We start from the raw sequence: 57,671 nt of genomic DNA, 5'->3' as shown, positions 1-57,671 counted from the left end.
CGCCGGTGTCGGTGCAGTCGATGACGACGACGCGTACGTCGGACATCGGTGCGACGTTGCAGCAGATCGCGGAGCTGACGGCGTCGGGCTGCCAGATCGTGCGGGTGGCGTGTCCGACGCAGGACGACGCGGACGCGTTGGCGGTGATCGCGAGGAAGTCGCAGATCCCGGTGATCGCGGATATTCATTTCCAGCCGAAGTACGTGTTCGCGGCGATCGACGCGGGTTGTGCGGCGGTGCGGGTGAATCCGGGGAACATCAAGCAGTTCGACGACAAGGTGAAGGAGATCGCGCGGGCGGCGGGGGAGGCGGGGACGCCGATCCGGATCGGTGTGAACGCGGGTTCGCTGGATGCGCGGTTGCTGGCGAAGTACGGGAAGGCGACGCCGGAGGCGTTGGTGGAGTCGGCGTTGTGGGAGGCGTCGCTCTTCGAGGAGCACGGTTTCCGGGACATCAAGATCTCGGTGAAGCACAACGATCCGGTGGTGATGGTGAATGCGTACCGTCAGCTGGCGGCGCGTTGTGACTATCCGTTGCATCTGGGGGTGACGGAGGCGGGTCCGGCGTTCCAGGGGACGATCAAGTCGGCGGTGGCGTTCGGTGCGCTGTTGTCGGAGGGGATCGGGGACACGATCCGGGTGTCGTTGTCGGCGCCGCCGGCCGAGGAGGTCAAGGTCGGGATCCAGATCCTGGAGTCGTTGAATCTGAGGCAGCGGCGGCTGGAGATCGTGTCGTGTCCGTCGTGCGGGCGTGCGCAGGTGGATGTGTACAAGCTGGCGGATCAGGTGTCGGCGGGTCTGGAGGGCATGGAGGTGCCGTTGCGGGTGGCCGTGATGGGCTGTGTCGTCAACGGTCCGGGTGAGGCGCGCGAGGCGGACCTGGGTGTGGCGTCCGGCAATGGCAAGGGGCAGATCTTCGTGAAGGGCGAGGTCATCAAGACGGTGCCCGAGTCGAAGATCGTGGAGACGCTGATCGAGGAAGCCCTGAAGATCGCCGAGCAGATGGAGAAGGACGGCATCGCCTCCGGCGAGCCCGAGGTCTCCGTCGGCTGAACCACGGCACCGGCCGGAACCCATGACCCGCACCACCGCGCCCCGTCGGACGGACACCGTCCGGCGGGGCGCGGTCGTGAGCGACCTCACGGCCCGCCCCGGCCCCTGTTCCCCGGCACGGGCGGCACGGACGATCCGCTTCGGTTACAGTGCGGAAATCAGCAGACCGTATGGTGAGGCCCCCTCGTGTTGACGCAGACCACCACCCGGGTCCTCGAACCCAGCGACCTCGGTGCCGCCCTCGCCGTCCTGGAGAGCGAGCCCGTCGCCAACGCCTTCGTGACCTCCCGGGTCCGGATCGCGGGGCTCGACCCCTGGCGCCTCGGCGGCGAGATGTGGGGCTGGTACGCCGACGGCCGGCTCCGCTCGCTCTGCTACTCGGGCGCCAACCTCGTCCCCATCTGCGCCACCCCCGAGGCCGTCCGCGCCTTCGCCGACCGGGCACGCCGGGCCGGCCGCCGCTGCTCCTCCATCGTCGGCCCCGCCGAACCCACCGCCCAGCTGTGGCGGCTCCTCGAACCCGGCTGGGGCCCCGCCCGCGAAGTCCGCGCCAACCAGCCGCTGATGGTCACCGAGAGCCCGTCCGCCGATGTGACCCCCGACCCCCTGGTCCGCCGGATCCGCAAGGACGAGATGGACGTCCTGATGCCGGCCTGCGTGGCGATGTTCACCGAGGAGGTCGGCATCTCCCCGCTCGCGGGCGACGGCGGACTCCTCTACCAGGCACGCGTCGCCGAGCTCATCGGAGCCGGCCGCTCCTTCGCCCGGATCGAGAACGGCAAGGTCCTCTTCAAGGCGGAGATCGGCGCCGCGACCTCGCAGGCCTGCCAGATCCAGGGCGTCTGGGTCGCCCCCGAACACCGCGGCCGCGGACTCTCCGAAGCGGGCATGGCCGCGGTCCTGCGCTACGCGCTGGCCGATGTCGCCCCCGTCGTCAGCCTCTATGTGAACGACTACAACACCCCCGCGCGCCGGGCCTACGCCCGGGTCGGCTTCCGGGAGACCGGCGCGTTCATGAGCGTGCTGTTCTGACCGCCGGGCGGCAGCGCCACCCAGCCGTATCCCACGCACCGCCCCGGCCAGTAGGGTCGGCGCATGGCAGCACTTTCCGGGGGCGGCCCCCCTGTCCCCAGCGTCCGGATCGGGCCGATCGACCTCGCCGCGCGCGTCGACGAGGCGCTCGCCGTGCAGGCCGTCGCCTTCGGGCTGGGCCCCGAGGAGATCGAGGTACGGCGCCATATCGTCCTCAGACACCTCGACCACCCCTGCGCCCGCGCCCTCGGCGCCACCACCGCCGACGAGCGGCTGGTCGGCTTCGTCTACGGCATGCCGAACGAACGCGGCCAGTGGTGGTCCACCGTCGTCGAGCCCTATCTCCGCGCCACCGGCAGCGTCCACTGGCTCGACGACTCCTTCGTCATCACCGAGTTGCACGTCCTGCCGCTGTTCCAGAACCGGGGCATCGGACGCACGCTGATCACCACCATCACCGACGCCGTGGACCAGCCCCGGTCCATCCTCTCCGCCATCGACACCGACAGCCCGGCACGTGGCCTGTACCGCAGTCTCGGCTACCAGGACCTGGCCCGGCAGGTGCTCTTTCCCAGCGCTCCCATGCCGTACGCGGTCATGGGAGCCCCGCTCCCACTGCGCCGCAGGGGCCGGGACTCGGAAACAACGGATTTCCGCCCACCCGCACCGCCCGGCTAACCTCCTGCACATCACCCTTCCGAGCAGGAGTTCACCATGGCCCAGGTCCAGCGCATGTCCCGATTGATGATCAAGACACTGCGCGACGACCCGGCCGACGCCGAGACGCTCAACCACAAGCTGCTCGTCCGGGCCGGTTACGTACGTCGCACCGCGGCCGGAATCTGGACCTGGCTGCCGCTCGGCAAGAAGGTCCTGGAGAACATCACCCGCGTCGTCCGCGAGGAGATGGACGCCATCGGCGGCCAGGAGGTCCTGCTCCCCGCGCTCCTGCCCAAGGAGGCGTACGAGGCGAGCGGCCGGTACGAGGAGTACGGCGACCTGCTGTTCCGGCTCAAGGACCGCAAGGGCGCCGACTACCTCCTCGGCCCCACCCACGAGGAGATCTTCACCCAGGTCGTCAAGGACATGTGCTCGTCCTACAAGGACCTGCCCGTGATCCTCTACCAGATCCAGACCAAGTACCGCGACGAGGCCCGTCCCCGGGCCGGTGTGCTGCGCGGCCGCGAGTTCCAGATGAAGGACTCGTACTCCTTCGACACCACCGACGAGGGTCTCGCCGAGGCGTACCGGCTCCACCGCGGCGCCTACATCCGGATCTTCGAGCGGCTCGGCCTCGACCACCGCATCGTCTCCGCCGTCTCCGGCGCCATGGGCGGCTCCGCCTCCGAGGAGTTCCTGGCCCCCGCGCCCGCCGGCGAGGACACCTTCGTCGACTGCCCGAACTGCGACTACGCCGCCAACACCGAGGCCGTGACCTTCAAGGCCACCCCCGCCGACGGCTCGGCGCACGGCCCCGTCGAGGAGCTGGACACCCCCGACACCCCGACCATCGAGACCCTCGCCGCGCACCTCGGCGTCCCGGCCTCCGCGACCCTGAAGAACCTGCTGGTCAAGGTCGACGGCGAGATCGTGGCCGTGGGCGTGCCGGGCGACCGCGAGGTCGACCTCGGCAAGCTCGGCGAGCACCTGGCCCCGGCCGTCGTCGAGCTCGTCACCGCCGAGGACTTCGTGGGCCGCCCCGACCTGGTACGCGGCTACGTCGGCCCCCAGGGCCTGGAGAAGGTCCGCTACATCGCCGACCCGCGCGTCGCCCCCGGCACCGCCTGGATCACCGGCGCCAACAAGGACGGCAAGCACGCGAAGAACGTCGTCGCGGGCCGCGACTTCGAGGTGGACGACTACCTCGACGTCGTCGTCGTCGAGGCGGGCGACCCCTGCCCCGAGTGCGGCACCGGCCTCCAGGTGGACCGCGCCATCGAGATCGGCCACATCTTCCAGCTCGGCCGCAAGTACGCCGACATCTTCTCCCTCGACGTCCTCGGCCAGCAGGGCAAGCCCGTCCGCGTCACGATGGGCTCGTACGGCATCGGCGTCTCCCGCGCGGTGGCCGCCCTCGCCGAGCAGACCGCCGACGAGAAGGGGCTCTGCTGGCCCCGCGAGATCGCCCCGGCCGACGTGCACGTGGTCGCCGCGGGCAAGGCGCTCCAGACGGAGCTGGCGCTCGACGTCTCCGAGAAGCTGAACGCCGCGGGCCTGCGCGTCCTGGTCGACGACCGTCCCGGTGTCTCGCCCGGCGTCAAGTTCACCGACTCCGAGCTCATCGGCGTCCCGAAGATCCTGGTCGCCGGCCGCCGCTCGGCCGAGGGCGTCCTGGAGCTGAAGGACCGCCGCACCGGCGAGCGCGAGGAGCTGACGGTCGACGAGGCGATCGCCCGCCTCACCGCCTGACACCGGAGAAAGCCGCAGGCCCCCGCGCACCGCGCGGGGGCCTGCGGCCCGTCACACGTCACACGTCCCAGGGCGCGGGCCGAAAACGCCGCACGCACCGGACACCGCCGGACCTGCGCTTCGGGCGGCCGACTCCGCTTTCGTCAGGCGCCCCGGGCCCTGTCTTCGAACTGCCGTCCGCCGCCCGACGCCCGGCACGCACGCTCGCCGTGCCGTCGGAGATCCAGTACGGAGACGGTCCTCCGCCCGGCGATCGCACGCACCGGACGGCCGCAGTTCGAAGAGGCGCCCTACAGCCAGCTCGCGAACTCCAGCGTCAGCTCGCCCTCCTGGCGGCGGCCGCCCGCCATCGCCCGGGTCCCCGACTCCACCGCGCGGAAGAGCGTCCAGCCGTGCAGCCGCTCCCGGTCCACATCGAGCGAGTCGGCGAGCTTCTTGATCCTCCGGCGCGCGGTCATCGCCCCGCCCGGCGAGGCGATCAGGTCCTCGACGCGGTCGCGCACCAGCCGCGCCAGATCGTAGGCACGCTCACCGACCAGCGGCTCGGGACCGACCGTCAGCCACGGCACCCGCTCGCCCGCCAGCACCTTGCTCTGGCGGAAGTTGCCGTGCAACAGCAGCAGCTCGGGGGAGTGGGCGACCAGCTCCTCGCGGGCCGCCAGCGCCGCGGAGACCAGCGGCTCCAGTTCCGGATCGGCCGCCGCACCGGCGAGCATCGGCGCGACACGGCGCCCGGTCCGCTCCTCGACCGTCTCGAAACCGTGCCCGGCCGGCGGCTCGACCCACAGCCTGCGTACCGTCCCGGCCGCTTCGAGCAGCGCCTTCGCCTCCGGCAGCGAGCGCAGCGACACCTCCGGGTGCAGCCGTTCCAGCAGCAGCGTGCCCGGTCCGGAGGCGAGGAGCCGCGCCGCGCCCCAGCCGTTCCAGTGCGCCAGTGCCGCCCGCTCCAGCTCCGGAGCGGCCTCGGACGGGGCGATCTTCAGCGCGGCCGGGGTGCCGTCGGCGCAGGTCACCAGCAGGACCAGACTGCTGCGGCCCCCCGGGGCGGCCACCCGCTCCACGGCCGGTTCCCGCCCGGTGGCGGACAGCGCTTCCCCGGTCAGTGCGGGAAGCCGCGCGAGCCAGTCGGCGGCGGCCTGATCCCCGTACGACTCGCCCAGCGCCCGCACCAGACGCTGCGGCGGTTCGAAACCCATACGTGTTTTGTTCCCTTTCAGAGCTTCTTCAGTGCGCCGGACCGGACCCGTTCGTCATATCGGCCCCGCCCTTCGCGGCGGAGCCGGCGTTCGTGGCCGGCCCCGTACTCGCGCCCGCGGAGCCGGCGCTCCGCTCGGCGAGCCCGGGAAAGGCTACGCCGCTGCCCCGCCAGCGGACCGCGCGCACCGCGGCCTCCCGCAGGGCGTCGGCCGCCTCCCGCCTGAGCGAGCCCTCGGCGGCCCGGACGAGATCGGAGTACACGCCCGCGACCCGGTCCTCCAGCAGGGCCGCCAGCCGCACCGCCGCGGCCGGGTCCGGCACCGCGAACGGCAGGGCGTACGCGGCCTGCGACGCCACCGGCTCACCGCCCAGCCCGCGCACGGTCCGCACCAGCGCGTCGCGCCGGGCCCGGTGCGCGTGGTGGGCCGCCGTGGCCTCGGCCCGGCGGCCCTCGGCGACCCGGCCGCCGACCACCCCGTACCCGTACACCGCCGCGTGCTCGGCGGCCAGGGCCGCCTGCGCGGCCTTCCGTGTCCCGGTGCTCATGACGAGGTCTCCTTGGCCAGCTCGGTCAGCAGATAGGCGTGGGCCGCGTCGGCCGCCGCGATCGACGCCAGCAGCCGGGCCAGCTCCGGCGGGGCCTCCACGAGGGCCGCCAGACGCGCGTCCGCGGCACGGCGCTCCGCGGTGGCCAGCTCCCGGACGGCGGCCCGTGCACCGGTCGCGGACGACCGGGGGAGGGCGGTCGGCTGCCCGGCGGAGGGCGTCAGCGCCTCGGCGTGGGCGCGCACGGCGTCCCGCAGCGGCGCCAGCCCGGCGGCGGTCGCCGGATGGGCCCTGGCCACGCGTTCGTACCCGCCGAGCAGTTCCAGGCTGGTGCGCGCGGCGGCCGCCCGGATCCTCCTGTCCGCCCGTGCCGCGGCGGCCTGTTCGGCGGCGGTCGCCGTCCCGGACCGGCCGGAGCCCTCCCCGCCACCGGACCCGTCACCGCAGCCGGCGAGCACCGCCCCGAGGGCGACCGCCCCCGTCGCGGTGAACACACCTCTGCGCGTCGTCCCCGTGCGCCGCACCTGTTCTCCTTCGGGCTTGGCCCTGTCTTGACTGGATCTGTCCTGAAGTGATCACCGCAGGCGAGCGTACCCGCGGCCGCGAAGGAGGCGGACGGCAACACCCCCCGGGACCGGATACCCTTTGACCTGACACGCGACGATCCCCACAACAGCACACGCGGCCGAGGAGTCACCCGGATGAGCACCACCCAGAGCGAGAGGCTGCGCGGGCTGCTCGAACCGCTCGTCAGCGCCGAACAGCTGGATCTCGAAGAGATCGAGGTGTCCCGGGCCGGCCGCCGCCGCGTGCTGCGGATCATCGTGGACTCCGAGGAAGGCGTGGAGCTGGACGCCTGCGCCGAGCTGAGCCGCGCGATCTCCGAGAAGCTCGACGAGACCGATGCGATGGGCGAGGACGAGTACGTCCTCGAAGTCAGCTCCCCCGGTGCCGACCGTCCGCTGACGGAGCACCGCCACTACGTACGCGCCACGGGCCGCCTGGCCAAGCTGCACCTGCGCGAGGGCGGCGAGCTGGTGGCCCGCATCCTCGCCGTGGACGAAGAGGGGCTCGACCTCGAAGTGCCGGGCGTCAAGGGCCGCAGGCCCACGTCCCGCCGGGTCGCCTTCGACGAGATCGCCAAGGCGCGCGTGGAGATCGAATTCAGCCGCAAGGACAAGAAGGAAGAGGAGGCGTAGCCGTGGACATCGACGTGAAGCTCTTGAAGGGCTTGGCACAGGACAAGGAGATCCCCTTCGACGTGCTCGTCGAGGCGATCGAGTCGGCCCTCCTCATCGCCTACCACCGTACCGACGGAAGCCACCGCCGCGCGCGGGTCGAGCTCGACGAGCGCGGGCACGTGACGGTGTGGGCGAAGGAGGACCCGGCCGACCTCGAAGAGGGCCAGGAGCCCAAGGAGTTCGACGACACCCCCTCCGGCTTCGGCCGGATCGCCGCGACCACCGCCAAGCAGGTCATCCTGCAGCGGCTGCGCGACGCCGAGGATGACAGGACGTTCGGCGAGTACGCCGGCCACGAGGGCGATGTCGTCACCGGCGTCGTCCAGCAGGGCAAGGACCCGAAGAACGTCCTGGTCGACATCGGCAAGCTGGAAGCGATCCTGCCGGTGCAGGAGCAGGTGCCGGGCGAGGAGTACACCCACGGCCTGCGGCTGCGTACCTACGTCGTACGCGTCGCCAAGGGTGTGCGCGGGCCGTCCGTGACGCTGTCGCGCACCCACCCCAACCTGGTGAAGAAGCTCTTCGCGCTGGAGGTGCCGGAGATCGCCGACGGTTCCGTCGAGATCTGCGCCATCGCCCGCGAGGCCGGTCACCGCACCAAGATCGCGGTCCGTTCCACCCGCTCCGGGCTGAACGCCAAGGGCGCCTGCATCGGCCCGATGGGCGGCCGGGTGCGCAACGTCATGGCCGAGCTGCACGGCGAGAAGATCGACATCGTGGACTGGTCGGACGACCCCGCGGAGATGGTCGCCAACGCGCTGTCGCCCGCACGGGTGAGCGAGGTCGAGGTCGTCGACCTCGGTGCCCGCTCCGCCCGGGTCACCGTGCCGGACTACCAGCTGTCGCTGGCGATCGGCAAGGAAGGGCAGAATGCCCGCCTCGCCGCCCGTCTCACCGGCTGGCGCATCGACATCCGCCCGGACACCGAGACCGACGCCGAGCGCGACGTGGCGGACCGGGAGCGGGCCGAGCGCGCCCGCGAGCGTTCCGAGCGCCGCTGACCGGTCGGCAGGGAATACATCTCAGGGGTATGCCGCTGAGATCACGACAACATCCGTTCGATTTTTGCCCCAAAGGGGTGAGGTCGGTGCGGGGAGGTAGACTTAAACGTGTCTGGCCGGACGCACGCCCGCGCTTGCCCTGAGCGAACCTGTGTGGGATGCCGGGAGCGGGCGGCCAAGAGCGAGCTGCTGCGCATCGTGGTGGACGGGGACGCCTGCGTTCCCGATCCTCGCGGTACGCTGCCCGGCCGGGGTGCCTATGTACACCCCGTCTCCGTCTGTCTGGACCTGGCGGTTCGCCGCCGGGCCTTCCCCCGGGCCTTCAAGGCCAAGGGGCCGTTCGACCCCGCAGCGGTGCTGCGGTTCGTCGAGCGGGTGACACCGTAAGAAATGAACGGCACGGGACCCCGTGCGGTCAGGTACCTCGCGAGTTGGAAGTAGGTCGAGATTGCGATGAGCACTCGATGAGTACGCGATGAGTACGCCCATGAAGTAGCGACGGTCCGGCGGTAACCCGGACCTAAAAGGAGCGAAGTGGCTAAGGTCCGGGTATACGAACTCGCCAAGGAGTTCGGCGTCGAGAGCAAGGTCGTCATGGCCAAGCTCCAAGAACTCGGTGAATTCGTCCGTTCGGCGTCCTCGACGATCGAGGCGCCGGTTGTACGCAAGTTGACTGACGCACTGCAGGGGCCCGGCGGCAACGCCGGCAAGTCCGCTGCAAAGCCTGGCGCGCCCCGCAAGGCGACGCCCGCGAAGCCCGCGGCGCCCTCCCCGGCCGCCGCGGCACGTCCCGCTGCCCCGAAGCCCGGCGCCCCGGCCCCCAAGCCGGCCCCCGCCGCCCCGGCGAGCAGCACCCCCGCAGCGCCTTCCGCACCGGCTGCCGGCCCGCGTCCGGGCCCCAAGCCCGCGCCGAAGCCCGCTCCGGTCACCCCGGTGCCCGCCGCCGAGTTCTCGGCCCCGGCTCCGGCCCAGCAGGCTGCCCCGCAGCAGCAGGCCCCGCGTCCCGCGGGTGCCACCCCCGGCCCCCGCCCCGCCCGTCCGGCCCCGGCCGGCGGTCAGCGTGACGGTGGCCAGCGTGGCGGCGAGCGTGGCGGCGACCGCCCCGCGCGTCCCGCAGGCCAGGGCGCACCGCGCCCCGGCGCCCGTCCGGCGGGTCCCCGTCCGGGCAACAACCCCTTCACCTCCGGTGGCTCGACGGGCATGGCCCGTCCGCAGGCGCCCCGTCCCGGCGGCGCCCCGCGTCCCGGCGGCGGCCAGGACCGTCCGGGCGCCCCGCGTCCGCAGGGCGGCCCCGGTGGCGCTCCGCGGCCCCAGGGTCAGGGCGGCGCCCGTCCGACCCCGGGCGGCATGCCCCGTCCGCAGGCTCCCCGTCCGGGCGGTGCCCCGGGCGGTAACCGTCCGAACCCGGGCATGATGCCGCAGCGTCCCGCTGCCGGCCCGCGTCCCGGTGGTGGCCCCGGCGGTGGCCGTGGTCCCGGTGGCGGCGGTCGTCCCGGCGGTGGCGGCGCGGGCCGTCCCGGCGGCGGTGGCTTCGCGGGCCGTCCGGCCGGTCCCGGTGGCGGCGGCGGCGGTTTCGCCGGTCGTCCCGGTGGCGGCGGCGGTGGCGGTGCGGGTCGTCCCGGCGGTGGCGGCGGCTTCGGCGGTCGTCCCGGCTTCGGTGGACGTCCCGGCGGCCCCGGTGGCCGTGGTGGCACACAGGGCGCGTTCGGCCGTCCCGGCGGTCCCGCGCGTCGTGGCCGCAAGTCGAAGCGGCAGAGGCGCCAGGAGTACGAGGCCATGCAGGCCCCGTCGGTGGGCGGCGTCATGCTGCCCCGCGGCAACGGACAGTCCGTCCGTCTGTCGCGCGGTGCCTCCCTCACCGACTTCGCGGAGAAGATCAACGCCAACCCGGCGTCGCTCGTCGCCGTGATGATGAACCTCGGCGAGATGGTCACGGCGACGCAGTCCGTCTCCGACGACACCCTCAAGCTGCTCGCGGACGAGATGAACTACGTCCTGGAGATCGTCAGCCCCGAGGAGGAGGACCGCGAGCTGCTGGAGTCCTTCGACATCGAGTTCGGCGAGGACGAGGGCGGCGAAGAGGCGCTCATCCCGCGTCCGCCGGTCGTCACCGTCATGGGTCACGTCGACCACGGCAAGACCCGACTGCTGGACGCGATCCGCAAGACGAACGTCGTCGCGGGCGAGGCCGGCGGCATCACCCAGCACATCGGTGCCTACCAGGTCTCCTCCGAGGTCAACGGCGAGGACCGGAAGATCACCTTCATCGACACCCCGGGTCACGAGGCGTTCACAGCCATGCGTGCCCGTGGTGCGAAGTCCACCGACATCGCGATCCTCGTGGTGGCGGCGAACGACGGTGTGATGCCCCAGACGATCGAGGCGCTGAACCACGCCAAGGCGGCCGACGTGCCGATCGTGGTCGCGGTCAACAAGATCGACGTCGAGGGCGCCGACCCGACCAAGGTGCGCGGTCAGCTCACCGAGTTCGGTCTGGTGGCCGAGGAGTACGGCGGCGACACGATGTTCGTCGACATCTCCGCCAAGCAGGGTCTGCACATCGACCAGCTGCTGGAGGCCGTGGTCCTGACCGCGGACGCCTCGCTCGACCTGCGGGCCAACCCGGAGCAGGACGCGCAGGGCATCGCGATCGAGTCCCACCTCGACCGCGGCCGCGGTGCCGTCTCGACGGTCCTGGTCCAGCGCGGCACGCTGCGCATCGGCGACACCATGGTGGTCGGCGACGCGTACGGCCGGGTCCGGGCGATGCTCGACGACAACGGCAACAACGTCGAGGAAGCGGGTCCGTCGACCCCCGTCCTCGTGCTCGGTCTCACCAACGTCCCGGGTGCCGGCGACAACTTCCTGGTGGTCGACGAGGACCGTACGGCCCGTCAGATCGCCGAGAAGCGTGCCGCCCGTGAGCGCAACGCCAACTTCGCCCGCAAGGGCGTCCGGTTCTCCCTGGAGAACCTGGACGAGGCGCTCAAGGCCGGTCTGGTCCAGGAGCTCAACCTCATCATCAAGGGCGACGCGTCCGGTTCGGTGGAGGCTCTCGAGTCCTCGCTGCTCCAGCTCGACGTCGGCGAAGAGGTCGACATCCGGGTCCTGCACCGCGGTGTGGGTGCGGTCACCGAGTCGGACATCGACCTGGCGACCGGCTCCGACGCCATCGTCATCGGCTTCAACGTCCGCGCTGCCGGGCGTGCCCAGCAGATGGCGGAGCGCGAGGGCGTCGACGTCCGCTACTACTCGGTGATCTACCAGGCCATCGAGGAGATCGAGGCGGCCCTCAAGGGCATGCTCAAGCCGGAGTACGAAGAGGTCGAGCTCGGTACGGCGGAGATCCGCGAGATCTTCCGCTCGTCCAAGCTGGGCAACATCGCCGGTGTGCTGGTCCGCTCCGGCGAGGTCAAGCGCAACACCAAGGCGCGCCTGCTGCGCGATGGCAAGGTCATCGCGGAGAACCTCAACATCTCCGGTCTGCGCCGCTTCAAGGACGACGTCACCGAGATCCGCGAAGGCTTCGAGGGCGGTATCAACCTCGGAAACTTCAACGACATCAAGATCGACGACGTCATCGCGACGTACGAGATGCGCGAGAAGCCGCGAGGCTGATCCACGGGGAATCCCGGGGGGAGACCCCCGGATCTCCCTGCACGGTCGGGGCCGGTCGACGGGTCGTATTTCCGTCGATCGGCCCCGGCCGTTCCGTGTACGGTTCTGGTGTCCCTGCCAAGCACTGGCGGGGCGCGAACCCGAACCGGCGGGACATCCGGACACACATGTATGTGGGGACACTGTCCTTCGATCTGCTCCTCGGCGACGTACGGTCGTTGAAGGAGAAGCGCTCAGTCGTCCGTCCGATCGTCGCCGAGCTCCAGCGCAAATTCGCGGTGAGCGCGGCGGAGGTGGGCGGTCAGGATCTCCATCGCAGGGCCGAGATCGGCCTTGCCGTGGTCTCCGGGGACACCGGACACCTCACAGATGTTCTGGACCGGTGCGAGCGGCTGGTGGCCGCCCGCCCGGAAGTGGAGCTGCTGTCCGTACGACGGTGGGTCCACAGCGACGAAGACGATTGAGCAAGGCGAAGAAGGAGACGGACCAGTGGCCGACAACGCGCGGGCGAAGAAGCTGGCGGACCTCATCCAGGAGGTGGTCGCCGAGAAACTGCAGCGCGGTATCAAGGACCCGCGTCTGGGTACGCACGTGACCATCACGGACACCCGGGTCACCGGCGACCTGCGGGAGGCCACGGTCTTCTACACGGTCTACGGCGACGACGACGAGGAGCGGGCGAGCGCCGCGGCCGGTCTGGAGAGCGCCAAGGGAATCCTGCGTTCCGCGGTCGGAGCGGCGGCGGGGACGAAGTTCACCCCCACGCTGGCCTTCGTGGCCGACGCCCTCCCGGAGAACGCCAAGGCGATCGAGGACCTCCTCGACCGGGCGCGGGCCTCGGACGCACGGGTGCGCGAGGCGTCCTCGGGCGCCACGTACGCCGGTGGTGCCGACCCGTACCGCAAGGCGGACGACGAGAACGACGAGGACGCCGCCTCCGAATGACATCGCAGAAAACGCCGGACGGCCTTGTCATCGTCGACAAGCCGTCCGGCTTCACCTCGCACGACGTCGTCGCCAAGATGCGCGGCATCGCCCGGACCCGCCGGGTCGGCCACGCCGGCACGCTGGACCCGATGGCGACGGGGGTTCTCGTACTCGGTGTCGAGAAGGCCACCAAACTGCTGGGCCATCTCGCGCTGACCGAGAAGGAGTACCTCGGCACGATCCGGCTCGGCCAGAACACGGTCACGGACGACGCGGAGGGCGAGATCACCTCGTCCGCCGACGCCTCCGGGGTGACCCGGGAGGGCATCGACGCCGGGGTCGCGGCCCTGACCGGACCGATCATGCAGGTGCCGTCCAAGGTCAGCGCCATCAAGATCGACGGCAAGCGGTCCTACGCGCGGGTGCGCGGCGGCGAGGAGTTCGAGATCCCGGCCCGGCCGGTGACGATCTCGTCCTTCCGCGTATACGACGTCCGCCCGGAGACCGCCGAGGACGGCACGCCCGTCGTCGACCTGGTCGTCTCGGTGGTCTGCTCCTCGGGTACGTACATCCGTGCGATCGCCCGGGACCTCGGCGCCGGGCTCGGCGTCGGCGGACATCTGACCGCACTGCGGCGCACCCGGGTCGGGCCCTACGGCCTCGACGCGGCGCGGACGCTCGACCAGCACCAGCAGGAGCTGACCGTGATGCCGGTGGCCGAGGCCGCCGCCTCGGCCTTCCCCCGCTGGGACGTGGACGAGAAGCGGGCCAAGCTCCTGTTGAACGGCGTACGGCTGGACATGCCGGCCTTTCCGCCGGGGCCGGTCGGTGTCTTCGGACCCGACGGCCGGTTCCTGGTCCTCGTCGAGGAGCAGAAGGGCAAGGCCAAGAGCCTGGCCGTATTTGCCTGACGGACGGCCCGGTCCGCGGGGCCGTCATCGTGGAGCGGGCGGGGCAGCTCCCTGCGCCCGCTCCACGGTCCCTCACATGTTCTGTCCACCGGGCGCCGTCAATTCACCCCAACGAGCAGGCGCTCGGAGTGAATCAGGGGTGCATTCGGGGGCGCTTTTACTCCGAGTGGCCCATGCGCTGATCATCCGACCTACCGTCGGACCATGGGAAGCGGGGACCGGACAGCGCTGGTACGCATCTGCGATCCGGCCGGCCGGCCGAGGGGGACCGGATTCGTCGCGGACGACCGGGGCACGGTGCTGACCAGCCACGAAGCCGTGGCCGGCCTCGCCCGGTCCGTCCTGCACGGGGCGGAGGGCCGCAGCCGCACCGTTGAGGCCGCCGACATCATCGCGCTGCCCGAGCTGGACCTCGCCCTGCTGCCCACCACGGGCCCCGGCGAGCTGGGCGTGGAGCCGGTCCCGATCGCCCTGCGCGGCCGGATCGACGCCGGTACGTATGTGACGATCGCCGCGCACGGCTGGCGCGAGGCCCGGGTGCTCGGCACCGCCCCCGTGACGTACACCGCGCACGGCCGCGCCCACCGGATCGGCGCGGCGCTGGAGCTGGCGCTCGGCACGGACGGCCGGGACGCCCTGTGGCTCGGCGGCGCCGCCGTGGGCGGGCCCGTCCTCGACCCGGAGAGCGGCGCGGTCATCGCCGTACTGGGCAGGGCGCTGCGCGCCGGACACCCGGGCGCCTTCGCCGTGCCGCTGTGGGCGGCGGACACCGGCGGCCCGCTCGACGCCCTGCTGCGGCGCAACGCCACGAGCGTCCCCGGATACGGGCGAGACCTCAACCTCGCGGGCGCCCTGCACCTCACCGCCACCTCGCTCGGCTCGTCGGACGGCCTGTCCGCCTGCCCCGATCCGGTGGAGCGCCCGGACGTCGTCGCGGAACTCACCGCCTTCGCGTCGCCGCCCAGCGCCGCGACGGCGCCGGACGGTCCCGCCGTCGTCCTCGGCCTCGTCGGAGCACCCGGCACCGGCCGCACCACCGAGCTGGCCGCGCTCACCGCGCGCCGGGCACGCGGCCCGGTCCCCGCCCCCACCCTCTGGCTGCGCGGCGCCGACCTGCTGGCCGACGACACCTCGGTCGCCGACGCCGTCGCCCGTACGCTGCGCAGGGCCGGCCGGATCGTCACCGCCGCCGGGGCCCGGGGCGACATGGCGAGCGCCACCCCCGAGCGGGTGGCCCGGCTGGCCGAGGAGTCCGGGAGCCCGCTGCTGGTCCTGCTGGACGGCCCCGAGGAGATGCCTCCGGCGCTGGCCCTGGAGCCGGCCCGGTGGACGCGGGCCACCGTCGCATGGCTGCGGGACAACGGGGCGAGGCTCGTGATCGCCTGCGGCCCGGAGCACTGGGAGACGGCCGGCGCGCTCTGCCCGCCCGGGGCGCTGCACCGGCCCACGAGACCGGCCGGGCGGCTGCCCTCCGCGGTCCGGCTGGGCGACTTCACCGCGGCCCAGGCCGAACGGGCCCGGGAGCGGTACGCCATCCCGCCCGGGGCGCTCGCCCCCGGCCACGAACGGCACCCGCTCACCCTGCGGCTGCTCGCGGAGGTGCGTGCGGCGCTGCCGGGCGACGTCGACGGGCAGCCCGACACCGAGGAGGTCTTCGGCGCCCATCTGGACCTGATGTGCCTGCGCGTCGCGGTCCGCATCGCGGCCGCCTCCGGCCCGGCGCCGGGGGGCGGCGCGGTCCGCAGGCTGGCCGCCCGGGTGGCGGGGCAGGTCCACGAGGCGGCGCGGCGCTGTCTGGGCCCCGGGCAGGGGGAACTGGACCGGGAGGCGTTCGAGGAGGTCTTCCCCTGGCGCACGGGCTGGGCGTCGGCCGTCCTCACCGAGGGCCTGCTCGTCCCGGCGGGCGCGGGCTACCGCTTCGCGCACGAGGAGCTGGGGGACTGGGTGCAGGGCGCCCACCTGGACGTGACCGCGGCGCTGTACGCCCTGGTCCACCGCCGGCACGCGCAGGAGGAGGGGCCGGGGCCGGGGCCGGGCCCGGCGGCCGGGCACCGGGTCCCGCGGCCGAGGAGCCCGCACCCGGGACGCGAACCGGCCGCGGCGGTGCCCGCGGAGCCGCGTACGAGGGCGGAGACGGCGCCTGTGCAGGACCCGGCGGCGCGGACCCGGGCGGCCGGGCCGCGCACCCTGCCCGTGCCGCGCCATCGCATCGGCCCGGTGCTCCAGGCCCTGCTGCTCCTGGGCCGCCGACAGGGCCCCGCCGCGCTCTCCCACGAGCTGGCCGATCTCGTCGGCGCGCTGGACCGGCTGACGGCGGCGGAAGCGGCGACGGAGGGACCGGGCGCGGATCCGGCGGCCGAGGACGGTGCCGGTGTCGGAGCCGACCGGGCATCGTGCCACGACGCCCGCTGGTGGGCGGTCCGGCTGCTCTCGGAGACCCTGCTCCGGGTGCCCGACGCCCGTCCCTACCTCGGCGTGCTGCGGCTCCTGGCCGGGCGAGTCGTGCGCCGGGCGGCCGCGGGCGCGCCCGCGGGGCCGGGGACGTACGCCGTGTTCGGGCCCTGGTTCTGGCGGCGGCTCGCACTGTCCGAGCAGGACCGGATCGACCTGTTCCGGCGTCTCGTCCCCGCGGACGGGCCGCCCGGCGCCGACCGGACCCGCGACACGCCCCCCGACGGCCACGGCGAGCGGTTCCTGGACGCCGTCGCGCGACGCCTCGCCGCCCGGCCCCGGACCGTGCAGCCCCTGCTGTGCGACTGGTTCACCGACGAGCGCCCGCTCCCCGCCGGGGACGGGGACACGATGCGGCCGACCGTGGCCACCGCCGCCCAGGCGCTCCTCCACGCCCGCCGGGACCTGGCCGTCGACGACCTCACCGACGCGCTGGTCTCCACCGCCCACCCCAGGGCCGAGGAACTGCTCGCCGCGCTGGCCGAGGACGCCCCCGGCGCGCTCTGCCGGGCCGTGCACCGCTGGGCCCACGACGAGGACCGGCCCGCCCGCCGCACCGCCGCCGCCTCGTACGCGCTGGTCACCTCGGCGCACGCCACCCTCGAAGCCGACCGCGAGCTGCTGCGCCGGTCGGCCCTGGCCCTGCTGGCCCGCCCGGCGGACGCCGCCCTCCACGGCGCCGCGCTCGCCCTGCTCGTACAGGATCCGCGGACCAGGGAACGCCACCTCCCGCAGGCGCTCCGGGCCTTCGTCGCCGGGGCGTCCGGGCTGCCCGCGGAGGCGCTCGCCGCCGCCCTGCCCTCCCATCCGGAACCCGTGCTCGCGGCGCTCCGGGAGCGGCTCACCCGGCCGGGCGACGGAGCGGGCGAGACGCTCCGCTCGCTTGCCGGGATCGAGGCCCCCGCGCTCGCCCTGCACGCCGCCGGACTGGTGCGCGCCTACATCGACAGCCACCCGGACGACACCGTGCACGCCGCCGAGTACGTAGCCCGGCGGCTGGAGCGCGGCGCCGCCGCCCGTGCCCTGCTGCTGCCGCTGGTCACCGGGCTGCTGCGGGACCGGCCCGTGCCGCCGCCGGTACGCGGGGCGCTGGCCGGGGTGCTCGCCGCGCCCGGCAGCCCCGCCTCCGGGCCGCTGCGGGACCAGCTGCTGGAGGTCCTGCTGGACTTCGAGCAGGAGGCCCACCGGGACCCGGCCGTGCTCGACGCGCTGCTGCGGGCCGCCGCCACCGGCTCCGGCGAGCGCGCCCCGGCCCGCACCCGCGCCCTGGTCCACCGCACCGGGACGCTCCTGGTCCGGACCCCCGAGGGCGCGGCCCGCTTCGACCGCCGACTGGTCGAACTCGCCCGTGACGTGCCCGGATTCGCCGCCCTGGTCACCGGGTGGCTGGCCGACGCCCCGCGGGAATGGGCGGTGCTCGTCGGCCCGAGCGCACGGCGGACGGTGGAGGCGCTGGGAAGCCGGAAGGCGATGCCGATGCAGGCCGCGGGGCGTGAGCATGGCAGTCTTAGACCTGCGTAACAGGCAATCTCACGTACACGGGTTCGGGCGAGGAGCGGTCACAGTGCAGCGCTGGCGTGGCTTGGAGGACATCCCCCAGGACTGGGGACGCAGCGTCGTCACCATCGGCTCCTACGACGGGGTGCACCGCGGACACCAGCTGATCATCGGGCGTGCCGTGGAGCGCGCCCGCGAGCTGGGTGTTCCGTCGGTCGTGGTGACCTTCGACCCGCATCCCAGCGAGGTCGTACGGCCCGGCAGCCACCCTCCGCTGCTCGCCCCGCACCACCGGCGCGCCGAGCTGATGGCGGAGCTGGGGGTGGACGCGGTGCTGGTCCTGCCGTTCACCGCAGAGTTCTCGAAGCTGGCACCGGCCGACTTCATCGTGAAGGTGCTCGTCGACAAGCTGCACGCCCAGCTGGTCATCGAGGGGCCCAACTTCCGCTTCGGCCACAAGGCCGCCGGGAACGTGCGGCTGCTCACCGAGTTCGGTGAGACCTACGACTACGCCGTCGAGGTCATCGACCTGTACGTGAGCGGTGAGGCGGGCGGCGGCGAGCCGTTCTCCTCCACCCTCACCCGGCGGCTGGTGGCCGAGGGCGACGTGGCGGGCGCCGCCGAGATCCTGGGCCGCCCGCACCGGGTCGAGGGCATCGTGGTCCGCGGCGCGCAGCGCGGCCGCGAGCTCGGCTTCCCCACGGCCAACGTGGAGACGCTGCCGCACACCGCGATCCCCGCGGACGGCGTCTACGCGGGCTGGCTGGTGGTGGACGGCGAGGCGATGCCCGCCGCGATCTCGGTCGGCACGAATCCGCAGTTCGACGCCACGGAGCGGACGGTGGAGGCCTACGCGATCGACCGTGTCGGTCTCGACCTGTACGGGCTCCATGTCGCGGTGGACTTCCTCGCGTATGTGCGCGGGATGCTGAAGTTCGAGTCGATCGACGATCTGCTCGTCGCGATGGCCGCCGATGTGAAGCGGTGCAGCGAGCTGATCTCCGCGTACGAGCGCGGCTGAGCCCCGCCGCGCGACCTGTCCGCTCCCTCGTGGGGCGACGCGGGGCCGGGACCGTCCTCGACGGTCCCGGCCCCGCGTCCGCGTACCGGCGGCCGGGTCAGGCCCGCGTCTTCGTGGCGGCCGCCGCCCAGTGGCACGCCACCTGGGTCCGTCCGCCGCCCGCGAGCACCGGCAGGTCCTGCGTACGGCAGGCCTCCGCGACGCCCGCCCGTTCCGCCTCGCCCGAGGCCAGCACCTGGCAGCGGGCGTGGAACCGGCAGCCGGAGGGCACCCTGGACGGGTCCGGCGGCTCACCGCCCAGGATCACCGGCTCGGCCCCGGACTCCGGCAGCACCGACAACAACGCCTGGGTGTACGGATGCTGAGGAGACGTCAGGATCTCCTCCACCTTGCCCGTCTCCACGATCCGCCCGAGGTACATCACCGCGACCCGGTCCGCGATGTTCCACGCCAGACCGAGATCGTGCGTGACCACCAGCGCCGAGAGGCCCAGCTCGTCCCGCAGCCGCAGCAGCAGGGCCAGGATCTCGCCCCGCACCGAGGCGTCGAGCGAGGCCACCGGTTCGTCGGCCACGATCAGTTCGGGCTCCAGGACGAGCGCACCCGCGATCACGACCCGCTGGCGCTGACCGCCGGACAGCTCGTGCGGATAGCGCAGGAAGAATCGTTCCGGCGGACGCAGACCGGCCCGGGACAGCGCCCCGGCGACCGCCTCCCGCTCGTCCCCGGCGTAGCCGTGGATCCGCAGGCCCTCGGCGACGGCGTCGTACACCGTGTGCCTCGGGTTGAGCGAGCCGCTGGGGTCCTGGAGCACCAGCTGGACCCGCTTGCGGTACGCCTTCAGCGCACGGCTCGCGTAGTCGAGCGGTGTGCCGCCGAAGGTGACCCGGCCGGACGTCGGCGGGACCAGGCCCAGCAGCGAACGCGCCAGCGTCGTCTTGCCGCAGCCCGACTCGCCGACCAGCGCGACGATCTCGCCGGGCCGGATGTCCAGGTCGACGCTGTCCACGGCCCGCGCCGGGGCGGCCCCGCGCCGGCCGGGGAAGGCGACCTCCAGCCCCTGGGCGCTGAGCAGCGGAGTGGTGGTGGTCATGGTGTGCTCCTTGCTTCCTCGGCGCCCGGCCGGGCCGCGGGGGCCCCCGGCTCCACCAGCACGCAGGCGGCCCGCCGCTCCGGCCCGGCGTCCCGCAGCTCCTGGTCCTCGGTGCCGCAGGATTCCAGGGCCACCGGACAGCGCGGGTGGAAGGTGCAGCCGCCGGGCAGCGCCGAGGGGTCCGGCGGATCGCCGGGCAGCCCGCGGGGCGCGAACCGGGAGGCCGGGTCGCCGATGCGCGGGAACGCGCCGGACAGGGCCTTGCCGTACGGATGGTGCGCGTTCTCGTAGACCTCGGACGCCGGGCCCTCCTCGACGACCCGGCCCGCGTACATCACGGCGAGCCGGTCGCAGGTGTCGGAGAGCACCGCGAGGTCATGGCTGATCATGATCAGGCCGAGGTCCTGTTCGGACACCAGCTGCTCGATCAGCCGCAGGATCTGGGCCTGGATCATCACATCGAGGGCCGTGGTCGGCTCGTCCGCGATGATCAGTCCCGGGTCGCAGGCGAGCGCCATCGCGATCATCACGCGCTGGCGCTGGCCGCCGGAGAGCTCGTGCGGATAGGCGGAGGCGCGGGCGGCGGGCAGCCCCACCTGCTCCAGCAGCTCGCCGGCCTTCTCGGCCGCGGCGGCCGGGGTCGCCTTCCGGTGCAGCAGGATCGGTTCCGCGATCTGCTCCCCGATGCGGTGCACCGCGTTGAGCGAGTGCATCGCGCCCTGGAAGACGATCGACGCCCCCGCCCAGCGCACCGCGCGGACCCGGCCCCACTTCATGGTGAGGACGTCCTCGCCGTTCAGCAGGATCTCGCCGGAGACCTTCGTGCCGGCGGGCAGCAGCCGCAGCAGCGCGAGCGCCAGCGTCGACTTCCCGCAGCCCGACTCACCGGCGATGCCGAGCTTCTGCCCGGCGCCGACCGAGAGGTTCACCCCGCGGACGGCCTGGGCTCCGCCCGCGTACGTCACCGTGAGGTCCCGTACCTCCAGGAGCGGTGTCTTGCGGATGCTCGTCGTGCTCAACGGGCCACCCCCAGCTTGGGATTGAGGACGGACTCGATGGCGCGGCCGCACAGCGTGAAGGCCAGGGCCACCAGGGCGATGGCGATGCCGGGCGGTGCCAGGTACCACCAGTCGCCCGCGCTGACCGCGCCCGCCTCGCGGGCGTCCTGGAGCATGCCGCCCCAGGAGGTGGTGGTCGGGTCGCTGAGCCCGAGGAAGGCCAGGGTGGCCTCGGTGAGGATCGCGCTGGAGATCACCAGGGTGGTCTGCGCCAGCACCAGCGGCATCACGTTCGGCAGCACGTGCCGGACCATGATGTGCCCGTGACCGCCGCCCAGCGCACGGGCGCGTTCGATGTACGGGCGGGACTCCACCGCGAGCGTCTGGGCCCGGACCAGCCGGGCCGTGGTCGGCCAGGTCGTGACCCCGATCGCGATGATGACCGTCCACATCGAGCGGTCCATCACGGTGGCGAGCGCGATGGCGAGGACCAGGGTCGGCATCACCAGGAACCAGTCCGTGACCCGCATCAGGACCGTCGAGTACCAGCCGTGGAAGTGCCCGGCGACGATGCCGACCACCGTGCCGATGGCGACGCACAGGAACGCCGCGAGCAGCCCGACGGTCAGCGAGACCCGGGTGCCCCAGACCAGCAGGGCCAGCACACTGCGCCCGAACTGATCGGTGCCGAGCGGGAACGCGCCGCTCGGCGACTCCAGCGCGCCACCGGGGGCGTCGGTCACGCTCTGCGAGTCGGCGCCGACGAGCTGCGGTGCGAACAGGGCGACCAGCGCGATCGCGACGAGCGCGGCCAGACCCCACAGTCCGCCCCGGTGGCCCCGGTACGCCTGCCAGAAGCGGGCGACGGACCGGCGCTTGCGGGCGCGGGCCAGGGCGCGGGGATTGCCCGCGGCCTCCGGTTCCGCCTTCGTGGGTGTGGGTGTGGGCGTGGGCATGGATTCGGTCGTCATCGGCCCACCCGGGGATCGAGCAGCGGATAGAGCAGGTCGGCAAGGGTGTTCGCCAGGATCACCGCGGTGGCGAAGACGAAGAACAGCGCCTGCACGAGCGGGAGATCGGGCACGCTGAGCGCCTGGTAGAAGAGGCCGCCCAGGCCCGGCCAGGAGAACACCGTCTCGACCAGGATCTGTCCGGCGACCACATGCCCGAGGTTCACGAACATCAGCGTGAAGGTCGGCAGCATCGCGTTCGGCACGGCGTGCTTGCGGCGTACGACATCGTCCCGCAGCCCCTTCGCGCGGGCCGTCGTCAGATAGTCGCTGCCCATCTCGTCGAGCAGCGAGGAGCGCATCACCAGCAGCGTCTGCGCGTATCCGACCGCGACCAGCGTGATCACCGGCAGGACCAGATGGTGCGCCACGTCCAGGACGTAGGCGAAGCCGGTCTCGTTGCCCGACTCCAGCCCGCCGGTCGGGAACATCCCCGGGATCGGGCCGATGCCCACCGAGAAGACGATGATCAGGAGCAGACCCAGCCAGAACGACGGCACGGAGTAGAGGGTGAGCGCGAACGCGGTGTTGAAGCGGTCGCTCAGCGAGCCGTTGCGCCAGGCGGTACGGGTGCCGAGCCAGATGCCGAGCGCGGTGTAGAGGACGTACGAGGTGCCGGTGAGGAGCAGGGTCGCCGGGAGCGCCTCGGTGATCTTGTCGACGACCGGGGCGTGGAACTGGAACGAGGTGCCGAAATCGCCCGTGAGGGCGTCTCCCACATAGGTCGTGAACTGCTGCCACATCGGCTGGTCGAGGCCGAACTGGTGCCTGAGCGACTGGAGTTGTTCCGCGGACACGGGCCGGCCGCCCGTCATCTGCTTCACCGGGTCGCTGGGGAGCAGCCGGAAGAGGAAGAAGCTGGTGACCAGGACCGCGAACAGCGATACCGCTGCCCCCGCGATCTTGGCCGCCACGTAGTGGAGATAGGCCCTGGTGTTGCGCGCCCGTGGACCGCGGTCGGCCGGCGGGCCGGTTCGAGCCGGCCCGTCGGTGTCCGCGTCCGCGATCTGCACGAGCGCCGGAGTGCTGTCAGCTGTCATGGGGAACTCTCGTTACTCGTGCTGCACGTGGAGGGGCCGGACGGCGGGCGAGTGCTCCCCGGCCGACCCCTCTTCACCCGTCCGAGTGATTACTCGCGGTCGTCCGCCGTGTTGCGGCGGCGCATCGTGAGGAACAGCCCGCCACCGGCGAGCACCACGACCACCACGATGATGCCGATGACGACGCCGGTGGAGCCCGACCCGCCGGAACCGTCCGAACTGCCGCCGGACGCGGGAACGGCCGACCACCAGCTCCAGTAGCCGTCCTGGCCGTAGATGTTCCCGGCCGCCTCCGGCATGGTCGTGATCGACTTGATCTGGTCGGTGCGGTACGCCTCGACCGCGTTCGGGTACGCGATGACGCTCATGTACCCGGAGTCGTACAGCCACGACTGCATCTGGTTGACGATCTCGGCGCGCTTGGCGGGGTCGTACTCGGCGAGCTGCTTCTTGTAGAGCTCGTCGTACTTCTTGTCGCAGATGAAGTTGTCGGTGGAGGCGCTGTCCTTCGCCTTCGCCGGCAGTGCGGCGCAGGTGTGGATGCCGAGGACGAAGTCGGGGTCGGGGTTGACCGACCAGCCGTCGAAGGCCAGGTCGTACTCACCGGCATACCAGGGAACCGAGACGTCGTCGAGGCAGTCGACCTTCAGGCCGATGCCGAGCTTGCCCCACCACTCCTTGAGGTACTTGCCGATCGCCTTGTCGTTGGGGTCCGTGGCGTGGCAGAGGATGCGCAGGTCGAGCGGCTTGCCGTCCTTGCCGACCCGCTGGTCGCCCTTGAGCCGGTAGCCCGCCTCGTCGAGCAGCGCGGCCGCCTTGGCCGGGTCGTAGGCGAGGCTCTGTCCGGCGGTGGGCTGCCAGTGGTACGCGGAGAAGCGCGGCGGGATGTAGCCCTGGCCCTCGACGGCGTGCCCCTGGAAGACCTTGTCGATGATGGTCTTGCGGTCGATGGACAGGAAGAGGGCCTGGCGCACCTTCTGGTCGAGAAGGGCCTTGTTGCCGTTGCCGAACTTCTTGCCGTCCTTGGTCTGCGCGCCCGGGTTGGTGGCCAGCGCGAAGAAGCGGCGGCCGGGGCCCTCGTTGACCTTGACGTTCTTCTCGCCCTTGAGGGAGGCGGCCTGGGCGGGCGTCAGGGCGGGGGAGCCCGCGACGAAGGAGACCTCGCCCTTGCGCAGCGCGGCGACGGCGGCGTCCTGGTCCTTGTACGTCTTGAAGACCAGTTCGTCGAACTTGGGCCTGCCGCGCCAGAAGTCCTTGTTGGCCTTGAGCTTCACGTACTGGTCGACCTTGTAGTCGGTCAGGATGAACGGCCCGTTGCCGACGACCGGGAACGACGTGTCGTTGTTGAACTTGGAGAAGTCGCCGACCTTCTCCCAGACGTGCTTGGGCACGATCGGCACGTCGAGTGCCGCCATGGTGGCCTGCGGCTCCTTGAGCTGGATGACCAGCTGGGTCGGGCTGGGGGCCGTGACCTTCTTGAAGTTGGCGACGAAGTTGCCGTTGGCCTGTGCGGCGCCCTCGGCGGTCATCATCTTGTTGAACGTCCAGGCCGCGTCCTCGGCGGTGGCCTGCCGGCCGTCCGACCACTTGGAGTCGGAGCGGATGGTGTACGTCCAGGTCAACTTGTCCGCGGACGGCTCCCACTTGGTCGCCAGACCGGGGATCGCGTGGTTGTCCTTGACGTCGTAGTTGGTGAGGAAGTCGTACATGAGCCGGGTGATGCTGGTGCTGAGCAGCTTCTGGGCCAGGAACGGGCTCATCGAGTCGACGCTCTGTGCGACGGCGACGGTCAGTGTCGACTTTCCGCTGTCGGCGGCCTGCGCCTGCTGCGGTGCGGCGCCGAGCGGTACACCCGGGACGACGGACCCGGCGGCCAGCGCCAGTGCGGCGGCACCGGAGGCCAGGAGCACGCGCAGACGCGTGCGTGGCTTGGCGGAGCGTGGTGGGACTCTTTCGACCATGGTCAGGGACCTCGCGTCATGACTCGCACGGAGAAGGCGGGTTGATCTGTGGTTCGCCAGCTGGTGAAGCGAAGGTTTATCAGCGAGGGTCGAGCCGCGTCAACGGTCATCGAAACGGCGTGTGGTCTGCGGGAATGCACGGAGGGCCCGCACCGTGAAGACGGTGCGGGCCCTCATTGGTTCAGACCTCTGATGCCTTACTGCTGAGGCGCTGGCGGCGGCTGCTGAGGCCATCCCGCGGGCGGTACGGGCCCCTGGATCTCGGGCGGAACGGGCTGACCCGGCTGACCGGGCAGGGCGGGCTGCTGCTGGTGGGGCGGGAGCTCCCCCGCAGGCGCCGCGGCGGACGGGGCCTGCGGGGGCAGCGGCTGCTGCCAGCCGTGCTGCTGCACACCGGGTCCGGGCTGCGGCGGGTACGGCTGCTGCTGCGGGAACGGCTGCTGCGGGGGGTACTGCTGCTGTCCCGGCATCGGCGGGGCGTACTGCGGCGGCGGGTTGGAGCCCTGCGAGGTCCACAGACCCTGCTGCTGCTGGGCGCGGGAGAAGTCCTCGGCGACCATCGCGGAGAGGTTGAAGTACGCCTCGCGGGTCTTGGGACGCATCATGTCGAGGTCGACCTCGGCACCGGCCGCCAGATGCTCGTCGAACGGCACGACCACCACGCCCCGGCAGCGCGTCTCGAAGTGCTGCACGATGTCGTCGACCTTGATCATCTTGCCGGTCTCGCGGACCCCCGAGATGACGGTGAGGGAGCGCTGCACGAGCTCCGCGTAGCCGTGCGCGGAGAGCCAGTCCAGCGTGGTCGAGGCGCTGGACGCACCGTCCACCGACGGGGTCGAGATGATGATCAGCTGGTCCGCGAGGTCCAGCACCCCGCGCATCGCGCTGTAGAGCAGACCGGTGCCCGAGTCGGTGAGGATGATCGGGTACTGCTTGCCCAGCACGTCGATCGCGCGCCGGTAGTCCTCGTCGTTGAACGTCGTGGAGACGGCCGGGTCCACGTCGTTGGCGATGATCTCCAGACCGGAGGGCGCCTGCGAGGTGAACCGGCGGATGTCCATGTACGAGTTGAGGTACGGGATCGCCTGGACCAGGTCACGGATGGTGGCGCCGGTCTCGCGGCGGACCCGGCGGCCGAGCGTGCCCGCGTCCGGGTTGGCGTCGATGGCGAGGATCTTGTCCTGCCGCTCGGTGGCCAGGGTCGCGCCCAGCGCGGTGGTGGTCGTGGTCTTGCCGACGCCGCCCTTGAGGCTGATCACCGCGATCCGGTAGCAGGACAGCACCGGCGTACGGATCAGCTCCAGCTTCCGCTGGCGCTCGGCCTCCTCCTTCTTGCCGCCCAGCTTGAAGCGGGAGGCGCCGGAGGGGTTGCGGCTGCTCTTCGCCTTCTGCTTGCCCCGGACCAGCCGGTCGGAGGAGAGCTCCACGGCCGCCGTGTACCCGAGCGGGGCACCGGGTACGGAGCGCTCGCGCTGGTCGTGGGTGACCGGGGTCGGCCAGGCGCCCCCGGTGCGCGGGTCGACGGGAGCTCCCGGCTGCGGCTGCCCCGGAGGCTGCGACGGCTGGTGCTGCTGCGGGGGCTGGGGCTGCGCGGGCTGCTGCGCGGGCAGATGGGGCGCGGCCTGGGCGGGAGGCTGGGGCGCCTGGGGGACCTGCGGCGGCAGCGGGGCGCCCTGCTGCGCGGGCCACTGCCGCTGGGGTGCCTGGGCCTGCGGGGGCGTGTGCGGCGGCTGGGGTGCCTGCGGCTGCTGCGATTGCTGTGGCTGGTGCGGCTGCTGGGGGAAGCCGTAGCCGCCCTGGGCCGGTGCCTGCGGGGCCGGGGGAGCGGGCTGCTGCGGGAACCCGTAACCGCCCTGCGGGTGTTGGGGCGGCTGGGGCGCCCCGGCCTGCGGGAAGCCGTAGCCGCCCGGTGCCTGACCGGCCGGGCCCTGCGCGGGCCACTGCGGGGCCGGCTGGGGCGCGGTGGGCTGCGGCGCGGCGGGCTGGAAGGCGGGCGGCAGCGGTGGCAGGGCACCGCCCTGTCCGGCCGCCGGAGCCCAGGGGTTCGGCGTGGCGGGCGCCGGGGCGTTCTGCGGCGCGGCCGCGGGCGGCGTGTCCTGGGGCGCCGCGTCCGGGACGGCGTCGGCGGGCACGGGGTCCTGCGACCGGTCGGCGCCGCTCGGGCCGTCCGTACGGTTCGCGGAGGAGTCCTCGGCGGCACTGTCGGGCTCCCCGGTGGACGCGTCCGGCGTCCGCGCGGAGTCGGCACCGGGCGCCTCGCCCGGCCCCGTACCGCCGACGCCGTCACCCGCACCGCCCGCGGAGCCCGAGCCCGAATCCGGGCCGGAGCCGCTCGCGGGAGCGTCCGCGACGCCTCCCTCGATCTCCGCGATCTGCCGCTTCAGCGCGGTCGGAGAGAAACGCACGGTCGTGCCGCTCTCCACGTCACCGCTCCCGAACGGGTCCGACGCACCGGGGACGTCCCCCGCACTCGGCGCGGCAGAGGGCGTGGCGTCACCCGGCGCGGGCGCGGGCGGCGCGGGGGTCCAGTCGGAGTCGAAGCCGCCCGTGCTCGGCGGCGCGGGCATGGAGAGCGGCGCTCCGGTGGGCGGCGGAGGCGGCGCGAGATGCGTTCCGGCACCGCCCGACGAGTCCCCCGGCGCGTTCTGCGTGTACCAGGCGGGCGGGGTGTAGTCGATGGTGAACTCACCCGTCATCTCGGCGGGCTCCGCGTCGGACGACTCGTCGACGGGCTTGTTCCAGCCCCCGCGGATCTCGTCCCGATCGCCGTTCACTTTGCCTCCTGGTGTGGTCGAGCACCCTTGTGCCGTGGTGTGGGGACGACCGTTTCCGTCTGCCTGACCGCCCGGCTCTCCCCCTGGGACACGCATTGCCTGCCCGCAGGTTCTTCTGCCGCGCCCGGACCCACCCTAATCGCCATGGGGCTCGCTCCGGCAGGCCGTACGGCACCGCAAGAACTGTCCCGTGCGTCACGTGGCGCGCTCAAGTGCCCCGGGCGCCCCATAGCACACAGAGCGAAGCGGTCAATTCACTGCATATCCCGGCATGGCGAAGGGTGGCCGCCGTGTCCCGGACAGCCACCCCGCACGCCATCGCCTACGTGAGGTCGAACTCACCGTCCCGCGCGCCCAGTACGAACGCGCGCCACTCCGCCTGCGTGTACCGCAACACGGTCTCCGGGTCCAGCGACGAACGCATGGCGACGGCACCGCCCGGCAGATGCGCGATCTCGACCCGTTCCTCGACGTCCTCGGTCCCGGGTGCGCTCAGCCACTCCACACCCGAGATGTCGAGCGCGTACAGCTCTTCCTTTTCCTGCTGGGTGCCCATGTCGGCGTCCCTTCGATCGAACCATGTCGTTGCCCGGCCATCTTCCCCGGAACCGGCAGGCCCGGGGCACGAACGGGACAGTATTCAGTCCATCCGGCGAGCGGCGCCCAGCAGCCCGGTCTCGACCTCCGTCGCACCGGTCATCACCCAGTGGCGCTCACGGCCCGCCACCCAGAGCGTGACTCCGTCCGACAGCGTGGGCAGCGCCTCGGTCTCGTTCCGGGCGAGCCCCAGGATCCGGCCCACCTGGCCGGCCTCCTCCGGCGACACCCGCTGGATGCCCACGAGCGCCGACGCCCGCATCAACCGGGGTGCCACCGGGCTCAGATAGGGCAGCAGCGTCAGCACCGACTGCCAGGGCGAGGACACCACCCGGCCGCGCGGCGGCCGCATCCCGCAGTCCCGCACCACGACCACCGGGCTGCCCACCGACGCACCGGTCGGCGGGACCCGGCCCACGTCATGGAGCGAGACGCACTCGACTCCCGCGCCCGCGGACCGGGCCAGGGCCGTCCACGCCTGGGTGCGCCCGGTCTCGACCGCCACCCGCGCGCCCGTGGCCGCCGCCCGCAGCGCCAGCACCTGCGCGGTCCACAGACCGCCGATCAGCAGGACGTCGTACGGGGCCGGGCGGTGGAACCCGATCAACTGCGTGAGCCCCTCGGCGTCGGTGCCGAGGATCACCCCGTCGTCCCCGACCGGCAGCGACAGCGCGCCCAGCTGCTCCGCCGCCAGGGTGTGTCCCGCGTGGCGCGGGCCGCGCAGGCCCCGCCCCGGCCGGATGCGAACCGTCACTGTGCGCCTCCCAGCGGGAGCGTCGCCAGCACACCCGGCACCTGCTCGCGGTCCAGCCGCACCAGGCCGACCCCGGCGTGCCGCGCGGCCTGCTCCAACGTCCTTCGTACTGCCACCAGTTCGGTGTCGGAGCCACCCGTGATCCGTACGTGTCCGGACACCGAGACATCGCCCTGGCGCGCGCCGCGCCGCACCGTCAGGCTGAACGTCGTCGCATACGCCGGGACCGAGGTCAGCAGCGCCACGAGACGGGGGAGCGGGGTCGCCCCCCGGCCCAGCTCGGGCCAGCGGTCCACCACGTAGGCGGTGTGCCGGCGGTCGTCGCACCGCCAGACCCTGGACGTCTCCGACGTCCGCCGCTGCGGCGGGACGTCCGGGCGCCCGGCACGGGCCGAGAGCATGGGATTGGCGCACGCGGACGTCGCCAGCGCGGTGTGCAGCTCCTCCTGGTCCAGCACCACGGCCCGGAACCCGGCGCCGGTGATCCGGCTCGCCACGTGGTCCGCGACCCGGACCAGACAGCGTTGGGCCCCGCCGACGCCTCCCCCGCGCGCCTCGACCGCCTCCCGGCACAGTTCCGGATCCAGCTTCACCGCCACCCAGGTCATCCGGAGCGCGGGCGCCCCGGTCTGCTCCTGGAGGGGCGCGTACGAGAGCCGGGCCGCCGACCGCTGCGGCAGGTGCTGTGCCGGAGCCGGGCGCACCTGCTGCACGAGCTGCGCGGACTCCAGCACGATGTCGTCCACCGCGAGGGCATCGCCCAGGAGGGAGAGCGGAAGAGCCCGCGCGCCCTGCGCCCGGCGGAGCGACTCGCCGCCGGCCTCGACCCGCACGACCGCGGTCAGGAACGTGCCGTCCCCGACCATGCCCACCGTTCGACGGTTCCGGTCGACATGGATGTACGGGGCGAAGCCCGGCACGCTCTCGGCCACCGGCGCCAGCTGCGGCTCCGCGTCCACGGCGGGCGCCGCGGCCGTCCGCCTGCGGTCGCGGACGGCGAGCGCCGTCGACAGCCAGTCCTGCGCGGTGCGGCCCCGGCGGCGTACCACCCCCAGAACCACCAGCGGACAGGCGACCACGATCGCGGGCACCAGCCAGGGGCCGCCGAGCACGACGCCCACCGAGACGACCGCCAGGGCCGCCTCGACGAGCACCAGCCGGCGCAGCAGCGGACCGGGGCCACCGGTCCGCGAGAGCGAGCGGAGAGTCGTCGCCGCGGGGGCGTTCACCGACGCGGCGGGAGCTGTGCCGACCGGTTCGTTGCCGCGTTGCCGTCGGGAATTCACGGATGTCCGAGGGACGGCCGGCCCCGTGCGTTCACGCGTCGCTGAGCCCATCGCCGCATTGCCCCCTCGTATGCGTATGTGCTGTTCTCCCACGGCTGTCGACCGGGCGATCACCCTACCTGAGCAGTGCCCGTCAAGTGCCAACGGGCATAGTGGGGGGCCCAGTCGACGGTGGCGGACGACGGTGCGTGTGGGAGCCTGGTCGCCCACGGGGGAAAAGAGGCAGCGGACAGATGGCATCACGGCGGGACGAACTCAACGCCTACACCTTCGCGAAGCGAAGGCTGATCGCGCAGTTCCTCCGACCCGGCCCCACCGGCTCCGAGGAGGCCGCGCCGCGCCCCCTGCGCGCGGTGGTGCCCGGGGCGGTCGTGGGCGCCGTCGTCCTCGCGGCGTTCGGAGCCTGGGGGATGTTCAGACCCGTGGCACCCGAGAAATGGGACACCCCCTACGAGAACGTCATCATCGCCAGCAAGTCCACCACGCGGTACGTGGTGTTGACGACCGACGGCAGGACACAGCTCCACCCGGTGCTGAACATGTCGTCCGCCAAACTCCTCCTCGCCCCGGACAAGGGCAAGGTCATCAACGTCGACGAATCCGTCCTCGACAACGGAAAGATCCCGCACGGCGCCACGCTCGGCATCCCCTACGCCCCCGACCGGCTCCCGGACCAGAAGGAGGCCGGCTCGAAGAAGCGGTGGGCGGTCTGCGAACGGCCGGGCGAGGGCGGCAGGGCCATCCAGAAGGCGTCGTTCGTCTTCGCGGAGCGCGACCAGCGGCGCACCGAGGGCCCGGGGCGGCTGCACGGCGGTGAGGTGATGTACGTCGAAGGACCGGGGCCGGACCGGACCCGCTACATCGTGGACGCCGGAGGAAAGGCGTACCCGTTGAAGAAGAGCGAACTCCTGCTGCGCACCCTGGTCGGCGAGAGCCGTAACCCCCAACGGGTCTCCGCCGCCTGGCTGGACACCCTGCACCAGGGGGATCCGATCGACTTCCCGGACGTCCCCGGCACCCCCGGCGCCGACGCGGGCATCCCGGGCAAGCTGCCGTCCGAGGCCAACAAGGTGGGCATGGTCCTCGCGGCGACGTCCGGCACCAGGACGCAGAAGTACGTGGTCCTGCCCGGCCGGGTGGCCCCCGTGTCGGACTTCGTCGCGAAGCTCCTGCTCAGCAACCGGGATCTGGTCCCCCTCGGCCAGGACGGCAGGGAAAGACACGTCAGCGCCGGAGCGTTCGAGCCCGGCGAGGGCTTCGGACAGCGCATGGACTGGCCCACCGGCCGAGCGAAACAGGTCAACTCCGCGCGCACCGCGCACGGCAGCCACAACACCGTGTGCAACGTCCTGCGCGGCGTCGCCACCAAGAACGGTGCCACCACGCTCAGCACCTGGGTGGGCACGGACTTCCCCGCGACCCTCCCCACCGGCTCCAGCAGCGCCTACGTCACCCCCGGGTCCGGACAGCTCTTCCGGCAGTTCAAGGGGGCCGACGCCGACTCGGGCCCCCTCTTCCTGGTCACCGACACCGGTCTGCGCTACGCCATGCAGTCCAACGGCGACAGCGTGGCGGACGACTCCGGCATCGGCGAATCAGGCACGAAGCGCGAAAGGGCGGAGCGGCAGCAGGAAGCACAACAGGCCCAGAACCGGCTCGGGTACAAGGACATCGTGCCCGCCCCCGTCCCGGCCGCCTGGTCCTCCTTCCTGCCCACGGGACCACGGCTGTCGACCGGCGCGGCACGCCAGCCGCAGGGTTCCTGAGGGAGCTCATCCACATGACGACACACTCCTCCGCGTACCGGCGCCCGCTGACCGCCGCGGCCGCCACCGCCGTCCTCCTCGTCGCACTGCCGGTACGGCCCGCGGCGGCGGACGACTCCACCCAGTGCACCTTCCCCTCGACGAAGTACGCGGGCCGCCCCTGGTCGTTGCAGCGCGTCCTGATGGACGAACTGTGGAAGCAGTCCACCGGCAAGGGCGTACGGGTGGCCGTCATCGACACGGGCGTGGACATCAGGAACCCCCAGCTCAAGGGGGCCGTGGACACCAGGAGCGGCCGCAATTTCCTGGACAGGGGCATCAAGGACGACAACGGCGACAAGATCGAGCGCGGCAAGGAGAACGGCACCACCGACAGGGTCGGTCACGGCACCAAGGTCGCCGGGATCATCGCCGCCCGGGAGATGAAGGGCACCGGCTTCACCGGCCTGGCCCCGGACGCGACGATCATCCCGATCCAGCAGAACGACGCGGAGGGCCACGGAACGGCCAGGACGCTGGCCGCAGCCATCCGCTACGCGGCCGACGTCGCCCACGCGGACGTCATCAACATCTCCCAGGACACGGCAAAGGCGGTGATGCCCGAAGGCGTCCTGAAAGAGGCCGTGGACGCCGCCCTGGCCAAGGACATCGTGATCGTCGCGTCCGCGGGCAACGACGGCCTCGGCGGCAACGTCAAGAGGACCTACCCCGCCTCGTTCGACGGTGTCCTCGCCGTGGCCGCGTCGGACCGCAACAACGAGCGGGCCGCCTTCTCCCAGTCCGGCGCGTTCGTGGGTGTGGCTGCCCCCGGTGTCGACATGATCTCGACGGTCCCCGGCGGCGGACACTGCGCCGACAACGGCACCAGCTTCTCGGCCCCGTACGTCGCGGGCGTCGCCGCGCTCATCAGGGCCAAGCACCGGGACTGGACGCAGCGACAGATCGTCGCCCAGATCCAGCAGACGGCGGAACGCTCGATCGCGGGCCACGACAGCCGGGTGGGCTGGGGCGTGGTCGATCCGGTGCGTGCCCTGACGGAGGACGACAAGCCCATCGAACGCCCGGTGGCGCACGAAGGCATGAGCAGGGGCGAGGCCCCGACCCCGGCCGAACTCCACCTGGGCGAGACGGCCGAGGAACGCACCGCGCGCCTGGCCACCTATGTGATGGTGGGCGGGGCCGTGCTGGTCGCCGCGATAGCGGGCGCGGCCGTGGCCGTACGCGACGCCCGACGGCGCACGGGACGCCCGGTGCGGGTCGACCAGGACTGAACACACCGTCAACCGGCGCACGGGTGAGGGAAGTGACGTGGCGCATAAGCAGGTTGGTCCTGTCGTAGCCAGTGGCTAGAGTTCGCGACACGGGGTCGGACATGTTCACGGTGATGCGAAAGCAACGAGTGACGGTCTGAGCAAACGGGGAAACGGGGAAGGGCAGGATCGTGACCGATCCGGGCGGTGGGGGAGGCCGGGGCGACCTCCGGCGTGGCGTCGGTGCACTGGAGAGGTTCAGGGGGCGTGTCGACACGCTCCTCGCGGAGCTGGAGGGCTCGGCGGCCGGCAAGTCGAAGATCGCGGCACAGGCGGTGTCACGCGCTGCCCTGAGTGGCCAGAACACATGCTTTGCTGAGGCAGACGGGCTGTACGCGCAGTACAACCGGGTCCACGAATCGCTCGTCACGCTGTCCAGGTCCCTCGGCGACCGGATCGAGTACCTGAGCCTCGGCGTGCACGCGGCGGCGGTCGGCTTCGACAACGTGGACGACGACGTGCGGCGCCGGTTCTACGAGATCCAGGCGCGCCTGGACAAGGAGCAGGAGCCGGAGAAGGCGCGGGACAAGAGGGACGGCGGGCCCGAGCCGCGGAACGCCGACAAGCAGAGCGACTCGGGGTGGGCGGCCGAATGAGTGACGCGAAGCGTCCCCAGCTCTCCGCCGAGGAACAGCGGGCACAGGACCGGCAGAACGTCCGGTCCCAGCTGATCGCCACCGACGTCGACCGACAGGTCCACAAGGTCATGGACTCCTTCGGCTCCGGACGCTCCGGGACTTCGGGGCGGACGTCGTTCGAGGGACACGAGCTCAACGCGATGATCGACCTGATCGAGGACTCCGACCCGGAGCACCTGGAGAACGCGGGTGCGGCACTCCTGAAGGCCAGGACGGCCATCAAGGACGCCGCAAAGGAGTTGGGCGACTTCATCAAGGCCGTCGACTGGGAGGGCGAGTCCGGGACCGCCTTCCGCGACTGGGGCAACGGCCTGGTCGCCCATGCCACGAAGCTGGGCGATTTCGCGGAGGCGGCCGGCACGCAGATCACGGTCGCGGGCACGGGCCTCGCATCGGTGCGCAATTCCCTGCCGCCGCGCGACAGCCGCCTGGTCCGCACGTCCGTCGACGACTTCGGGACGCCGAAGCGGATCGATGGCAATCCGGAGTACGCAGCGGCGGTGAAGGTCGAGAAGGACCGCCAGGAGGCCATCAACCAGGCGAACCGACTGGCGTCGTACTACGCGGTCTCGCAGGAGACACTGGCGGCGCAGGAGCCGCCGCGGTTCGACGAGCGGCTCGATGTGGCGATGCCACGGCCGCAGGGCTGGCGCGAGTCTCCCGACTCCGAGAGTTCACCGACGGGCTCTGAAGAGGTGAGGAACGGCACGCCGCGGGAGAGCTCGGAGCACGCTGCCACGGGCAGTACAGCCATGACGCGCACCACGCGTGCTGACGGCCGAGCTGCGATCGAGGCGCTCGGAACCGCACCCGCCCCGGACAGGACCGTCTCGACGGAGATCGACGGCGTGACCGTGCCACGGTCCCCCGTGACAGTTCCCGACGCGTCCCCCATCCCGTCGACCACCGGTCCTTCGGGCCCGAGCGCAGGCCCGAATCCGCCCGTGGCGCCCGGCTTCGTGCAACCTGTGGCGGACGGCTCGCGGCGGCCCACGACATCGACGGGTTCTCCCAGAGCGAGGGGTGGTCGGCCTGGGAAGTACGACCCCACGAACAGCGGGCCCGTGGCCAATGGGCGCACCGGAGTCCCAGGTGGAGGCGGACACCAGTCACCTGTGGTCGGCCGGCCCGGTGCGACCGGCGGCAGGACCGTGCCAAGGGGCCAATCAGGTACGCCAGGGCCTCCCGGTCCACCTGTCGGCCGGACAAACGGCATCGTGGGCGGGACGCCACAACGCGCGGTTCCGGGCACGGGTACGCCTGCGGGGCCCCGGGGTGTTCCGCGCGGCGGAGTGATCGGAGCCGGAGGTCCGAACAGCAGACCCCGGCCCGGTGGGCGGGGCGCCCCCGGTTCGAACGGAGTCGTGGGTACGCCGCGTCGTGGTGCCGTCGGACCGGGCAGTGCCAGGGGATTCACCGCTGGGGGCACCGGACTTGGACGTGGGCCCGCAGGCCGACGGGATTCCGGCGACGACGACCAGAACCATGGCATGCCGCGTCCGGACTACCTGAAGGAAGACGGAGAGACGTGGGAGGCCGGACGGCGTGGAGCCGTACCGCCGGTGATCGACTAGGTACAGGGAAGGTTCGGAAGTCAGGATGACAGCAGGAATGCGCCAGGCCCGGAAGTGCCGCATGCCTCTCGGAGGACGCCTGCTCGGCACGGTGGCCGCGGCTGCTGCCTTGAGTGTGGGGGCCGCAGGCGCTGCCCCCTCCGCGCTCGCTGCGGATGTGCAGTCGAAGCAGTGGTACCTGAACGCCATGCAGGCGGAGGAGATGTGGAAGGTCGCCACGGGCGAAGGCATCAAGGTCGCTGTCATCGATTCCGGCGTCAACCCGTCGACGCCGTCACTGAAGGGTCAGGTCCTGAAGGGGTTTGACGCGACGGGGGTCGCCGGTGACGCGCACGACGACTACCGCGGACACGGCACAACCGTGGCTGAGTTGATCGCCGGAACGGGTAAGGGCGGAGGGCTGAAAGGCCTCGCCCCAGGGGCGAAGGTCATCCCGATGCGGATTACTGATACAGAGCTCCAGAATACGCATTCGGTGAACGCCCATGACACTGAAGACGCTATCCGGGCCGCAGCGGACAGTGATGCGCGGATCATCAGCATGTCATTCAGTAGCGAGTTCCCGAGCCGAGAAGAGCGGGAAGCGGTGAAGTACGCCGAGAGCAAGGGGAAGTTGCTCTTCGCAGCTGTCGGAAATGACGCGAAGCAGGGTAACAAGGAGCAGTACCCCGCCGCGTACCCACAGGTCGTGGGTGTCTCCTCGGCCGACCGCGAGGGCAAGGTGGCTGAGTACTCCCAGCACGGCAGCATTGTGGACATCGCTGCCCCTGGTAACGACATTCCGCGTTGGTGCGACTCCACATTTCAGAGCTACTGCGACGGCGACGGCGGCACCAGCGCGGCCACCGCCATCGCCTCCGCCTCCGCAGCCCTGGTGTGGTCCGCCCACCCCGACTGGACCGCGAACCAGGTCCTCAACGTGCTCTTTGACACGGCAGGCCGTGACTGGGAGAAGGGCACGCTCAGCAAATACCTGGGCCACGGCCTGATCCGCCCCTCCATGAACCTCCTCAAGGGCAAGGGGAACCCCGGCGCCCCTGACATCAGCCCCCTCACCAAGGAGAAGACGCCCGGCTCCTCGCCTGCCTCCACCCCGGCTTCGTCACAGCCCGAGAAGAAGAAGGAGGCGGCCGGCGAGACCGCCATGGCAGGCTCCGGCAAGGGACAGGACGACGGCAGTTCACTCGGACTGATCCTCGGCGGAGCCGCGGCGGTCGTCGTGATCGGGGGCGGTGCCTTCGCCGTCGCCCGCAAGCGCCGAACCGCCTGACCGACCACTGGTCCGGCACAGTGCGGCCGGACCGCACCAGCACCAGAAAGGAAGCCACGAACATGGCTGATCAGAAGCTCTCGGATGCCGCTCTCCTCAAGCTGGAGGGCGAGCTCTCCACCCGGTTCGACTCGGTGAAGGGCCAGTTGAAGACGCTCCAGGCGACGATCGACGGCCTGGAGGGCGCTTGGAAGGGCATCGGCGCCGGTGCCTTCAACACCAAGCAGGAAGAGATCAACCGCAAGATGGTCAGCATCGCCCACCGGCTCCTCAACTTCCAGGAGGCCATCAAGGCGGCGCGAACCATCTCGGGCAACACCGAGGACGAAATCAAGCAGGCCCTCCAGGGCGTCGACGTCGTCAGCGGTTACTCGGGCGACGCCACGGCGGAGGCCAGGACCTCGAACCTCAACTACTTCTGACCCTGCCGCGCCCGCACCACGCACGAGGCAGTCACACCACACCAGTACCTAGACAACACAGGAGGACCGCATGCCGAGCAACCACGACGGCACGATGGTTGTCACTTACGCGAGCCTGGACCTGGCGGCCGGGGCCATCGACCGGCAGAGCAAGCAGCTCCAGGAAGACCTCGCGTCCATCAAGCGGATGATCGCCAATGTGTCCGAGCTCTGGGTGGGCGAGGCCAAGAGCGCCTATGACACCGCCCAGCAGGGCTGGGACAACGACGCCAGGGCGATTCACACCGCCCTGAGCGAGATCTCCAAGAAGGTGCACGAGGCCGGAACCGCCTACCACGCCGGCGACAAGCGGGCGAGGGCCCACTTCGAGTAGAAGCCGGCAGAGCACGCACGGGCCAGGGTGGGCACACACGGGAGGTGCCCACCCTGAGCCGTGTCCCGTACACCGACCAGGGCGCCGCGCAGCGCCCCCGGCCACCAGTCGGGGACGCTGTCACCGGGCCCCGGAGCAGCCCCCGTCCCCCGTTCCGGAAGCTCAGCGGGTACGGGGGCGAGGACGATGATCTCGGAAGAGCGGGCCGCGGGCAGGGTTCAGGCCGTGCAGCGAAGAGCCTTCTTCACCTTTGGTACGAAGTCGAAGGTGAAGGCCTGGAGGTGCTTGCGGCGCTCGGCGATGTCACCGTCTGCCTGGCTGTCGACGCTGACGTACGCGATGAGGTGGTCGGCCTCGGGGCCGGCGCAGTCGGTGCTGACCATGGAGACGGCATCGCCCAGCGCGCCCAGTCCGGCGAAGGGCAGGTTCTTCATCTTCTCCCGGTTGGTGAACCGGAACTCCTCCGACGGGTCCATCGGATCGTAGATCTTGTCCACCTTTTCGACCCGGAGGTGGACCACCAGTTTGCCGTCCACTCTGATCGTGCACGCGCCCTGGGTGTTCGTGCCGGTCTCGATCACGGAACCGCCCTTGGCGTCGAATTTCTCGCCATCCATGAGGAACGGGTCGAGCACCTCCTTGTTCAGAGGTATCCCGCACGCCTCCTTCGGAACGGTGTACGCGCGGCCGCTGCCGCACGAGGCGAGGGCCAGCGCGAGGCAGGCCGTGAGGGCGGAGACCGTCGCGCGTCGCAGTACCTTCGTCATTGGATGCCCGCCACTCCCTCGGCCTTCTTGTTGCCGTCGTTGGACGATTCCTCGATCTGCTTGTAGACGCCGTGTCCGTTCGAGAAGCCCTCGTGCGTCGGATCCTCCGCCCAGTCCTTGTTCTCCCGGTACCAGAGGTCCGCGAGCGACTGGAGTTCCCTGCTGCGGTTCTCGTACGTCCGGGTGTGATCGGAGGTGGCCTGTGCGTTGATCCTGTTCTGTTCGTCCTCAAGCATCTTCGCGGTGATCACGTCCACGCCGCGCTGTACCGCGTCGCCGACCGGATGCCACGGTGTGAGGAGGCCACCCACGATGTGATACCTCCATGTCTTGTCCCACGAGGCGTCGGCGAGGGCTTCGCCCTTGTCGGTGTTGGTCGCCTGGTAGCGGGCTTCCTCCAGGAATCCGATCGTTCGGCCGGCGCGGTCGAGGCTGTCCTCGGGGTGGGCATGCTCGGTGAGGATGTCGGCCACGATCGGCTGGTGCATGACCTGGGTGAGGGTCTGGTAGTCGTCCCTGTTGCGCGAGATCTGCTTGCTGACTTCCATCAATTGCCCTGCGTCCAGCTCGCGCTCGACGAGTGGACTGCTCATCGCCTCGTGCACCCGGTCGCCATGGTTGCCCAGGGCGTACGCCATGCTGTCACGCATCTCCGGTGGGAAGTCGTTGCCGGTGCTCGCCAGGATGCCCAGGGAGCGCTTCATGGCCTCCCTCTGCTCCGGTGTGTGTTCCTCGTACTTCGTCCCGGGCGCCTCGGGGTCGCTGACGCCCGACACCGCCGCGAACATGGCCTTGCCCGCCGCGTCCTTGGCCGGGTTCGGGCCGTCGCTCAGCGGGGTGTCGTCGAAGTACGGCCGGTCCTTCAGTACCCACTGCGCATTGTCCTGCGGCTCCTTCGCGTTGAAGAAGTCGGTCGAGGCATCCGGGCTGTTGGTGAGTGCCGTGAGGAAGCCCGTCATCGGGTCGCGGCCGAACTCCTCGTCACCGATGAAGTTCAGCTTCGCCTGCTGGTTCCAGAGATGGTCCGGAAGCCTCATCTCCTTCTCCTTGGCGACCAGTTCGTTGCCGTACTTGTTGAGGAACTGATCGTCGTAGTCGCCCGTGCGCATGAGGTTGCTCATGATCTGGTAGCCCCAGACGTTGCCCTGGCGGGTGGGGTACTGCTCGCCCGCGAGCTTCAGCATGTTGTCCTCCCAGCGCCGCATGGCGGGGCTGTCGGACTGGGTGGCACCGCCCAGGACGTCTCCCAGGTTCTTCTGGAACTCCCCGAGGTGGTCTAGCTGCGTACGGGCCAGCCCATTCGGGCTGTCCGGGCTGGAGACGTCCGCCCAGAACTCCAGTGTCGCCTTCGGGCCCAGCTGCGTGGCGAACTTCTCCTGGAACAACGGATCGTTCTTGAACGAGCTGAGCAGACCGTTCAGCTTCTGGAACTCCTCGGGCGACATCTCGTCACTCTTCTTCTTGATCAGCTCGGCCGCTTCCTCGGCCTTGCGCAGAGCGTCGATCGCGGTGTCGCGGTCGTTGTACGAGGCACCGGAGAAGCCGACCTCGGCCTGGTCGACGATGGCGCGAAGGACGGTCGCGGCCGTCGTGTCGCTCTCCGTGGCCCGGTTCAGGATGCGCTGCACATCGTCCCGCAGGTGCTCCGCGTCCTGAGGAGAGTGGTCCGGCACCTCGTGGCCCTTGGCGGCGCGGTCCGGGTGGATGATCATCGTCACCGCGAAGCCGCCGCCGGTCCGGGTCACCGTGAGGTTCCGCTTGCGGCCCCGCTCCAGGGCCTGATCCAACTGCTCCTTGTAGTCCACCAGTTCGTCGCGGGTGTCGCTGAGGATGTCGTGGATGGTCTTCGCCTGGGTGTGGGCGTCGGAGAATTCCCCCGCCGTCTTGGTGATGAATTCACGGGAGACCGTGGCATTCACTCCGGCCCAGTCGGCCTTGTCCGCCTTCGCCTTCAGGTCGTCCCGCGCGTCCGTTTCCAGCGTGGCGAGTTTCTCCACCACTCCATTCCAGGCGGTGATGGCCTGGCCGAGCCGGCTGAAGTCGCCCTGGCGCAGCGTCTCGAAGTCCATCAGCGCTGCGTCCTCTCCGTGAATCCGTCGTCCAGCGTCGATATGCTGCTCACGATGCCCTGGATGTAGTACTCGTCACCGGCGTGAGCGCCCTTGGTGAAATCCATGTGATTGGAAATGTGTGCGCAGGCATCCAGCAGGGTCTTGAGCTGCTTCTCCCAGCGCTCCTGCACATGGTCGAGCGCACCGCCCAGCGCGAAGCCCTGGGTGCTCAGGTCCTTCGCGGCCGTCTGGCTGATGGACCAGGCGTCGCGGCCGCTTCTGCCCAGATTGTCGAAGAGCTTGAACGCGGCGTCACCGACGGCCGCGAGATCCTGCTGATTGACCTTCAGGTCACCTCCGGGAGCGGGCGTACCGCTCTCGTCCGGTACACGGTTCAGCTGCATCGCCGCAGAGCGATTCTCGACAGCCGCCGTCTTGAGCTGCTCCCACTCGTCCCAGGCCATCAGACCCCTTTCCCCCGAGCAGGCTGTTCTGCCGAGCTGGATGAGAAGACTTCGATCCCTCTCTCGAAAAATCGATCTGACAATCGAACCTGACCGGAGTTTAGCCTCGGGCTCACGGCCAATCGATCTTCATACCGCGCCAGTTCGGTTCCCGATGGGGAGAGGGCGCGGCGTACGAGGCGGGCGGAAACAGCCACACGGGCCGGTGCCGCGCCTCGTAGGCGGTCCTGCCCCTACCCCCGCCCCTCCACCAGCCCCGACTGCACCAGCGGATTCCCCCGTCGCCGCGTGACGAAGACCCCGCGCCCCGGAGGCATCGGGCGCGGGCGGACGTTGCCGAGGACATCGCCCTCGACGGGGTCGCCCGAGAGCATCAGGCCCTGGGCGCCCAGCTCCGTGATCCGCTGCATGAACGGTTCGTACAGGGCCCGTCCGGCGCCGGCCGTGCTGCGGGTGATGATGAACCGGACACCGACGTCACGCGAGAAGGGCAGCATCTCCGTGAGCTTGGACAGGGGGTTCCCGCTGGAGGTGGAGACCAGGTCGTAGTCGTCGACGACCACGTACACCGTCGGGCCGCTCCACCAGTTGCGCTCGCGGAGTTGCCGGGCCGTGACATCGGGTGACGGCGTGCGGCGGTTCATCAGGTCGTACAGCGCGTCGACGTGGTGCTCCATGTTGTTGGACATGGGCACGTACTCCGCCAGGTGCGAGGCCGGGGTGACGTCGAGGAGCGCCCGACGGTTGTCGATGACGAAGAACTTGCAGGTGCTCCCGTCGTAGCGCTCGGTCAACTGCTTGATGAGCAGCCGCAGCAGATTGGACTTGCCGGACTCGCTCTCGCCGAACACCAGGAAGAACGGGTCCCGCTCGAAGTCGAGGTAGACCGGCTCCAGGTTGTTCTCGTCGATGCCGAACGCGATGCCGCGCTCCGGGTGCGCGTCGCCCGCGGGCAGTTCGCGCGCCGGGAGTTCGCGCGGCAGCAGCCGGACCTCCGGCGCGCGGGCCGCGGTCCAGTGGCGGGCGACCTCCTGGTTCATGGCCGCGGTCGCCTCGGAGAGATCGCTGTCGGAGTTGATGCCGTCGATCCGCGGCACCGCCGCCATGAAGTGCAGCTTCTCCGGCGTGAGGCCGCGGCCGGGCACGCCGGGCGGCACGTTGACCGCGGCCTTGCGGTCCAGCTCGGAGTCCATGACGTCGCCGAGCCGCAGTTCGAGCCGGTTCATCAGGTGGTCCTTGAGGTTGGCCCGGACCTCCATGGAGCGTGACGCGGTGACGACCAGGTGGATGCCGTAGCCGAGGCCGCGCGCCGCGATGTCCACGGCCGCCGCCTCCAGCCCCTCGTAATCCGTACGGAAACTGCCCCACCCGTCGATGAGCAGGAAGACGTCGCCCCACGGCTGGTCCGTCGCCGAGATGTCGCCGCGCGCCCGCAGCCTGCGGAAGGTGGCGATGGAGTCGATGCCCGCACTGCGGAAGTACTCCTCGCGCCGCGCCATGATCCCGTACACCTCGGCCACCGTCCGCCGCACCCGTTCCGGGTCGAGCCGCGAGGCGACACCGCCGACGTGCGGCAGACCGGCGATGGACGCCATGCCGCCGCCACCGAAGTCGAGTCCGTAGAACTGGACCTCCTGGGGCGTGTGGGTCAGCGCGAAGCCCGCGACGAGCGTGCGCAACAGCGTGGACTTGCCGGACTGCGGACCACCGGTGATCTGCATGTGGCCCGCGGCACCGGAGAAGTCCCGGTAGAGCGTGTCGCGCCGCTGCTCGTACGGCTTGTCGACCACCCCGAGCGGTACGACGAGACGGCCCGAACCCTCGAACCCCGGCTGCGTCAGCCCCCGGCCCTCGACCGCGCAGAGCCCCGGCAGGAGCCCGTCCAGCGACGGCGGATTGTCCAGCGGCGGAAGCCACACCTGGTGCGCGGAGGCCCCCCGGCCCTCCAGCCTGCGCACGATCACGTCGAGCACCGTGTCCGCCAGCGCGTCGTCCTCGGCCGTACGCGCGTCCGGCACCGCGGCCCCGGCCGGCGCACCCGGCTCCACGTACCGCACCGGCACCGGGGCCGCCGTGAACAGCACCGGCCTGCGGTCCACCGGCAGCGGGCCGGAGGACACGGCCGGACGGCCGCCCGAGCGGTACACCCCGGAGACGTACGCGGCCTTGAAGCGCACCATCTCGTCCGTGCCGTGCTTCAGATAGCCGGAACCGGGGACGTTGGGCAGGTGGTAGGCGTCCGGCACGCCCAGCGCGGCCCGGGACTCGCCCGCCGAGAAGGTGCGCAGGCCGACCCGGTACGACAGATAGGTCTCCAGACCGCGCAGCCGCCCCTCTTCGAGGCGCTGCGAGGCCAGCAGCAGATGGACGCCCAGCGAACGCCCGATGCGTCCGATCTGCACGAACATCTCGATGAAGTCGGGCTTGGCGGTCAGCAGTTCGCTGAACTCGTCGATGACCAGGACGAGCGAGGGGATGGGCTGCAACGGAGCACCCGCGGCGCGCGCCTTCTCGTAGTCGTGGATGTTGGCGTAGTTGCCGGCATCGCGCAGCATCTCCTGGCGGCGGTTGAGCTCACCGCTGATGGAGTCGCCCATCCGGTCGACCAGCGTCAGATCGTCCGCGAGGTTGGTGATCACCGCCGCGACGTGGGGCATCTGCGCCATCCCGGCGAAGGTGGCACCGCCCTTGAAGTCCGCGAGGACGAAGTTGAGCGTCTCCGAGGTGTGGGTGACGGCGAGGCCGAGGACGAGCGTACGCAGCAGCTCGGACTTGCCGGAGCCGGTGGCGCCGACGCAGAGCCCGTGCGGACCCATCCCTTCCTGCGCCGCCTCCTTGAGGTCCAGCATCACGGGCGCGCCGTCCTCGCCGACGCCGATCGGGACGCGCAGCCGCTCCGACCGGGAGCGGGCCCGCCAGGTCCTGCCGACATCGATCGAGGCCGCGTCACCGAGGTTCAGCAGCTCGGTGAATTCGAGGTTGGCGAGCAGCGGCTCCTCGTCGTCCCCGCCCGAGGACATGTGCAGCGGCGCCAGCTGCCGGGCCAGCGCCTCGGCGGCCTCCGGGCCGAGCAGGTCGGGCAGCCCGTCGTAGACCAGACCGTGCCCGGACTCCAGCCGCAGGGCGTGCGGGTGCACCACGACGGACAGGCCGCCGCGTGCCTCCATGACCTCGCCCGGTACGACCTCGACCACGGTCACGCCCTGGAGGCCCTCGGCCGTGGCGAGCACCGAGACCGGCGACACGGAACGGCCGTCGAGCACGACGACCACATGCGGCTGGTCCATCAGCGGCTGGCCGTCGGGCTGGAAACGCGGCCGCCCGTCGAGCCGGCCCGCGAGCAGCTCCTCCAGCTCACCGACGCTCGTGGTGATCAGACGGCGGACGCCCGCGCCGTCGACGGACCCCGGGACCCGGACGTGCGGAAGCCACTTCGCCCACTCCCAGAGCGGGGCCGCCTCCCGGTCCGTCGCGATGGCGACGACCAGGTCCTCGGGGGAGTGCAGCGACGCCAGCGAGCCGACCATCGCACGGGCCGCGGACCGTACGGACTCCGCGTCCCCACTGACCGTCAGGTGGTAGAAGGCGCGCAGCGACACCGCCATGGGCAGGCCGTCCAGGGTGCCGTGGGTCGTCAGGAACTGCTGCATCGCCCCCGCCGTCAGCGGCTCCAGCTCGTCGACCGGCGCCGTCTGCGGCGCGACGAGCGGGGTGGCGAGCTCCTGGCTGCCCAGACCGATGCGCACCTGCGCGAAGTCGGCGTCACCGACCCGGCGCTCCCAGACCCGGCTCCCCTCGGCGACGAGCGCCCACAACTGGTCCGGGGACGGATGGAGATAGAACTGCGCGTCACGCTGTTTGCGGGCCGTCCTCAGCACGGCGCGCCTGGTCTGCGTCAGGTACTTGAGATAGTCGCGCCGCATGTCCGCGAGCTGCCCCTGGGTGCCCCGCCGGAAGCGGACCATCATCGCGACGGCCATGGCGACCGTCGACGCGACCATGATGATGCCCATGATCCGCATGATCGGGTTCGGCGTCATGAAGAAGAAGACGACGGAACCGCCCATGCCGAGCATCGGCAGCAACTGCATCATCACCCCCTCCTGCTGACCGCGAGGAAGTTCGGGCGGCGGTTGCAACTGCACCTGATCGTTCGGCACTTCGGAGGGCAGGGCCCGTGGTGGGCGCTTGACGACGATCTGGCTCACGGCTCACCAATTCCCTTGCCGGACAGAACTGTTCGTATCGGCGCCCCCGTGGCGACGGGTTCCATCCGCGGGAGGATCCTACTGGCGTCCGGCGGGACACCGGGAGCGGTAGGGTGTCGCGACGCGTGTAAGCATTTGCTAACTACCGCAAGGAAACGGTCATTCGGGGTACGAGCGCGGACCGCGACCCCGGAGCCCGTTCCACGCGGACGACGAGGGGGAGCAGCGGGTGACTACGACGGCCCGAGCGGTGGCCACCGGACAGGGCGGCCAGGGAACCGGAGTTCCGGCCGGCGACGGGACCGGGTTCTGCCGGGTCACTGTCGTCGCGCCCGACAGCCGCGTCGACGTGGCCCTGCCCGAGGACATCCCCGTCGCCGACCTGTACCCCGAGATCCTCCGGCTGTCGGGACAGAACCCCGCCCAGGGCGCCCCGGTCGGCTACCACCTGGTGCGCCGCGACGGCACCGTCCTCGACAGCGGGCGCACCCTGGCCGGCCAGCGCATCCTCGACGGCGAGCTGCTGTCCCTGCGCCCCTTCGCCGAGTCCCTGCCGCCCGCCGTCTTCGACGACGTCTCCGACGCGGTCGCCTCCGCCGTCGCCAGGGACCGCAGCCTCTGGGACGACGGCCTCATGCGCGGAGCCGGGCTCTTCGCCGGATCGCTCCTGCTGGTCCTGCTCGGCTTCGTGCTGTGGAACTCCGGGCCCCGGCACGACATGCACGGGCTGCCGGGCGTCCTCGCCGCGATCGTCGCCGTACTCGCCCTGGCGCTCGCCTGCGTGCGCGCACGGGTGTACGACGACCGGGGCTCGGCCACGGCCCTGGGCATCGGTGCGCTCGCGAACGCCGCGGTCTCCGGGGCGGGGCTGCTGTCGCTCGGCGAGGGCCAGGGCATCGGCCGGCTCCAGTTCCTGCTCGCCTGCGCCGCCGTGCTGGTGGCCGCGGTGGTCCTCATGATCGCCGCCCCGGGCGGGGACGGCGTCTTCGTCGCCTTCGTGTTCGCGGCAGCCATCGGCCTGCTGGTGACCTTCGTCGCGATCATGACCGGCATGGCGCCCGTCGAGACCGCCGCGGTGTGCGCCCCGCTATCCGTGGGCACCCTCGCCTTCCTGCCCGGCCTCTCCGCCCGCTTCGCCCGTCTTCCCATCGGCTTCGAGCCGCCCCGCACCACCGCCGGTGACTACGGGACGTCCGAACCCGCGCCGCAGGGCCCGGTCGACGCCGACCGCATCGCCGCCCAGGCACGGCGCGGCCACGAACTGCTCCTCGGCCTGGTCGGCGGCTGCGCGCTGGTGACCGTGGGCGCCGCCGCGGTCCTGGGCTTCTCGGACGACGTCCGGGCCCAGCTGCTGGCGCTCGCCACCGGGACCGCCATGGTGATGCGGTCCCAGCTGTTCCGCTACACCGCCCAGGTCGGCTGCGTGCTGGCGGCGGGCCTGGGCGCACTCGTGCTGCTGGGCCTCGGCCTCTCCCTCAACCCCCCGGCCGACCTGGTGCGCGAGGCCCTCGCGGGGGACAGCACGGCGCTGGACATCCGTACGATCTGGCTCGCCGCGGCCGTCGCGGCCGCCGCCGCCCTGGTCACCGCCGTCGGGCTGATCGTCCCGCGCAAGGGGGTCACCCCGTTCTGGGGACGCTTCCTGGAGATCGCCGAAGCGTGTGTCCTCCTCACCCTGATCCCGCTGTGCCTCGCCGTCTTCGACCTCTACCACTCGATCCGCGCGCTCACCAGCTGACCCGGGCACCACGGCCCGGCACGGGGACGGGGCCGCGCCCCCCCCGCGCCCGGGGCGTCGGCCCCGGCCGAACCGGCTCAGCCGTACTGGTACGCTGTGTGACGGCCGTTTGTGTACGCCCTTCCGGATCATGCTGGGAGCTGCGCTCATCGGACCTTCGCCTCCGAGTCATGGAAGCTCCCCTGCGATCAAGACCAGGGGCACTCGTGGGCGCATCGAACATCAAAGAGGAGTACGCGTGCCGCTCGACGCCGCTACGAAGAAGCAGATCATGTCCGAGTTCGCCCAGAAGGAGGGTGACACCGGATCTCCCGAGGTCCAGGTCGCGATGCTCTCCCGCCGGATCTCGGACCTGACGGAGCACCTCAAGACGCACAAGCACGACCACCACTCCCGTCGTGGTCTGCTGATCCTGGTCGGCCAGCGTCGCCGCCTCCTTCAGTACCTGGCCAAGAAGGACATCCAGCGCTTCCGTGCCCTGGTCGACCGCCTCGGCATCCGCCGCGGTGCGGCCGGCGGCGCCAAGTAGTTCGCCGTGAAGGGAGCGGTTCCCACGACTGAGGGGGCCGCTCCCTTTGCCGTACGTACGATGGTGCGTACACGCGCGCGCACGGCACGTGACGGGCTCGCCCGCACGGCCGGAATGCCGAGCACAACCGAATCTCAGTAACCTGGTCGGAGAACGACCGACAGACGAGCGAGAAGCAGACCTCCCCGCCGCCGGTCCTCGGTAGTGGCCCCCGGACTCATCGACCCGGGTGCTTCGATCGAAGACCGGCCCGCCGACGGAGGGCTTCTCCGCTACCGTCCCCCGCCACACGGGCGCGGGGGCGCGAAGACGCTATGTATCGGAGAAAACGCTAGTGGAGAACGAGACCCACTACGCCGAGGCCGTTATCGACAACGGAACCTTCGGCACCCGCACCATCCGCTTCGAGACGGGCCGCCTGGCCAAGCAGGCCGCCGGCTCCGCCGTCGCGTACCTGGACGACGACACCATGGTGCTGTCGGCCACCACAGCTTCCAAGAAGCCCAAGGACCAGCTCGACTTCTTCCCCCTCACGGTGGACGTCGAGGAGCGGCAGTACGCCGCCGGCAAGATCCCCGGCTCCTTCTTCCGTCGCGAGGGCCGGCCCTCCGAGGACGCGATCCTCACCTGCCGCCTGATCGACCGCCCGCTGCGCCCCTCCTTCAAGAAGGGCCTGCGCAACGAGATCCAGATCGTCGAGACGATCATGGCGCTCAACCCCGACCACCTGTACGACGTGGTCGCGATCAACGCCGCCTCCTGCTCCACGCAGCTGGCCGGCCTGCCCTTCTCCGGCCCGGTCGGCGGCACCCGTGTCGCCCTGATCAAGGGCCAGTGGGTCGCCTTCCCGACGCACACCGAGCTTGAGGACGCCGTCTTCGACATGGTCGTCGCCGGTCGCGTCCTGGAGGACGGCGATGTCGCGATCATGATGGTCGAGGCCGAGGCCACCGAGAAGACCATCCAGCTCGTCAAGGACGGCGCCGAGGCCCCGACCGAGGAGGTCGTCGCCGCCGGTCTGGAAGCCGCGAAGCCCTTCATCAAGGTCCTCTGCAAGGCCCAGTCGGACCTCGCCGCCAAGGCCGCCAAGCCCACCGGCGACTTCCCGGTCTTCCTGGACTACCAGGACGACGTCTTCGAGGCGCTCGCCGCCGCCGTGACGTCCGAGCTGGCCCAGGCGCTCACCATCGCGGGCAAGCAGGACCGCGAGGCCGAGCTGGACCGCGTCAAGGAGATCGCCGCCGAGAAGCTCCTCCCGGCCTTCGAGGGCCGCGAGAAGGAGATCTCCGCCGCGTACCGCGCGCTGACCAAGAAGCTGGTCCGCGAGCGCGTCATCAAGGACAAGGTCCGCATCGACGGCCGCGGCGTGACGGACATCCGTACGCTCGCCGCCGAGGTCGAGGCCATCCCGCGGGTGCACGGCTCGGCGCTCTTCGAGCGTGGCGAGACCCAGATCCTGGGCGTCACCACCCTCAACATGCTCCGCATGGAGCAGCAGCTGGACACCCTCTCCCCGGTGACCCGCAAGCGCTACATGCACAACTACAACTTCCCGCCGTACTCCGTCGGTGAGACCGGCCGCGTGGGCTCGCCCAAGCGCCGCGAGATCGGCCACGGCGCGCTCGCCGAGCGCGCCATCGTGCCGGTGCTGCCGACGCGCGAGGAGTTCCCCTACGCGATCCGCCAGGTCTCCGAGGCGCTGGGCTCCAACGGCTCGACGTCCATGGGCTCGGTCTGCGCCTCCACCATGTCGCTGCTGAACGCCGGTGTGCCGCTCAAGGCCGCCGTCGCCGGTATCGCCATGGGCCTGATCTCCCAGGAGATCGACGGCAAGACCCACTACGTCGCCCTCACCGACATCCTCGGTGCGGAGGACGCCTTCGGTGACATGGACTTCAAGGTCGCCGGTACGAAGCAGTTCGTCACCGCGCTCCAGCTCGACACCAAGCTCGACGGCATCCCCGCCTCGGTCCTGGCCGCCGCGCTGAAGCAGGCCCGCGACGCCCGCCTCCACATCCTCGACGTGATGAACGAGGCCATCGACGTCCCGGACGAGATGTCCCCGAACGCCCCGCGGATCATCACCGTCAAGATCCCGGTGGACAAGATCGGTGAGGTCATCGGCCCCAAGGGCAAGATGATCAACCAGATCCAGGAGGACACCGGCGCCGACATCACGATCGAGGACGACGGCACCATCTACATCGGTGCCGCCGACGGACCGGCCGCCGAGGCCGCCCGCGCCACGATCAACTCGATCGCCAACCCGACCATGCCGGAGGTCGGCGAGCGCTACCTGGGTACGGTCGTCAAGACCACCACCTTCGGTGCCTTCGTCTCCCTCATGCCCGGCAAGGACGGCCTGCTGCACATCTCGCAGATCCGCAAGCTCGCCGGTGGCAAGCGCGTGGAGAACGTCGAGGACGTGCTCGGTGTCGGCACCAAGGTCCAGGTCGAGATCGCCGAGATCGACTCCCGCGGCAAGCTCTCCCTGATCCCGGTCATCGAGGGCGAAGAGGACGAGAAGAAGGACGACGCCGCCAAGTGACGTCCCGTAGTTCCGTGACGACGGCCCGCGCCTCCTCCGAGGCGCGGGCCGTCGCCCGTACCCAAACGCTTCTCAAGGGCACCAACGGCATCGGGACGGTCCGCCGCACCGTCCTGCCCGGCGGCCTCCGGGTCGTCACCGAGACCCTGCCCTCCGTCCGCTCCGCCACCTTCGGCATCTGGGCCAACGTCGGATCACGCGACGAGACCCCCACGCTGAACGGCGCGACGCACTACCTCGAACACCTCCTCTTCAAGGGCACCGCCAAGCGCAGCGCCCTCGACATCTCCGCCGCGCTGGACGCGGTCGGCGGCGAGATGAACGCCTTCACGGCGAAGGAGTACACCTGTTACTACGCGCGGGTTCTCGACACCGACCTGCCGCTGGCCATCGACGTCGTCTGCGACATGCTGACCGGCTCGCTGATCACCGCCGAGGACGTCGACGCCGAGCGCGGGGTCATCCTCGAAGAGATCGCGATGACCGAGGACGACCCGGGCGACTGCGTGCACGACCTCTTCGCCCACACCATGCTCGGCGACACCCCGCTCGGCCGGCCGGTCCTCGGCACCGTCGACACCATCAACGCGCTCGACCGCGGCCGGATCGCCCGCTTCTACAAGAAGCACTACGACCCCACCCACCTGGTCGTCGCCGCCGCGGGCAACATCGACCACGCCACGGTCGTACGCCAGGTCCGCAAGGCGTTCGAGCGGGCGGGCGCCCTGTCCCGCACCGACGCCGTCCCGGTCGCCCCGCGCCAGGGCAACCGCACCCTGCGCACCGCGGGCCGGGTGGAACTGCTCGACCGCAAGACCGAGCAGGCCCACGTCGTCCTCGGCGTCCCCGGCCTGGCCCGCACCGACGACCGCCGCTGGGCGCTGGGCGTCCTCAACACCGCACTCGGCGGCGGCATGAGCTCACGCCTCTTCCAGGAGGTACGGGAGAAGCGCGGCCTCGCCTACAGCGTGTACTCCTACACCTCGGGCTTCGCCGACTGCGGACTCTTCGGGGTGTACGCGGGCTGCCGGCCCAGCCAGGTCCACGACGTCCTCAAGATCTGCCGGGACGAACTGGACCGGGTGGCCTCCGAGGGGCTGAGCGACGAGGAGATCGGCCGCGCCATCGGCCAGCTCTCCGGCTCGACCGTCCTCGGGCTGGAGGACACCGGCGCGCTGATGAACCGCATCGGCAAGAGTGAGCTGTGCTGGGGCGACCAGATGTCGGTCGACGACATGCTGGCCCGGATGGCGCGGGTCACGCCCGACGACGTCCGCGAGGTCGCGGCCGAGGTCCTCGGACACCGTCCGTCCCTCTCCGTCATCGGCCCGCTCAAGGACAAGCAGGCCGGCCGCCTCGAAGAAGCGGTCTCCTAACTCCACCGTTAAGGAAGCAGAGCAATGAGCAAGCTGCGCGTGGCCGTTCTCGGCGCCAAGGGCCGTATCGGCTCCGAGGCGGTACGAGCCGTCGAGGCCGCCGACGACATGGAACTGGTCGCCGCGCTGGGGCGCGGCGACGGGCTGGAGACCCTCACGGAGTCCGGCGCCCAGGTCGTCGTCGAGCTCACCACCCCCGCGTCCGTGATGGACAACCTCGACTTCTGCGTCCGGCACGGAATCCACGCCGTGGTCGGTACGACGGGCTGGTCCGAGGAACGGCTCGCGCAGCTGAACACCTGGCTCTCCGGCTCCCCGGAGACCGGTGTGCTCATCGCGCCGAACTTCTCCATCGGCGCCGTCCTCACCATGAAGTTCGCGGAGCAGGCCGCCCGCTACTTCGAGTCCGTCGAGGTCGTCGAACTGCACCACCCCAACAAGGTCGACGCCCCCTCGGGCACCGCCACCCGCACCGCCCAGCTGATCGCCGAGGCCCGGCGCAAGGCCGGCTGCGCCCCGCAGCCGGACGCCACCACCACGGCCCTGGACGGTGCCCGCGGCGCGGACGTCGACGGAGTCCCGGTCCACGCGGTCCGGCTCCGCGGCCTCCTCGCCCACCAGGAAGTACTGCTCGGAGCCGAGGGCGAGACGCTCACCATCCGCCACGACTCCCTGCACCACAGCAGCTTCATGCCGGGCATCCTGCTCGGCGCACGCCGTGTGGTGACCACTCCCGGCCTCACGTTCGGCCTGGAACACTTCCTCGACCTGAACTGACTGAGCCCTGCCATGCGTGCAAAGATCACTTACTTCGTCACCGCCGCCGTCCTGGTCTTCTACTTCGCCCTGGTCGGCAGCCGTGGCGTACTGCTCATCCGGCACGGCACGCTGCTGACGGTCGCCTTCGGGGTCGCGGTGCTGATCCTGCCGGTGATCGGCATCTGGTTCCTCTGGAAGAACACCCAGTTCGTGTCGCGGGCGAACGCGCTGGCGGCGGAGCTCGACGCGGAGGGCGGCCTGCCGGTCGACGAACTGGTCCGCACCCCGTCCGGCCGCATCGACCGCGACTCGGCGGACGCGGTGTTCGCCCGCCGCCGCGAGGAGGCCGAGGACGCCCCGGACGACTGGCGCTGCTGGTTCCGCCTGGCCGTCGCCTACCAGGACGCCAGGGACACCCCGCGGGCCCGGAAGGCCATGCAGCGGGCCATCGCCCTGCACATGAAGGAAGCCCGGCCCGGCACTCCCTGAACGGGGGTGCCGGACCGGGCTTCGGGCCGGGGGCTCAGGCCTGCCGGTACTCGTCCCCCCACGCCTCCACCGTGTCGGCCGCGCGGTCGAAGGCCTCGGCCCGCGTCAGGAAGTCGGCGTTGCTGTCGGTGAGCAGCGGCCCGAGCGCATCGCCCCCCTGGCGCACCACGATCAGCGCCTGGCCCTGGACCGTGCGCGGGAAACCGAGCCACTTCACCGGCTGCTGCACGGTACGGATGGCGGTGACCCGGTTCCACGGCACGGTCACCGTGGTGAAGAAGCCGACCCGGCGCACGCCGTGCCGGCTGACCCAGGCGCCGACCCTCAGGAGCCGCAGCGCGCAGGCGATGACCACGAGGGCCAGCGCCATGCACACCGCTGCGCCGGCCAGTGCCCCGGCGAAGGCGATGACCATCCCCGCGAGCAGGACGAAGGACGCGAGCAGCAGCAGGAAGGCCGCGGCCGCGACCCGCCAGGGTCCAGGACGGTACGGACGCCGCCAGCTGTCGTGGTCGTCGAACGGCAGCGCGATGTCCTCGGCGCTCGCGTCAAACGCGCGGTCGGCCGTCAGAAAGGGCAGGGGCACGACTGATCCTCACTCACAAACACGCTCGATTGCTGTGCCCGGTGAGGCTACCGAGGAGATCACCGCCCCGACCACCCCAGGGGGTCCGTACGAGTCAGTGCCCGGGGGTGGCCTCGGTCTGTTCGGTGTGCGAGGGGCTCTGGGCGGGGCTGAGCGCGGGCAGGCCGAGGATCAGCGACCCGACGAGGCCGGCGACCACCGTCAGTCCGACGAGGGAGCGCGCGGCCAGCTGGGAGACGCTCGCGCGCTCCCGCGGGGGCGGGGTGACGTTGCTGCGGAATCGGTCGCTCTCGGCCACGAACGAGAACGGGACGGCTTCGCGCCGGCGGAACATGAGGAAGGTCTCCTTGAACTCTGTTACGGATGCTGCTATTGAGTCAGACGCGTGGCGGGCCCGATCGGTGCCCCGAATCACCGAATTCGTCGAAGAAATCCCTGGAAGGCCCTTCCGGACCCGGTTGTCGGTGGTGGCCCGTAGAGTGGGCGCCGCCCGAGCGACGCAACTGGAAGGACCCCGCCGGTGACCGAGACCCCCGAGCCCGCAAAGCCCAGCTTCCGCAGTGATGTCACCGTCGAGCTGGTCAAACACGCCGCGGGCGACTCCGACGTCCTGTTCGCGGCCCGCGTCTCCACGGCCGGTGAGCAGTCCCTGGAGGAGGTCACCAAGGACCCCGAGCGTTCCAAGGGCCTCATCAACTACCTGATGCGCGACCGCCACGGCAGCCCGTTCGAGCACAACTCGATGACCTTCTTCATCAGCGCCCCGATCTTCGTGTTCCGGGAGTTCATGCGCCACCGCGTCGGCTGGTCGTACAACGAGGAATCGGGCCGCTACCGGGAGCTGGAGCCGGTCTTCTACGTCCCCGACGCCTCCCGCAAGCTGGTGCAGCAGGGCCGTCCCGGCAAGTACGAGTTCGTCGAGGGCACCCGGGCCCAGCAGGAGCTCACCGGTCGCGTCATGGAGGACTCCTACCGCCAGGCGTACGAGGCGTACCAGGAGATGCTCGCCGCGGGAGTCGCGCGCGAGGTCGCCCGCTCCGTGCTCCCCGTCGGCCTGTTCTCCTCGATGTACGCCACGTGCAACGCCCGGTCGCTGATGCACTTCCTCGGCCTGCGCACCCAGCACGAGCTGGCGAAGGTGCCGTCCTTCCCGCAGCGCGAGATCGAGATGGTCGGCCAGCAGATGGAGGAGCACTGGGCCCGGCTCATGCCGCTCACCCATGCAGCCTTCAACAAAAACGGACGCGTAGCCCCGTAAGCGGTGTCCGTATTGCGGCGTTTCGTGAAGTTCATCTAGGCTGATCAAACGGACCCGGCACTGCTTGAACCCCCGAGCAGGCAGTGTCGGGCTCCTATCGCTTGTCCCCCCGAGGGGGCATTGGGCGCTGAGCAGCGAGTAGCGTGTTACCCATGGCTCCGATCTCCACTCCGCAGACCCCCTTCGGGCGGGTCCTCACCGCTATGGTCACGCCCTTCACGGCGGACGGCGCACTCGACCTCGACGGCGCCCAGCGGCTCGCCGTCCATCTGGTGGACGCAGGCAACGACGGCCTGGTCGTCAACGGCACCACCGGCGAGTCCCCGACCACCAGCGACGCGGAGAAGGACCAGCTCGTCAGGGCGGTTCTGGAAGCCGTGGGGGACCGGGCCCATGTCGTCGCCGGCATCGGCACCAACGACACCCGCCACAGCATCGAGCTGGCCCGTACGGCCGAACGCTCCGGCGCCCACGGCCTGCTCGCGGTGACGCCGTACTACAACAAGCCGCCGCAGGAAGGTCTCTTCCGCCACTTCACGGCCGTCGCCGATGCCACCGGCCTCCCGGTGATGCTCTACGACATTCCCGGCCGCAGCGGTGTGCCGATCGACACGGAGACGCTGGTACGGCTCGCCGAGCACCCGCGCATCGTCGCCAACAAGGACGCCAAGGGCGACCTGGGCCGTGCCGGCTGGGCCATCGCCCGCTCCGGCCTCGCCTGGTACTCCGGCGACGACATGCTGAACCTGCCGCTGCTCTCGGTCGGCGCCGTCGGATTCGTCTCCGTCGTCGGCCATGTCGTCACCCCCGACCTGCGCGCGCTCATCGAGGCGTACACCGGCGGCGACGTCCAGAAGGCCACGGAGATCCACCAGAAGCTCCTGCCGGTCTTCACCGGGATGTTCCGTACCCAGGGTGTGATCACCACCAAGGCCGCACTGGCCCTCCAGGGCCTCCCCGCCGGTCCGCTGCGACTGCCCCTGGTGGAACTCACGGCACAGGAAACGGCGCAGCTCAAGATCGATCTCGCGGCCGGCGGGGTAGAGCTGTAACCACAGACTTCACAACTGAATATGCGAAGAACACTCGCGAGAGCGACATCCAGACAACAGCAAGTGCACGAATGACATGCGCGCCACGTGCCCAAGCGGTACGTGGCGTGCGTGGTAAGGAGAGTCTTTTGAGTCATCCGCATCCCGAACTCGGCACCCCGCCGAAGCTCCCGAAGGGCGGCCTCCGCGTCACCCCGCTCGGCGGCCTCGGCGAAATCGGCCGCAACATGACGGTCTTCGAGTACGGCGGCCGCCTGCTCATCGTCGACTGCGGCGTCCTCTTCCCCGAGGAGGAGCAGCCCGGCATCGACCTGATCCTGCCGGACTTCACCACCATCCGGGACCGTCTCGACGACATCGAGGGCATCGTCCTCACGCACGGCCACGAGGACCACATCGGTGGTGTCCCGTATCTGCTGCGCCTGAAGCCGGACATCCCCCTCATCGGCTCCAAGCTGACCCTCGCGCTGATCGAGGCGAAGCTCCAGGAGCACCGCATCCGTCCGTACACCCTCGAAGTGGCGGAGGGGCAGCGCGAGCGCATCGGCGTGTTCGACTGCGAGTTCATCGCGGTCAACCACTCCATCCCGGACGCCCTCGCGGTCGCCATCCGTACGCCCGCGGGGATGGCCGTCGCGACCGGCGACTTCAAGATGGACCAGCTCCCGCTGGACGGCCGGCTCACCGACCTGCACGCCTTCGCCCGGCTGAGCGAGGAGGGCATCGACCTTCTCCTCTCCGACTCGACGAACGCGGAGGTGCCCGGCTTCGTACCGCCCGAGCGGGACATCTCCAACGTGCTGCGCACGGTCTTCGCCAATGCCCAGAAGCGCATCATCGTGGCGAGCTTCGCCAGCCACGTGCACCGCATCCAGCAGATCCTGGACGCGGCGCACGAGTACGGCCGCAGGGTCGCCTTCGTCGGCCGTTCGATGGTCCGCAACATGGGCATCGCCCGGGACCTCGGCTATCTGAAGGTCCCCGCGGGCCTGGTCGTCGATGTGAAGACCCTCGACGACCTGCCGGACGACGAGGTCGTGCTGGTCTGCACGGGTTCCCAGGGCGAGCCGATGGCCGCGCTGTCCCGGATGGCCAACCGCGACCACCAGATCCGGATCGTCCAGGGCGACACGGTGATCCTCGCGTCGTCGCTGATCCCGGGCAACGAGAACGCCGTCTACCGCGTGATCAACGGTCTGACCCGCTGGGGCGCCAACGTCGTCCACAAGGGCAACGCCAAGGTCCATGTCTCGGGCCACGCCTCGGCCGGCGAGCTGCTGTACTTCTACAACATCTGCAAGCCGAAGAACCTGATGCCGGTCCACGGCGAATGGCGCCACCTGCGGGCCAACGCCGAGCTGGGCGCGCTCACCGGCGTGCCCAAGGACCACATCGTCATCGCGGAGGACGGCGTGGTCGTCGACCTCATCGACGGCAAGGCCAAGATCGTCGGCAAGGTCCAGGCGGGCTATGTGTACGTCGACGGCCTCTCGGTCGGCGACGTCACCGAGACCTCGCTCAAGGACCGCCGCATCCTCGGTGACGAGGGCATCATCTCGGTCTTCATCGTGGTCGACAGCTCCAGCGGCAAGATCGTGGGCGGCCCGGACATCCACGCCCGTGGCTCCGGTATCGAGGACTCGGCATTCGGCGCCGTCGTGCCGAAGATCGAGGAAGCGATCAACAAGTCCGCCCAGGACGGCGTGCTGGAGCCTCACCAGGTCCAGCAGCTGGTCCGCCGCACGGTGGGCAAGTGGGTCTCCGACACCTACCGCCGGCGACCGATGATCCTTCCCGTCGTCGTCGAGGTCTGACCCCGGCAGGCGCGAACTCCGGAGCGGGGCCCCCGATTTGCATCGGGGCGCTCCGCTCCAGTACGTTTACGGCTCCGCCTGACCGGGAAGCGCCCAGCACACACGTGTGCCGCGAGCCTCCCGAGCGGGGCGGGAATTCCGACTCAGAACTTCTGATAAAGTCGGATCCGCCGAAAGGCAAGGCCACTCCAAAGGCCACCGGAATTCAAATTCGGACCGGAAACGGAACGAAAAAGAGTCTGGTAAGGTTGGAACCGCCGGAA

The 57,671-nt window shown here is 71.1% G+C and carries 47 protein-coding genes (1 of these 47 running past the window's edge); 29 read left to right on the top strand and 18 right to left on the bottom strand.

Annotation, left to right across the window (positions count from 1 at the left end):
* The 4 genes from ispG to ACFVFH_RS25830 all read left to right on the top strand — a co-directional run.
* Positions 1-1,052: the 3' portion of a flavodoxin-dependent (E)-4-hydroxy-3-methylbut-2-enyl-diphosphate synthase gene (gene ispG / locus ACFVFH_RS25845; protein ID WP_383772825.1), read on the top strand. Its footprint begins 103 nt before the window's first position; the window shows 1,052 of its 1,155 coding nt (coding positions 104-1,155); the start codon falls outside the window, past its left edge; it ends in the stop codon at positions 1,050-1,052.
* 186 nt (positions 1,053-1,238) lie between these two features.
* Positions 1,239-2,084, top strand: coding sequence for a GNAT family N-acetyltransferase (locus tag ACFVFH_RS25840; protein WP_383772823.1), 846 nt, complete (start codon positions 1,239-1,241; stop codon positions 2,082-2,084).
* 63 nt (positions 2,085-2,147) lie between these two features.
* Positions 2,148-2,762, top strand: coding sequence for a GNAT family N-acetyltransferase (locus ACFVFH_RS25835; protein WP_383772821.1), 615 nt, complete (start codon positions 2,148-2,150; stop codon positions 2,760-2,762).
* A gap of 36 nt (positions 2,763-2,798) precedes the next feature.
* Entirely contained in the window at positions 2,799-4,493 is a 1,695-nt protein-coding gene (locus ACFVFH_RS25830; RefSeq protein WP_383772819.1) for a proline--tRNA ligase, read from the top strand.
* A 290-nt stretch (positions 4,494-4,783) separates the two neighbouring features.
* On the opposite strand, the gene ACFVFH_RS25825 is transcribed toward ACFVFH_RS25830, so the two are convergent.
* The 3 genes from ACFVFH_RS25825 to ACFVFH_RS25815 are packed head-to-tail and all read right to left on the bottom strand — an operon-like array spanning position 4,784 to position 6,760.
* Positions 4,784-5,689, bottom strand: coding sequence for an aminoglycoside phosphotransferase family protein (locus ACFVFH_RS25825; protein ID WP_383772817.1), 906 nt, complete (start codon positions 5,687-5,689; stop codon positions 4,784-4,786).
* 28 nt (positions 5,690-5,717) lie between these two features.
* Complete coding sequence (locus tag ACFVFH_RS25820; protein ID WP_383772815.1) at positions 5,718-6,236, bottom strand: ferritin-like domain-containing protein; 519 nt, start codon at positions 6,234-6,236, stop codon at positions 5,718-5,720.
* On the bottom strand, positions 6,233-6,760 hold the full coding sequence (locus ACFVFH_RS25815; protein WP_383772813.1) for a hypothetical protein: 528 nt from the start codon (positions 6,758-6,760) through the stop codon (positions 6,233-6,235). The genes ACFVFH_RS25820 and ACFVFH_RS25815 overlap by 4 nt, the downstream gene beginning before the upstream one ends.
* A gap of 177 nt (positions 6,761-6,937) precedes the next feature.
* Here ACFVFH_RS25815 and rimP point away from each other — a divergent pair, with 177 nt between their 5' ends.
* The 9 genes from rimP (at position 6,938) to ACFVFH_RS25770 (ending at position 18,903) form a co-directional block, all read left to right on the top strand.
* Positions 6,938-7,435, top strand: a complete 498-nt coding sequence (rimP, locus tag ACFVFH_RS25810) for a ribosome maturation factor RimP (protein WP_383772811.1) — start codon at positions 6,938-6,940, stop codon at positions 7,433-7,435.
* Between the two features lie 2 nt (positions 7,436-7,437).
* Positions 7,438-8,478 (top strand): transcription termination factor NusA, encoded by a 1,041-nt coding sequence (gene nusA / locus ACFVFH_RS25805; protein ID WP_147971225.1) that lies wholly within the window; start codon positions 7,438-7,440, stop codon positions 8,476-8,478.
* Positions 8,479-8,586: 108 nt separating this feature from the next.
* Positions 8,587-8,865 carry a YlxR family protein gene (locus tag ACFVFH_RS25800; protein WP_383772809.1) on the top strand — a complete coding sequence of 93 codons (279 nt, stop codon included), beginning with the start codon at positions 8,587-8,589 and terminating at the stop codon, positions 8,863-8,865.
* A gap of 147 nt (positions 8,866-9,012) precedes the next feature.
* On the top strand, positions 9,013-12,096 hold the full coding sequence (infB, locus tag ACFVFH_RS25795) for a translation initiation factor IF-2 (protein ID WP_383772807.1): 3,084 nt from the start codon (positions 9,013-9,015) through the stop codon (positions 12,094-12,096).
* A gap of 167 nt (positions 12,097-12,263) precedes the next feature.
* Positions 12,264-12,560 (top strand): DUF503 domain-containing protein, encoded by a 297-nt coding sequence (locus ACFVFH_RS25790; RefSeq protein WP_383772805.1) that lies wholly within the window; start codon positions 12,264-12,266, stop codon positions 12,558-12,560.
* A gap of 25 nt (positions 12,561-12,585) precedes the next feature.
* Positions 12,586-13,041, top strand: coding sequence for a 30S ribosome-binding factor RbfA (gene rbfA, locus ACFVFH_RS25785; protein ID WP_383772803.1), 456 nt, complete (start codon positions 12,586-12,588; stop codon positions 13,039-13,041).
* The gene (truB, locus tag ACFVFH_RS25780; protein ID WP_383772801.1) at positions 13,038-13,934 is read left to right on the top strand and encodes a tRNA pseudouridine(55) synthase TruB; all 897 of its coding nucleotides are present in this window, start codon (positions 13,038-13,040) and stop codon (positions 13,932-13,934) included. Before rbfA ends, truB begins: the two co-directional genes overlap by 4 nt.
* 204 nt (positions 13,935-14,138) lie before the next feature.
* Entirely contained in the window at positions 14,139-17,906 is a 3,768-nt protein-coding gene (locus ACFVFH_RS25775) for a trypsin-like peptidase domain-containing protein (RefSeq protein ID WP_383772799.1), read from the top strand.
* Positions 17,907-17,949: 43 nt separating this feature from the next.
* A complete protein-coding gene (locus ACFVFH_RS25770; protein WP_383772797.1) occupies positions 17,950-18,903 on the top strand; it encodes a bifunctional riboflavin kinase/FAD synthetase in 954 nt (317 codons plus the stop codon).
* A 97-nt stretch (positions 18,904-19,000) separates the two neighbouring features.
* Here the strand turns inward: ACFVFH_RS25770 and ACFVFH_RS25765 are convergent, their stop codons facing one another.
* The 9 genes from ACFVFH_RS25765 to eccE form a co-directional block, all read right to left on the bottom strand.
* Positions 19,001-19,996 carry an oligopeptide/dipeptide ABC transporter ATP-binding protein gene (locus ACFVFH_RS25765; protein ID WP_383772795.1) on the bottom strand — a complete coding sequence of 332 codons (996 nt, stop codon included), beginning with the start codon at positions 19,994-19,996 and terminating at the stop codon, positions 19,001-19,003.
* Entirely contained in the window at positions 19,993-21,015 is a 1,023-nt protein-coding gene (locus ACFVFH_RS25760; RefSeq protein WP_383772793.1) for an ABC transporter ATP-binding protein, read from the bottom strand. The genes ACFVFH_RS25765 and ACFVFH_RS25760 overlap by 4 nt, the downstream gene beginning before the upstream one ends.
* Positions 21,012-21,965, bottom strand: a complete 954-nt coding sequence (locus ACFVFH_RS25755) for an ABC transporter permease (RefSeq protein ID WP_383772791.1) — start codon at positions 21,963-21,965, stop codon at positions 21,012-21,014. The genes ACFVFH_RS25760 and ACFVFH_RS25755 overlap by 4 nt, the downstream gene beginning before the upstream one ends.
* A complete protein-coding gene (locus ACFVFH_RS25750; protein WP_383772789.1) occupies positions 21,962-23,044 on the bottom strand; it encodes an ABC transporter permease in 1,083 nt (360 codons plus the stop codon). Before ACFVFH_RS25750 ends, ACFVFH_RS25755 begins: the two co-directional genes overlap by 4 nt.
* Positions 23,045-23,133: 89 nt before the next feature.
* Complete coding sequence (locus tag ACFVFH_RS25745) at positions 23,134-25,005, bottom strand: ABC transporter substrate-binding protein (protein WP_383772787.1); 1,872 nt, start codon at positions 25,003-25,005, stop codon at positions 23,134-23,136.
* Positions 25,006-25,202: 197 nt separating this feature from the next.
* Entirely contained in the window at positions 25,203-27,779 is a 2,577-nt protein-coding gene (locus tag ACFVFH_RS25740; RefSeq protein WP_383772785.1) for an SCO5717 family growth-regulating ATPase, read from the bottom strand.
* A gap of 322 nt (positions 27,780-28,101) precedes the next feature.
* Complete coding sequence (locus ACFVFH_RS25735; protein ID WP_383772783.1) at positions 28,102-28,335, bottom strand: DUF397 domain-containing protein; 234 nt, start codon at positions 28,333-28,335, stop codon at positions 28,102-28,104.
* A gap of 84 nt (positions 28,336-28,419) precedes the next feature.
* A complete protein-coding gene (locus ACFVFH_RS25730; protein WP_383772781.1) occupies positions 28,420-29,130 on the bottom strand; it encodes a hypothetical protein in 711 nt (236 codons plus the stop codon).
* Positions 29,127-30,467 carry a type VII secretion protein EccE gene (gene eccE / locus ACFVFH_RS25725; RefSeq protein ID WP_383772779.1) on the bottom strand — a complete coding sequence of 447 codons (1,341 nt, stop codon included), beginning with the start codon at positions 30,465-30,467 and terminating at the stop codon, positions 29,127-29,129. Before eccE ends, ACFVFH_RS25730 begins: the two co-directional genes overlap by 4 nt.
* A 182-nt stretch (positions 30,468-30,649) precedes the next feature.
* Between eccE and eccB the strand changes: the two genes are divergently transcribed.
* The 7 genes from eccB (at position 30,650) to ACFVFH_RS25690 (ending at position 37,769) form a co-directional block, all read left to right on the top strand.
* Positions 30,650-32,182 carry a type VII secretion protein EccB gene (gene eccB / locus ACFVFH_RS25720; protein WP_383772777.1) on the top strand — a complete coding sequence of 511 codons (1,533 nt, stop codon included), beginning with the start codon at positions 30,650-30,652 and terminating at the stop codon, positions 32,180-32,182.
* Between the two features lie 14 nt (positions 32,183-32,196).
* A complete protein-coding gene (gene mycP, locus ACFVFH_RS25715) occupies positions 32,197-33,453 on the top strand; it encodes a type VII secretion-associated serine protease mycosin (RefSeq protein ID WP_383772775.1) in 1,257 nt (418 codons plus the stop codon).
* A gap of 170 nt (positions 33,454-33,623) precedes the next feature.
* Positions 33,624-34,088 (top strand): hypothetical protein, encoded by a 465-nt coding sequence (locus tag ACFVFH_RS25710; RefSeq protein ID WP_383772773.1) that lies wholly within the window; start codon positions 33,624-33,626, stop codon positions 34,086-34,088.
* The gene (locus tag ACFVFH_RS25705) at positions 34,085-35,704 is read left to right on the top strand and encodes a hypothetical protein (protein WP_383772771.1); all 1,620 of its coding nucleotides are present in this window, start codon (positions 34,085-34,087) and stop codon (positions 35,702-35,704) included. The genes ACFVFH_RS25710 and ACFVFH_RS25705 overlap by 4 nt, the downstream gene beginning before the upstream one ends.
* Positions 35,705-35,729: 25 nt before the next feature.
* Entirely contained in the window at positions 35,730-36,974 is a 1,245-nt protein-coding gene (locus ACFVFH_RS25700) for a S8 family serine peptidase (RefSeq protein ID WP_383772769.1), read from the top strand.
* A 62-nt stretch (positions 36,975-37,036) separates the two neighbouring features.
* A complete protein-coding gene (locus tag ACFVFH_RS25695) occupies positions 37,037-37,396 on the top strand; it encodes a WXG100 family type VII secretion target (protein ID WP_329916568.1) in 360 nt (119 codons plus the stop codon).
* 70 nt (positions 37,397-37,466) lie between these two features.
* The gene (locus ACFVFH_RS25690; protein WP_383772767.1) at positions 37,467-37,769 is read left to right on the top strand and encodes a WXG100 family type VII secretion target; all 303 of its coding nucleotides are present in this window, start codon (positions 37,467-37,469) and stop codon (positions 37,767-37,769) included.
* A 218-nt stretch (positions 37,770-37,987) separates the two neighbouring features.
* Here ACFVFH_RS25690 and ACFVFH_RS25685 read toward each other — a convergent pair whose 3' ends face one another.
* The 4 genes from ACFVFH_RS25685 to eccCa all read right to left on the bottom strand — a co-directional run bounded on the left by ACFVFH_RS25685 (position 37,988) and on the right by eccCa (position 45,259).
* The gene (locus ACFVFH_RS25685; protein ID WP_383772765.1) at positions 37,988-38,536 is read right to left on the bottom strand and encodes a hypothetical protein; all 549 of its coding nucleotides are present in this window, start codon (positions 38,534-38,536) and stop codon (positions 37,988-37,990) included.
* Complete coding sequence (locus tag ACFVFH_RS25680; protein WP_383772763.1) at positions 38,533-40,605, bottom strand: hypothetical protein; 2,073 nt, start codon at positions 40,603-40,605, stop codon at positions 38,533-38,535. The genes ACFVFH_RS25685 and ACFVFH_RS25680 overlap by 4 nt, the downstream gene beginning before the upstream one ends.
* A complete protein-coding gene (locus ACFVFH_RS25675) occupies positions 40,605-41,051 on the bottom strand; it encodes a hypothetical protein (RefSeq protein WP_383772761.1) in 447 nt (148 codons plus the stop codon). The genes ACFVFH_RS25680 and ACFVFH_RS25675 overlap by 1 nt, the downstream gene beginning before the upstream one ends.
* A gap of 233 nt (positions 41,052-41,284) precedes the next feature.
* Positions 41,285-45,259 carry a type VII secretion protein EccCa gene (eccCa, locus tag ACFVFH_RS25670; RefSeq protein WP_383772759.1) on the bottom strand — a complete coding sequence of 1,325 codons (3,975 nt, stop codon included), beginning with the start codon at positions 45,257-45,259 and terminating at the stop codon, positions 41,285-41,287.
* A gap of 229 nt (positions 45,260-45,488) precedes the next feature.
* Here eccCa and eccD point away from each other — a divergent pair, with 229 nt between their 5' ends.
* The 6 genes from eccD to ACFVFH_RS25640 all read left to right on the top strand — a co-directional run bounded on the left by eccD (position 45,489) and on the right by ACFVFH_RS25640 (position 52,698).
* Positions 45,489-46,997, top strand: coding sequence for a type VII secretion integral membrane protein EccD (gene eccD / locus ACFVFH_RS25665; RefSeq protein ID WP_383772757.1), 1,509 nt, complete (start codon positions 45,489-45,491; stop codon positions 46,995-46,997).
* Positions 46,998-47,235: 238 nt separating this feature from the next.
* Positions 47,236-47,526 carry a 30S ribosomal protein S15 gene (gene rpsO, locus ACFVFH_RS25660; RefSeq protein WP_003965855.1) on the top strand — a complete coding sequence of 97 codons (291 nt, stop codon included), beginning with the start codon at positions 47,236-47,238 and terminating at the stop codon, positions 47,524-47,526.
* Positions 47,527-47,860: 334 nt separating this feature from the next.
* Positions 47,861-50,074, top strand: coding sequence for a polyribonucleotide nucleotidyltransferase (locus tag ACFVFH_RS25655; RefSeq protein WP_329813688.1), 2,214 nt, complete (start codon positions 47,861-47,863; stop codon positions 50,072-50,074).
* Positions 50,071-51,450, top strand: coding sequence for a M16 family metallopeptidase (locus ACFVFH_RS25650; protein WP_383772755.1), 1,380 nt, complete (start codon positions 50,071-50,073; stop codon positions 51,448-51,450). Before ACFVFH_RS25655 ends, ACFVFH_RS25650 begins: the two co-directional genes overlap by 4 nt.
* Before the next feature lie 24 nt (positions 51,451-51,474).
* A complete protein-coding gene (dapB, locus tag ACFVFH_RS25645; RefSeq protein WP_383772753.1) occupies positions 51,475-52,227 on the top strand; it encodes a 4-hydroxy-tetrahydrodipicolinate reductase in 753 nt (250 codons plus the stop codon).
* A gap of 12 nt (positions 52,228-52,239) precedes the next feature.
* On the top strand, positions 52,240-52,698 hold the full coding sequence (locus ACFVFH_RS25640) for a hypothetical protein (protein ID WP_383772751.1): 459 nt from the start codon (positions 52,240-52,242) through the stop codon (positions 52,696-52,698).
* Positions 52,699-52,732: 34 nt separating this feature from the next.
* Here ACFVFH_RS25640 and ACFVFH_RS25635 read toward each other — a convergent pair whose 3' ends face one another.
* On the bottom strand, positions 52,733-53,284 hold the full coding sequence (locus ACFVFH_RS25635) for a hypothetical protein (RefSeq protein WP_383772749.1): 552 nt from the start codon (positions 53,282-53,284) through the stop codon (positions 52,733-52,735).
* 94 nt (positions 53,285-53,378) lie between these two features.
* Entirely contained in the window at positions 53,379-53,618 is a 240-nt protein-coding gene (locus ACFVFH_RS25630; RefSeq protein WP_383772747.1) for a hypothetical protein, read from the bottom strand.
* 186 nt (positions 53,619-53,804) lie between these two features.
* Between ACFVFH_RS25630 and thyX the strand changes: the two genes are divergently transcribed.
* The 3 genes from thyX to ACFVFH_RS25615 all read left to right on the top strand — a co-directional run bounded on the left by thyX (position 53,805) and on the right by ACFVFH_RS25615 (position 57,408).
* Positions 53,805-54,542, top strand: a complete 738-nt coding sequence (thyX, locus tag ACFVFH_RS25625; protein ID WP_383772745.1) for an FAD-dependent thymidylate synthase — start codon at positions 53,805-53,807, stop codon at positions 54,540-54,542.
* 152 nt (positions 54,543-54,694) lie between these two features.
* A complete protein-coding gene (gene dapA, locus ACFVFH_RS25620) occupies positions 54,695-55,594 on the top strand; it encodes a 4-hydroxy-tetrahydrodipicolinate synthase (RefSeq protein ID WP_383772743.1) in 900 nt (299 codons plus the stop codon).
* Between the two features lie 128 nt (positions 55,595-55,722).
* A complete protein-coding gene (locus ACFVFH_RS25615; RefSeq protein ID WP_383772741.1) occupies positions 55,723-57,408 on the top strand; it encodes a ribonuclease J in 1,686 nt (561 codons plus the stop codon).
* Positions 57,409-57,671 lie beyond the last annotated feature (263 nt).

The sequence above is a fragment of the Streptomyces sp. NPDC057697 genome (assembly GCF_042799335.1).
Taxonomy (GTDB): domain Bacteria; phylum Actinomycetota; class Actinomycetes; order Streptomycetales; family Streptomycetaceae; genus Streptomyces.
Note: the sequence above shows the minus strand (reverse complement) of the source record. Positions and strands in the feature narration are given on the sequence as shown.

Excerpts from the sequence above, each read along its gene's own strand:
- ACFVFH_RS25835 (WP_383772821.1), top strand. The coding sequence starts at position 2,148 with ATGGCAGCACTTTCCGGGGGCGGCCCCCCTGTCCCCAGCGTCCGGATC.
- ACFVFH_RS25830 (WP_383772819.1), top strand. The coding sequence starts at position 2,799 with ATGGCCCAGGTCCAGCGCATGTCCCGATTGATGATCAAGACACTGCGC.
- ACFVFH_RS25825 (WP_383772817.1), bottom strand. The coding sequence starts at position 5,689 with ATGGGTTTCGAACCGCCGCAGCGTCTGGTGCGGGCGCTGGGCGAGTCG.
- ACFVFH_RS25820 (WP_383772815.1), bottom strand. The coding sequence starts at position 6,236 with ATGAGCACCGGGACACGGAAGGCCGCGCAGGCGGCCCTGGCCGCCGAG.
- rimP (WP_383772811.1), top strand. The coding sequence starts at position 6,938 with ATGAGCACCACCCAGAGCGAGAGGCTGCGCGGGCTGCTCGAACCGCTC.
- ACFVFH_RS25790 (WP_383772805.1), top strand. The coding sequence starts at position 12,264 with ATGTATGTGGGGACACTGTCCTTCGATCTGCTCCTCGGCGACGTACGG.
- truB (WP_383772801.1), top strand. The coding sequence starts at position 13,038 with ATGACATCGCAGAAAACGCCGGACGGCCTTGTCATCGTCGACAAGCCG.
- ACFVFH_RS25775 (WP_383772799.1), top strand. The coding sequence starts at position 14,139 with ATGGGAAGCGGGGACCGGACAGCGCTGGTACGCATCTGCGATCCGGCC.
- ACFVFH_RS25765 (WP_383772795.1), bottom strand. The coding sequence starts at position 19,996 with ATGACCACCACCACTCCGCTGCTCAGCGCCCAGGGGCTGGAGGTCGCC.
- ACFVFH_RS25755 (WP_383772791.1), bottom strand. The coding sequence starts at position 21,965 with ATGACGACCGAATCCATGCCCACGCCCACACCCACACCCACGAAGGCG.
- ACFVFH_RS25750 (WP_383772789.1), bottom strand. The coding sequence starts at position 23,044 with ATGACAGCTGACAGCACTCCGGCGCTCGTGCAGATCGCGGACGCGGAC.
- ACFVFH_RS25745 (WP_383772787.1), bottom strand. The coding sequence starts at position 25,005 with ATGGTCGAAAGAGTCCCACCACGCTCCGCCAAGCCACGCACGCGTCTG.
- ACFVFH_RS25735 (WP_383772783.1), bottom strand. The coding sequence starts at position 28,335 with ATGGGCACCCAGCAGGAAAAGGAAGAGCTGTACGCGCTCGACATCTCG.
- eccE (WP_383772779.1), bottom strand. The coding sequence starts at position 30,467 with ATGGGCTCAGCGACGCGTGAACGCACGGGGCCGGCCGTCCCTCGGACA.
- eccB (WP_383772777.1), top strand. The coding sequence starts at position 30,650 with ATGGCATCACGGCGGGACGAACTCAACGCCTACACCTTCGCGAAGCGA.
- mycP (WP_383772775.1), top strand. The coding sequence starts at position 32,197 with ATGACGACACACTCCTCCGCGTACCGGCGCCCGCTGACCGCCGCGGCC.
- ACFVFH_RS25705 (WP_383772771.1), top strand. The coding sequence starts at position 34,085 with ATGAGTGACGCGAAGCGTCCCCAGCTCTCCGCCGAGGAACAGCGGGCA.
- ACFVFH_RS25700 (WP_383772769.1), top strand. The coding sequence starts at position 35,730 with ATGACAGCAGGAATGCGCCAGGCCCGGAAGTGCCGCATGCCTCTCGGA.
- ACFVFH_RS25695 (WP_329916568.1), top strand. The coding sequence starts at position 37,037 with ATGGCTGATCAGAAGCTCTCGGATGCCGCTCTCCTCAAGCTGGAGGGC.
- ACFVFH_RS25690 (WP_383772767.1), top strand. The coding sequence starts at position 37,467 with ATGCCGAGCAACCACGACGGCACGATGGTTGTCACTTACGCGAGCCTG.
- ACFVFH_RS25685 (WP_383772765.1), bottom strand. The coding sequence starts at position 38,536 with ATGACGAAGGTACTGCGACGCGCGACGGTCTCCGCCCTCACGGCCTGC.
- ACFVFH_RS25680 (WP_383772763.1), bottom strand. The coding sequence starts at position 40,605 with ATGGACTTCGAGACGCTGCGCCAGGGCGACTTCAGCCGGCTCGGCCAG.
- ACFVFH_RS25675 (WP_383772761.1), bottom strand. The coding sequence starts at position 41,051 with ATGGCCTGGGACGAGTGGGAGCAGCTCAAGACGGCGGCTGTCGAGAAT.
- dapB (WP_383772753.1), top strand. The coding sequence starts at position 51,475 with ATGAGCAAGCTGCGCGTGGCCGTTCTCGGCGCCAAGGGCCGTATCGGC.
- ACFVFH_RS25640 (WP_383772751.1), top strand. The coding sequence starts at position 52,240 with ATGCGTGCAAAGATCACTTACTTCGTCACCGCCGCCGTCCTGGTCTTC.
- ACFVFH_RS25630 (WP_383772747.1), bottom strand. The coding sequence starts at position 53,618 with ATGTTCCGCCGGCGCGAAGCCGTCCCGTTCTCGTTCGTGGCCGAGAGC.
- dapA (WP_383772743.1), top strand. The coding sequence starts at position 54,695 with ATGGCTCCGATCTCCACTCCGCAGACCCCCTTCGGGCGGGTCCTCACC.